We start from the raw sequence: 57,671 nt of genomic DNA on the forward strand, positions 1-57,671 counted from the left end.
GACTCATTCTTTTGAAGTAGTGAAAATATCTCTGTATAATATCTGGAAACACCTCCATATTTTTGATAATTAAAAGCCTGTGAATCAAGAATTAGTTTCATTACTGCAAATTAAGTTTTTATATAAAATTCATTTCTTCCTTTTAATATCTATCACTTATTTAATAAACAAACGGAATATTAAAACAATCAAATTTCAAATTATTATGCAAAATAAAGGCATAAAAAAGATAAAGCCTATTTTTTCATCAGTTTATTAAATGCAAAATTACAACATACCTCTTTTACGGCTTTCCGTAGCCTTTGAACCAAATATTTTTTTTAGATTTTATTAGTATCTTTGCCATCTGAGGTTAAAAAAAGAAAATACATTGTATGGAAAACATCAATACTGAGGTACACAACGCTTATGAAATTATTAAAGAGGGCGGTATTATTTTATATCCGACTGATACGGTTTGGGGAATTGGCTGTGATGCTACAAATCCTGAAGCTGTAGCTAAAATCTATAAACTAAAACAGCGCGCAGAAACTCAAAGTATGATTGTTTTAATGAATGGCGAAAAGATGATGTATAACGTCTTTAAAAACATTCCTGAAGTAGCGTGGCAGATTATCGATTTATCCGAAAAACCAACCACTTTGATTTTGGATGATGCCCGAAATGTGGCTCCAAATATCATAGCTGCAGATAAATCTCTTGGAATGCGATTGGTTAAAGAACCGTTTTGCTTTAAATTGATGGAAAGAATGAAAAAACCTCTAGTTTCTACTTCTGCAAACATCTCTGGCCAGCCTACGCCTTTAAGCTTTAAAGACATCAGCACTGAAATAAAAAACGGCGTAGATTATATCGTAAAATTAAATCAAGATAAAATCAACGGAAAATCTTCTACAATCATTAAATTGACTAATGATTCACAAGTAAAAGTGATTCGTAAATAGTTTATTGTTGTTTCAAGTTTCACTTTCTGTTGAGAAACTTGAAACTTGAAACTTTAAACAACTTTAAGACTCTCAATCAGCCAGTCGATATCTTCTTTGGTGTTGTAATGACTGAAAGAAATTCGGAGATTGGGCAGCTTTAAATCTGCTTCAGAAAGCATTTCTTTTAAAACGTGAGAAGGCTTTATACTTCCTGATTGACAGGCGCTTCCTCTCGAAACCGCAATTCCTTTCATATCCAGACTAAACAAAAGCATTGAAGTTTTATCTGAGGAAAATGGCAGAATAATATTAATGATATTATAAAAATCAGATGCTTTTCCATTAATTCTAAAGCCTGGAAAATGAAGTTCTAATTGAGAAATGAGATACTTTTTTAAATCTGTAATGTTATTTCTTTCTTCGTTTAAATTCTCGTACGAAATTGCTAAAGCTTTTGCCATTCCAGCAATTTGATGTACAGCTTCGGTTCCGGCGCGAAGTCCTTTTTCCTGTTCACCTCCAAAAATTAAAGGCTGTAATCCAGAATTTTTTCGAATAAAAGCAAATCCGATTCCTTTTGGACCGTGAAATTTATGTGCGCTAGCCGCTATAAAATCAACAGGAGTATTTTGCAGATCAATTTCTGTCTTTCCAACAGACTGAACGGTATCAGAATGAAATAATGCATTATATTGCTTGCAAATAGCTCCTACTCGATTTAAATCTAAAACAGCACCCGTTTCGTTATTCACATGCATCAAACTTACAAGCGTTTTTTTCTCTTGTGCCAATAAATTAGACAAATGAGTCAAATCTAAGCTTCCGTTATGATTTACATTAACATAATCAACTTGCACGCCATATTCTTCTTCCAAAGCCATTACAGTATAAAGAACTGCATGATGTTCTATTCTTGAAGTAATAATTCGCTCGATTTTAAGATCTTCAATTGCCGAACGCAAAACCCAATTATCTGCTTCTGTTCCTCCAGAAGTAAAAATAATCTCCTGTGCGGAACAATTTAAATGTTTCGCAATACTTTTTCTAGAAAGTTCTAATATTGTTTTTCCATTACGTCCAAAACTATGTGTAGAAGATGGATTACCAAAATCTTCGGTCATTACTTTGGTTATTTCCTGAATAACTTCAGGACGAATTGCGGTTGTAGAAGCGTTGTCTAAATATACTTTTTTCATTACTGCAAAGTTATAAAATATCAATTGTGAAAACTTAAATATCAATTGGCATTTTTTTCACTATTTTTGGCACAAATAAATTTACGATGAAAAAATATGCATGCCTTCTTATATTTTCGCTTTTATTAAACGGATGCGATGATGGCGATTTGACCATAGCTAGTGTTGATTTTGGAGAAACAATCAAACCACAACTCTGCGCTTCAACAGACAATACTTTACTATATAAAATCGATAATCAAAAAGCGTTTTTATTACAACTCCCGAAAGATGGTCTTAAAAGCACTCCAGGAACATATACTTATGATATTAACAACACTACCTATCGTGCCTTATACAGAAATTTTGACGGTACAGTTACTACAGACAATATCTGTGGTGCAATACCCCCAATAACTCCTAAGGTTGTTGAAGAATGGGTTGCTAAAAGTGGAAAAATTGAAATTATAACAGAGCAAATTCCAAGCACAACAGTAGCTGACGATGGAAGTACAAAAATAACTGGCTATAATCATAATATTACTTTTACCAATGTAATTTTTGATGTGCCAAATAGTGTACCGCAGACTTATCCAACATATCCATTTGGTACTTATAGCACATCGGTAACTATTCCGGCAACTTTAGCTTTTACTAATCCAGAAATTGCTTTTGATTGTACTACTGCTACAAATAAACAAATTTACAATTATGCAGCTTCTTTTTATATCATGATTGATAATATTGATACTGCTCTTTTAAAAGAAGAAGTTACTCCAGCAGGACAGCCAAGACAAGGCTTAATACAGACTACAGTTAATAAAGTTTATTACAAAAGTGTAGAACCTAATACTGGATCTATTACTGAAGACTATTTCTGTAAAACTACCCCAGTGAGTCCATCAATTAAAGAAGACTGGGTTGGTAGAAACGGAACGAAAAATGAAACAACGGGCGTTAATGAAAGCGGTATTATCGAGGTTACCACGACTCTTGTCGGATCGGTATATTTACATACTATTGTCTTGAAAAATGTAACTATGACAAAAGGAACGGGCACATTTAAACTGCCTACAAATTTCAGCCTTGGAAGAATTGGAGGCTAAAATTTCCCAAAAGAATTTCTAAAAAAAGACCTTTTTAAATTCTTACAAAAAAACATCCGTTTTTCGACTGTGATTTCAAATTAAATCAAGCTGAAAAACGGATGTTTTTTTATGCTTTATATCGCCCTTTTTTGGTCAAAAAAATTGCATTATTTATTGTTTTGTCTAAAATAAATTTCGGTTGCACCAAGACCATATTTCTGATAATTGGCATCTTGAAAATCAATTCCATCATAACGGCCTAATAAAAAATCAAGCTCCGCTTTTAAAATTCCTTCGCCCACGCCATGAATAAAAACAATTTTAGGAATACGGTTTTTAATCGCAAATTCGATATGTCTTTTTGCCGTTTCTGTCTGAAGCGTCAAAATATCATAATTGGACATACCACGTTTATTTGGAACCAATTTTTCGATATGTAAATCAAATTCAGGAACTCCAACATCACGTTTATCTTTCTTTTCTTTTACAAAACTTCTAGGTTTTGGCTCAATTTTATCGATCGAAGCGTTATCTAAATCTATTCTTTTAATAGAATTCATTAAATCACTGGTTTCTTGAATTTTAATTAATTCATTGACAAAAAATGTCATCATAAAACCATCCTCACTTTCTATCAAAACTTCGTTATTTTTAACAGAAACCACTGATCCGTTAATGGCTTCGTCTAAGACTGAAACCTTATCTCCTTTTACCAACATGTTATTCTTCTTTATCTTGGTTTTTACTTGGTGTTTTTGCACTTAACTGCATCATTCCGAACATGAAAACTACTATTGCAATAATCATGATGTATATGTTTTTTTCTTCCGAAACCTGTTCGTAAAGCGCAACAGAAATCGCCAGAATCATTATTAAAATTTTTAAAGCTTTCATCATTTCAAGGTTTAAGATTTCAAAAGTATGAAACTTTAAAATACTACTCTATCCTCTAAAAAAGGTTTATCTTATTTTTTTAGTAAATTGTACAAAAGAAACTGCATGCTTTTAGAGAAATATATGATCCCTTGTTTATTCAAAAAATACTTTGGTTTTGAGTGTTTAGGATGTGGATTTCAACGATCATTATTCTTACTTTTTGAAGGTCGCTTTTTAGAAGCTTTCAAAATGTATCCAGCTATTTATACAACACTTTTATTCTTTGTTTTTCTAATTTTTTATTTTCAAAACAAAACAAAAATTCCTCAAAAATTGGTTTGGAAAACAGCATTTTTAAATCTCATTTTTATGGTGATCGGCTACGGACTCAAACACTTCTATTTTTGATTTTCTGCTAAAAATTATTTTTTAATCTGATTTAAAATATCATTCATCATCTCGATCTGAACTTTTTGAATTTCGATTAATTCTTGCTGCTGATGCATAATCAAGTGATCAATTTTATCGTGAATCATTCTAATTTCTAATTCCGATTTTAGATTGATCATAAAGTCTTTTTTTGCTCGATTTCTATCTTTTTCTTCTTGGCGGTTTTGGCTCATCATAATTACCGGAGCCTGAAGTGCAGCTACGCAGGATAAGATTAGATTTAGCAGAATAAATGGGTACGGATCAAAACCTTTATTTAGAAAAACGAAAACATTGGAGCCAATCCAAATCGTTATAAAAACAACAAACGAAATAATAAAAGTCCAGCTTCCTCCAAAATCGGCTACTTTATCGGCTACTTTTTGCCCTAAGTTTCGAGATTCTTCTTCGTCTTCAACAATGCTTACAATCGATTTATCTTCTTTTAAAGACGAAATCACATTTTTTTCGAGTGCAGAAAGTGTTCCAATTTCCGTAGATAAATAATTCGAAATGTATTTTTGGCGATAGACATTCAACTCATTTACGGCAATACAGTCTTCATCACAAAAGTCTGGATATTCTTTTTTGATTAAACCTAAAATCGGATCGTGGATAGATTTACCGCAGACTTTCTCGTTTTCTGAAAAAGAAAGTCCAGAAATTGCACTTTTAAATGTTGAATTATTTTTCATTTTTTTCGAAATTTTAAAAGCTAATTTACACAATTAACTTCTTAAGAATAATATAAATTAGCACTGTTTAGAATTCGTTTTTTTATCACAAATACCATTTTCAACAGAAAATTTCTTTAGTTAAATCGTGGCTTTATTTCCAAAAAACACCTTACTTTTAACGTTCCAAAATTATTCACTCATTTTTACCATTGTGACAAAAGATTCAATCATACAAAATATAAAGGCTCTCAAAAGCCATTCGCATATAAATTACGGCATTAAAACCAAAACAGAAGACTTTACAGAAAAGCTTTTTTACACTCTTTTTGATTCTAATGCAGCATTGCATGAGAGTATCGATGAACTTGAAATTCGTTTCAAAGAAATTGCCATTCTAGCCTGCAAAAAACCACAGAATTTATGCGGTTCTATTTGGGATCGATTTTTAGAAAAACTTCCCGGCGTTTTAGAAAAACTTAATCAGGACGCTGAATATATCTTAGAAAATGATCCTGCATCAAATAGTATTGATGAAGTTTATCTTGGCTATCCTGGCTTTCATGCTATTGCAATTTACAGATTAAGCCATGAATTGTATAAACTTGATCTATTGCTGTTCTCTCGTTTGATGAGTGAATACGCGCATCGAATTACGGGAACCGATATTCATGCCGGAGCGGATATTGCTTCTCCATTTTTTATTGATCACGCTACGGGAATTGTTATCGGCGAAACTACCGTAATCAAAAAACATGTAAAAATTTATCAAGGTGTTACGCTGGGTGCATTAAGCGTGAGCAAAGAAATGAAGAATGCAAAAAGACACCCTACCGTAGAAGCAAATGTCTGTATTTATGCCAACGCGACTATATTGGGAGGTCAGACTATTATTGGAAAAAACAGTATTGTGGGCGGAAATGCCTGGATTACTAAATCTATTCCAGAGGATTCTATCGTAATGAATACCACTACAACAGAAGTTAAAATAAAAGAAAAAAAATAAAAATGGGTGCACAGAAATTGTTAAACCTAATTGGAAATACTCCTTTGATGGAAACGGTCAATTTGGTTCAAAATAAAAATGTGAAACTTTTGCTGAAACTCGAAGGAAATAATCCTGGAGGAAGTGTAAAAGACAGGGCAGCTTACAATATGATTGCCGCAGCTTTAGAAAGAGGCGATATTAAAAAAGGAGATAAATTAATTGAAGCAACCAGTGGCAATACCGGAATTGCTTTGGCGATGATTGCACAGTTGTTTGGAATTGAAATCGAATTGGTTCTTCCTGAAGATTCCACCAAAGAGCGTACACAAACTATGCGTGCTTACGGTGCTACAGTAATTTTAACCCCTGCAAGCGAAGGAATTATCGGTTCTAGAGATTATGCTGATAAAAAAGTAGCTCAAGGCGGTTATTTAATGCTGAATCAATTTGCTAATGATGACAACTGGAAAGCTCATTATAAAACAACTGGCCCTGAAATATGGAATGATACTGACGGTACTGTAACGCATTTTGTTTCTGCAATGGGAACGACAGGAACTATTATCGGAACTTCGACTTATTTGAAAGAGAAAAACCCGAATATCCAGATTGTTGGTGCACAACCAAGCGACGGATCTCAGATTCCGGGAATTCGTAAATGGCCTCAGGAATATCTTCCGAAAATATTTGATGCTTCTAAAGTGGATACGGTTGTTGACGTAAGCGAAGAAGAAGCGCGCGAAATGACAAAAAGATTAGCACTTGAAGAAGGTGTTTTTGCTGGAATGAGCAGTGGAGGTTCTGTTGCAGTTGCCTTAAAAATTGCCGAAAAATTAGAATCTGGTGTTGTGGTTGCCGTTATCTGCGATCGCGGCGATCGTTATTTGTCATCGGATTTATTTGATTAAAAAAGGTGCTGAGATGCTAAGATTCTAAGGTTCTAAGATTTAGGACGCTTAAAAACTTAGCAACTTAGCATCTCAGAACCTTAGAAGCTTTAAAAATGAACTACAGAAAACTAGGAAAAACAAACTTTAATATCTCCGAAATCTCCCTTGGCACTTGGCAGGTTGGAGGAAAATGGGGATCGGGTTTTGATGATAAAACGGCCGATGAACTTTTGAACACGGCTATAGACAACGGCGTTAATTTTATTGACACTGCCGATGTTTACGAAAACGGATTAAGTGAAACTGCTGTTGGAAGAGTAGTTCGCTCTCGTTCTGAACGTATTTATGTTGCTACAAAATGCGGACGTCAAATCAACCCACACGTTAATGAAGGTTATACTCCAAAAGTGCTTCAGAAATTTGTGGAAGACAGCTTGAAAAGAACTGGTTTAGAAACTTTAGATTTAATTCAATTGCATTGCCCGCCGACGGAAGTTTACTATCGCCCTGAAATTTTTGAACTTTTTGACCGATTAAAAGATCAAGGAAAAATTCAGAATCTGGGTATAAGTGTCGAAAAGGTTGAAGAAGCTTTGAAAGCGATTGAATATTCGAACGTTACAACCGTTCAAATCATTTTTAATTTATTTAGACAGCGTCCTTCTGAATTGTTTTTCGCGGAAGCGAAGAAAAAAGATATTGGAATTATTGCCAGAGTCCCGTTAGCAAGCGGTCTTTTGACTGGTAAATTTGACTCTAAAACTACTTTTGACACTCAGGATCATAGAAATTTTAATCGCAACGGAGAAGCTTTTGATAAAGGCGAAACCTTTTCAGGAATTGATTATAATTTAGGATTAAAAGCTGTTGAAAAATTAAAAGCGCTCTTTCCAGAAAATCAGAACCTAGCTCCTATTGCTTTACAATGGATTTTGAGTTTTAACGAAGTCAGCTGTATTATTCCGGGAGCTTCAAAAGTAGATCATGTTTTATCTAATTTATCCGTTTACGATACACCGAAATTAACGTCAGAGCAACTATCCGAAATAAATAAAATTTACAAGGAATTGATTAAACCATCAGTTCATCAGGTTTGGTAGTTTTTAGAAAACTTCTTAGTAATTGATATTTCAAATTTATATAAAGTTGGGTTTTAAAAGAACTCAACTTTTTTTTTGTTTCATACGCAACCAATTAAGAATTTTCTCATCTGAATAGTATAACCAACCAACTATTTACCATGAAAAAACTAGTATTCTTGACAATGCTCATCACGATTGTTTATTCCTGCAATAATGATAACTTAGAATCTAATCAGGAAGAAGATGGAGCGAAACTAGAAAAAATGCACAGCGAAATTATTACACTTTCGTTAGCCAACTCACAGTCTTGCACAAATTCAGAAGATTGGGATTTTACAGGAATTGGATCCAGAGCTTGCGGTGGTTTTCAAGCCTACATCATTTATTCAAAAAAAATAGATACAACTCAATTTCTCAAAAAAGTCAAAGATTACACAGATGCGCAAGCTGCTTACAACAAAAAATGGGGCATTGCGTCTGTTTGTAGTGTTGAAATACCGCCCAAAAAAATTGAATGTGTTGATGGAAAACCAAAAGCGGTTTATAATTAATCCTATTGTTCCTTTAAAACCAACTAACCAATCAACTACATATTATGAAAAAACTAGGTTTATTATTATTTACAATATGTTTTGTTTTATCTTCTTGCAGCAACGATAGCGAAAGCAGCCGTCAAGAAGAAGCCGAAAAACTCTCTAAAATGTTTGACGAACTGATTACTTTATCAGAACAAAAAACACGACCATGCAACAATCCCGAAGAATGGACCTATACCAAACTAAATATTCCTTGCCACCATCAGTTTATTGTTTATTCAAAAAAGATAAACACAGAGGTTTTCCTAAAAAAAGTCGAACGATACAAAACGGCAGCAAAAGCACATAGCAAAAAGTGGAAACTTGAATGTTTTGACGATGTTATTCCGGGTACCCTAAAAGGAATTGAATGTATTGATGGAAAACCAATTTTGGTATATGAGTAATTTAAATTTAATTATAAAACCCTTTTTTAAAACTAAACCTCGAACTCAATTTTAAACTCAGCACCTCTATTTTTACCTTCACTAGACGCGGTTAATCGGCCTTTATTTCTTTCGATTATTTTTTTGCAAAGGTAAAGTCCTATTCCTGTTGAAGTTTCGTTTGCAGTTCCGAGGCGGCTCATTTTAGTGAATTTTTTGAATAATTCTTCTATTTGATTTTTATCAAAACCAACGCCTTTATCCATTACTGTAATTACAAGATTTGAGTTTTCATTGTAAATTCGAACCTTAATTTCACTTTCAAAATATGAAAATTTGACAGCATTGCTGATTAAGTTTACCAAAACCTGAACTAGAAGACCTTCATCGATTCTAAGTTTTGCTTCTGGAGTTTCTACAGCTAAATCAAGTTTTATCTTTTTATCCAGCAATCGCTGCTCGACTTGTTCATTTATAAATGGAACAATTGTAGAAAATAAAACCGTTTTTGTTTCCTGTGTCGCTTTTACAACCTGATCCTGCTCATTAAGAAGTTTGATAAAATTCTCTATATATCGAAACTGTAAATCTGTTGATTCACAAATTAGTTCGGCCAAATTTTGAACCGATTCTCCAGGATTTTCACTAATAATAAGCTTTGCTAAACCCTGAGGATTTCCTGCAAAGTTTTTTAAATCATGCGAAAGCATATAAATTAAGTCCTGCTTTTCGTTGATAAAACTTTCAGCCTCGTATATAGATTCCTGAATATTACACAATAGCAGCCCTGCTTCATCAGTATATTCTGTCGGTAAAACAGATAACGTTCTTGAATTTCTATAATCATCTAGAGCCTTCGATGCGGTTGCAATAGGCTTAATTAAACGATTTAAAACCAACAATGTTATTGCTGTAGCCAACAAAGTCATTATCAAAGAAAAAATCAAAATCGAGGTTGGCGAAATGTCATGTTTGAAATACAATACAAAAAACAGAATTCCGATCAAAGGAATATGAATACCTATAAACGCAACAAATAAAAATTTAAAAGCATAACTTTTTTTGAGAAAGCTGATTTGTGAAAGTGTGTGGTACAACTTCATAAAAAACAAGGCAATAATGTAGGTTAGAATAGTAATATTGGGGTATATTACTATAACAAAGTTAACTTTTATAGTCAATTAAACTACTATTTTAAAGAAATTCTAAAATATTTTAAAAATAAAATTTGAAAAACTTCACAAAGGCTTATTTTTGCGCTATGGGAAGAAAAAATACAGACAAAGTTGTCTTTCATCAGATTCAAGTTCTTGATGCTGGAGCAAAAGGAGTATCGGTAGCCAAGGCACCTGACGGAAAAGTAATCTTTATTCCGAATGTGGTTCCTGGTGATGTAGTTGACGTACAGACGTTCAAAAAAAGAAAGGCTTATTATGAAGGTAAAGCCGTTAAATTTCACGAATTATCAGATTATCGTGTAGACCCGATCTGCGATCATTTTGGCGTTTGCGGCGGCTGTAAATGGCAGAACATGAAATACAGCCAACAACTTGTTTTTAAACAAAATGAGGTTAAAAATCATTTGCAGAGAATAGGAAAAATTGAACTACCGGAATTTGAGACTATTTTAGGTTCTGAAAAACAATTTTTTTATAGAAATAAAATGGAATTTTCTTTCTCAAACAGCCGTTGGCTGACTGAAAAAGAAATTGAAAGTACAGAAGATTTAGGAAACAGAAATGCTTTAGGTTTTCATATTCCTAAAATGTGGGATAAAATTCTAGACATCAATAAATGTCATTTACAGGAAGATCCTTCAAATGCAATTCGTAACGAAATCAGAACTTTTGCTAATGAACATAACTTAGCATTCTTTAATCCGAGAGAACATTCTGGATTATTACGAACTGTAATGATTAGAACCGTTTCTACAGGAGAAATAATGGTTTTAATTCAGTTTTTTGAAGAAAACAAAGAACAACGAGAATTAATTTTAGATCACTTATACGAGAAATTTCCACAAATTACTTCCTTACAATATGTTGTAAACGGAAAACCAAATGATACTATTTACGATCAAAATGTGATTCTTTACAAAGGAAGGGATTATATTTTGGAAGAAATGGAAGGTTTAAAATTTAGTATTAATGCTAAATCATTCTACCAAACCAATTCTGATCAGGCATACGAGCTTTATAAAATAACTAGAGATTTTGCTGACTTAACAGGAAATGAAACGGTATACGATTTGTATACTGGAACAGGAACTATTGCACAATTTGTATCTAAAAAAGCAAAAAAAGTCATTGGTGTAGAAAGCGTTCCTGAAGCAATCATTGATGCCAAAGCAAATGCAGAACGCAATAATATTACAAATTGTGAGTTTTTTGTTGGTGACATGAAAGTAGTTTTCAATGAAGCTTTTATTGCACAGCATGGTAAACCAGATGTAATTATTACAGACCCTCCGCGTGATGGAATGCATAAAGATGTTGTAGAACAAATTTTAAAAATTGCTCCAAAAAGAGTCGTTTATGTAAGTTGTAATTCTGCAACTCAGGCTCGTGACTTAGCCTTAATGGACGAAAAATATAAAGTAACACGCGTGAGACCAGTAGATATGTTTCCGCAGACGCATCATGTTGAAAATGTTGTACTTTTAGAACTTCGATAAGATAAAATAAATGAAAAAAATAATCTCGATTTTATTGCTCTTTGCTTTCGGCTTTTCAAGCTGTGAGAAAGATGATATTTGTGATGCCAATACACCAACTACACCAAGACTGGTTATTACATTTTATGACGATATAGATCCAACTACTCCGGCTCCTGTACTTAATTTGAAAGTACAAGGAGACGGAGAAGATACTCCTATTATCTTTAACTCGGGTGCAGTTGGCGAAGCACAGTATCTAGCTAATACCACCAGTATTTCGTTGCCGCTAAAAACGAATGGAGATACTGTAACTTATAAGTTCACTTATAACGCAAACAGCCCTACTCCAGGAGCAATAGTTGTTGATTATCTGACCTTTAAATATACACGAGAAAACATTTATGTATCCAGAGCCTGTGGTTTTAAAATGAATTTTGTTTTAGACCCTTTAGAACCATATGTTCACACATCAGACGGATCTCCTTGGATGCTTAATATAACTGTAAAAAACCGAAACATTGTATCTGAAAATGAAACACATCTCGACATCGTTTTTTAGTCTCTGCTTATTCTTGACAATGTTTCTAGCCCAGGCGCAGGAAACACCTGAAACAAAGAAAAGTATTCCTGAGAAAAAAGAAACTGCCAAGCCTGAAATTCAGGAAATTAAAAAAGACAGCGTTGTAAAAATGGATCGTTACGGACTTCGTGTTGGTGTCGATTTATACAAACTTACAAGAGGTCTTTATGATAAAGACTATAAAGGAATTGAAGTTGTTGGAGATTGGCGTTTAACCAAAAAATATTATATAGCAGCAGAACTTGGTTTTGAAGACAAAACGACTGATGATGATCGTTTAAATTCTACTGCAACAGGAACTTATATTAAAGCAGGTTTTGATTATAACTTTTACGAAAACTGGCTTGACATGGAAAACCTGATTTCAATTGGTCTTCGTGGTGGTTTTAGTAGTTTTAGCCAAGATTTAAACAGTTATAAAATCTATAATCCAAATCCATATTGGGGAGAAGAATCTTCTCTTGTTGTAAATCAAAAATATAACGGATTATCTGCCGCTTGGGCGGAGGTAGTCTTAGGATTAAAGGCAGAGGTTTTTCAAAACGTATTTGTAGGCTTTGGCGTGCAGCTTAAACTTTTGGCAATGAATAACAAACCAAGTGGTTTTGACAATCTTTACATTCCAGGTTTTAACAGAACTTACGACGGAAATTTTGGTGTAGGCTTCAACTATACTGTTTCTTATTTTATTCCAATTTATAAAAAGAAAACAATGGCTTCTGAAACTGCAGGAACTGCTAAAAAAGCAAAGCCTAAAAAGTAATTTCTAAATAATAATAAAAAGCCTCGAATCTGTTTTTAATAAACGATTCGAGGCTTTTTTATTTCTTTAATTTTAATTTTTATGAAAGCTGAAATGCTACCGCTGCCTTTGCATGTATTAATGTAGTATCAAAAATAGCAACCGATAAATCTTCTGCTTTTATTACTAATGGAATTTCGGTACAACCCAAAATGATTCCCTCTACTCCATTTTGAATTAAATGATTTGCGATTTCCAAATAACGCTTTTTGGTTTCATCTGTCACAATTCCTCTTCCTAACTCTTCAAAAATAGTGTAATGAATAAAATCTTTATCTTCTTGAGAAATTGGAATTATAGTTTCGATTCCTTTTGCAGTTAATTTATCTTTAAAGAAATCCAATTCCATCGTGAATTTTGTTCCTAACAAACCCACTTTTTTAATTTCTTTCTTCAGAATTTCTTTGGCAGTTTCTTCTGCAATATGAATTACAGGAATATCAAGAGCATTCTGAAGTTTATCAGCTATTAAATGCATCGTATTGGCGCACAAAACAATTGCTTCTGCCCCGCCCGCTTTTAATGATTCTGAAGCTTTGTACAACATATTAAAAGTCGAATCCCAGTCGTTGGCGTCGTTATTCTTTTTAATATCCGCATAATTAAAAGAATAAATCAAACATTCAGAGAAATTTAATCCGCCGAGTTTTTCATTTATTCCTTTGTTTATTAAAGTATAATAATCTGATGTAGAAACCCAGCTGATTCCTCCGATAAGTCCAATTTTCTTCATACATTTTTTGATTAGCCGATTTCTTTGATGCCTTTTACGAAAATCCATTTCATAAAAAGCTTTTCACCGTCTTTTGTTCTAACAGCCTGAAATTTAGGACCAATAATAGTCCCGACAACAAAAGCCGTTAATGGAACCCAAATTCCTGTTAATCCTGTATAAGCTGCGATTATAAATCTAAATGAGATAAAAAGGATCGCAAAACATCCTAATTGATATAAAAAAGCTCTTACTTGTAGTTTTGACATTTTTTTAAAAGTTGCTAAGGTTCTGAGCTGCTAAGATTCTAAGTTTTTTTTGTCTTTGAGCTTAGTTTTATCGAACCTTAAATTATAATTAATTATACTTTTTACCTCAAAGTATTAAAAACTTAGTGGCTTAGTTTCTCAGTAACTCAGAACCTTAGAGTTTTAGCTCGTCTGAAACTTCGTTCTCTTACTTCCTTCGTACATTTCGTATTTTACCAAACGTGCTTCAAGGCTTCCGTTAAAGAGTTTTATTTTTCTTGAAGGTTTTAATCCGACAAATTTTAAGGCTTCGAGATTTGCAGTTATAAACCAAGCGTTTGTGCCGGGATAATTTTTCTTTAAAGTATCTCCGATATTCGCATAAAAGCGTTCCATATGAATATCTAAACGCTCATCGTAGGGCGGGTTAAAAACCATATGAAGTTTACCTTCTACTTCTTTTTCTGTATCAAAAAAGTTGTCCTCACGAATCGTTACATAATCTTCTAAATTCGCATTTCTGATGTTATCTTTTGCTTTGCTGACAGCACTTGGCGCTTTATCAAAACCTTTAATAGTGTAATGAAACTCTTTTGTTTTTTTCATCAAACTATTAATAATTTGGTCGAATAAATCGTTATCCCAATCTTTCCATTTTTCAAAAGCAAATTCTTTTCTGTTGATGTTCGCCGGAATATTGCAGGCAATCATTGCAGCTTCTGCCAAGAAAGTTCCAGAACCACACATCGGATCTACAAAATGGCTCTGCCCTTCCCAACCCGACAATAATAAAATTCCTGCCGCTAAAACCTCATTAATAGGCGCAATATTTGTAGCTGTTCTGTAACCACGCTGATGCAAAGAATTCCCGGACGTATCTAAAGCCACAGAAACCTGATCTTTATCGATATGAATATTAATTCGTAAATCTGGATACTGCTTGTCTATACTTGGTCGCTGCCCCGTTCTTTCTCTAAACTGATCTACAATAGCATCTTTACATTTTTGAGAAACAAATTCAGAATGATTGAAATAAGTAGAATGCACCGTAGCATCAATCACAAAAGTCTGATTGGCATTTAAAAACTTAGACCAGTTTAAACCCGAAATTCCTTTGTATAATGCTTGTTCATTGTTAGCTCTAAAAGAGTAAATAGGCTTTAAAACCTTAAGAGCAGTGCGTAAAGACAAATTAGCTTTGTACATAAAACCTTTATCTCCTTTAAAACTTACCATTCTAACGCCTTTTTCGACATCTTGAGCGCCAAGCGTGCGTAACTCTTTTTCTAATATTTCTTCAAAGCCAAAAAAACATTTGGCAATCATTTTAAAATTTTCTTCCATCATTATTTTTGAATTAAAAAAAACTAAAATTTTGAAAAATGTATTCTCATTACATTTTTAAACAATACATCGATAAGATGTATCGATGGCTAATAGTAATTTTTCGGCAAAAATACACTAAATTTGCCGGACTTTAAATTAATTGAAATAGAATAAATGTCTGTAACGCATAACGAATCAATCTCGAATCAGGAAGACGGCAATCCAAACTGGTATTCATCATGGTTTGACACTCCTTATTATCATATTCTGTACAAGGATAGAAATTATCGTGAAGCACAAATTTTCATGGACAACCTAACGCATTATCTAAACTTGCCAGAAAAGGCAAAAGTATTGGATTTAGCATGCGGAAAGGGTCGCCATTCTATTTATCTAAATCAGTTAGGCTATAATGTTTTAGGCGCAGATTTGTCTGAAAACAGCATTAACGAAGCCAACAAAAACAGCAACGAAACACTTCATTTTAAAGTTCATGATATGCGTGAACCTTTTGAAGAAAAATTTGATGCTATTTTCAATCTTTTTACCAGTTTCGGTTATTTCGAAAACGATGATGACAACCTTAGAACTTTAAAAGCAATTAAAGAGAGTTTGTCTGAGTACGGTTTTGCTGTAATCGATTTTATGAACGTAACTCAGGTTATCGAGACTTTGGTTCCTGAAGAAGTTAAAACCGTTGATGAAATTGATTTTCACATCAAAAGATATGTTGAAGACGGACATATTTTTAAAGAAATTGATTTTGAAGACAAAGGCAGAAAATATCATTTTACCGAAAAAGTGAAAGCCTTAACTTTAAAAGATTTTCAGGATTTAATGGACGAAGCAGGAATTTTTCTTTTGGATATTTTCGGAGATTATAAACTTAAAAAATTCCACAAAACCGAAAGCGAAAGATTAATCATGATTTTTAAGTAAATTAGTACATTAATAAACTTTTAAAAAATCAATAAATTAAACGGTTAAAAGATTCAAATCAACCAATGAATTACTTATTACCCTTATTTTCTGTACTTTTAGGATATGCCGTGGCTTTGTTTTTAAAACCGCAAAACAAAACCAATTTAAAATTACTGCTGGCTTTCAGCGGTTCTTTTTTATTGTCACTAACCGTAATGCATTTGCTTCCTGAAGTTTACGAAACGCACAATCATAATATCGGAATCTTTATAATGGTCGGAATTTTATTCCAGATCGTACTGGAATTTTTCTCCAAAGGCGCAGAACACGGACACGTTCATGGACACGCAAAAATGTCTCAGATTCCGTGGCTTTTGTTTATCAGTTTATGCATTCATGCATTTTTAGAAGGTTTCCCGGTAAGTCATCATCAAGGTTTAGCTATCGGAATTGCGATTCATCATTTACCTATTGCTGTAATCTTAACCACGTTTTTCATCAACGCCGATTTAAACAAAAAAGCCATTTTTGCTTTTATGCTTACATTCGCCGTAATGACACCGCTTGGTACTGTTGCTTCAGAATTCCTGCCCGTTTTAAACGATTATTACACTGAAATAACCGCAATTGTAATCGGTATTTTATTTCACATTTCGTCAACTATTATTTTCGAAAGCAGTGAAGGACATAAATTCAACGTTGCCAAAGTTTCTATGATTGTTTTAGGAATTTTATTGGCTTTCTTTCTTTAATGAGATAATGTGTCAATTAGATAATTAGGCAATTAGAAAATTCTCTAATTCTCTAATTGCCTAATTTATTTTTAAATAATGTAATTAATTAAGTCATTATCTAATTGACACATTCCCGAATTATCTAATTTAATTAGCTCTCTTTCTTTCATCCTGATTTCCAAAAGAGCGTTCTTTTACATTAATCTTCTTATTTCCAAAATTGTAAATAACAGATAGACGTACAAATCGATTGCTGTCATTATTGCTGTACACTTGTTTTACGCCATTTACCACCGAAGTAAAATCTTTTAAATAAGAAGTATTAAAAATATCATTCGCTAAAAATGCAATTTGTAATGTTTTATTAAGCAAATCTTGTTTAAAACCAATATTAAAACTCGATGAATATCCTACATGATATAAACCGTCGTCTACAGGTGAACTATAATTAAAATCAACTTGAAGTTTAGACGTTTTACTTAACGAAAAGGTGTTATTTGTCGAAAATTCGACTTGTAAACTATTGGATGTCAAAGCATCAATATTTTTAACAAGATCTGTTTTTGCTGCTAAAAAGTACAATGTATTTTCGCTTGACCACCAATTTGCAAAACTGGCTGAATAAGTTTCGCCAATACCGAAATTTATACTTTTAAAATAATTATCACGTGTTATGATTTGTGTATTCGTTTCTGGATTTGAGGTAAATAAAATCCCATAACCATTTGTAACTGAATTGACATAAACGTTAGTTCTCAGGATTTCTTTATACGAATATGAAAACTCAAAATTATCACTAAAAGAAGGTTTTAAAAACGGATTTCCTTCTGCATAACTATTACTGCTAATATAAATTCGGAATGGATTCAATAAATCAAAACGAGGTCTGTTAATTCTTCTTCCATAATTTAAACTAAAAGTATTATTATCATCTTTCTTGTAAGAAGCAAAAAAGGTTGGAAACAATTTCAAATAATTATTTATCGTTTCTTGATTTAAAGTTTCAGAAAATCCGGTAGTGTTTGTATTTTCTAATCTTAATCCCAGCTGAAAATTCCATTTGTCATTGATTTTTTTATCACCGTTAATATAAACCGCCTGATTATTTTCGGTGTATTTAAATCTGTTCGATTGCTGTGGATCTAAAACTGGAGTTCCTGTAATTGTATTGTAAAAAAACACATCGCTGATGCTGTTTGTAAAACTCACTTTTGCACCGTAAGATAAGTTTAACGCTTGAAGCGGATGTTCCATATCGGCTTTAAAACTCCAATTATCAATATCCTGATTCGAGATATTTATTCCGGCCTGATTGACATCAATAAAAGAATTAGCTGCATCGTAATTATTCGCTTTAAAATTCCTGTCAAAATTAGAACTGTAATTAAAGTAATCTGCATCAAAAGAAAGTTTTCGGTTTAAAGAATCTAATTTTGTGATTAAATGTGCATGATAAGTTTGATTATTAGACCCTCTGTCGGTATAACTGTCATTCAGCGTATAATTTTTCAACTGATTTTGATTATCATATTTATCAACTCTGATAATAGACGTAAAGTCCGGATTATTTTTATCATTCATATACTGAAAACCAATTGTAGTACGTTCTGAAAAATCATAATCCAAAGCCAATTTGCCAGACAGATTTTCGCTTTTCATTTTTGTGGTCGCTTTCAAACTCGAAAGCCCTTCTACAAAATAGGCATTAGAAACTTCGTCAATATATCTATATCCCGTTTTTCCATTTAAACTTGCCGAAAATCTAAACTTATTTTTATTATAAAAGAAGTTATCTCTCAAAGTATAAATTCCATATTTATTTTGATCGTAAGAAGCCGTAATGGTGTTTTTCCACGAATCACGAGTTCCTTTTTTCATAATAATATTAATCAATCCGCCAGTTCCTTCGGCCTCATATTTTGCAGGCGGATTGCTGATAATTTCGATGTTTTTGATATCAGAAGCAGCAATAGATTTTAAAAAATTATTCAATTCCTCACCCGTTAATTCAACAATTCTGCCATCGATCATCACGCGGGAAGCTCCTTTTCCGAGTATATTGATTACATCATTTTTTACTACAACTCCTGGCGCCGTATTGATAGCGCTCAATGCATCGCCGCCAACTGTAGTCACATTATTTTCTAGATTATAAACCAGACGATCTGCTTTTTGTTCCATAGTTTTCTTTTTAGATTGAACAACAACTTCTACCAATTTCGTTGTGTTTTCTATTAAAATAATAGTTCCCAAATCAATATCATTTTCTACAACTAATTCTTTTTCTAGGTCTTTATATCCTAAAAGGCTCACTCCTATTTTATAAGTTCCTTTTTTAAGATTGATTTCAAAAGTACCGTCGGCTATTGTTGAAGTTCCGTCAACAATTTTGTCTTCTGAATTTACTATCGAAATATCTGCCCATTCTAAAGACGTGTTTTTGTCGGTTATTTTTCCCTTTACTTTAAATGATTGTGACAGACAAAATAATGGCAATACTAAAAAGATAAGGAGATGTAATTTTTTCATGGTTTCTAATTTTAAACTTGTTTCGATTAATTTGAAGCAAAGTTGCCCTAGAAATTTTCCAGATTCGACCGACAAAAAAAAGTCGAACCAATTTCTGTTTAAGAAATCAGTTCGACTTTATTTCGTACGGCGTTCGACTTTTTACAAACCCTTTATTATGAAGCGTTTCGGTAAGCCGTTGGTGTTAAATTTGTATATTTTTTGAAAGAGGTATTAAATGAAGATTTGGAGTTAAAACCAACTTCGTACAAGATTTCTAAAACCGTAAGCTGCCTTTTTGCTGGATCTTTTAAAATAATCATGGCTTTTTGAATGCGGTATTCATTCACAAAATCAAAAAAGTGCTGGTCTATATGGTGATTAATCAAAACAGATAAGTCCCGAACTGGAATATTGATTTGATTAGAAAGTTCTTGAATAGTAAGTGACGGATCAAGATAGGGTTCTTTTTCTGTCATATAGTCCTTCAATGCCTGAATTTGCTTTACAATAGCTTCATTTTGATTTTCTTTTACTTCACCAATACCTTTACTTTCTTTTGGAAGAATATCTTTTGTCAATAGTAATTTAGAATCGATTCCTCTAAAAAGTTCAGGATAATTCAACGCTTTTAAAACAAACCAGCAGGTTACTGTCAAAACTAGAAATTGGAGTATAGTATTTGACCAAATCCATAAATAATCAATTTGGGCATATCGCACTATATTTTTAATAATCGACAAATAATATAAAACAAAGAGCACCATTGCCATCTGAAACAGCCATTTATAAATAGAAGTTCTAGGATTGGTATAATTTTCCTGATATATTTCTCTATATTTTTTTAAAACCAAAAATACGCCAATACTGTACAATACTGTTTGCAGACCTAAAACCAAAAACAAATAAGACATCTCGGGCGATTGATCGCGATGCTCATAAAACAATACTTTTTCGGCATTTTCTAAAAAATAGAGCCTGAATAAAAAAACTGCATTTGTGATAATAAAGGGAATTATGTGGAGCAGCTGTTTTGACTTTAATCGAAAATCTGCAAAACAAACTGACAGTACATATAAATAGAAAGCAGGTAATATAAGTGCGCACACTGTCCATCTAAAAAATTCTAGATTAAAGTTATTTCTAATGAAGTTTTCATCAATAAAAATACCGCTGTTGTCAATAGCAAAAAAGAACAAATAACACGCAAATAGGCGATTTGCTACTTTATTTTTTGTTTGAACAGTCAGTAAAAAGAAAGCCAGTAACAGCGAAACAAAAACTGACAATCCGGCCATCCCCGTTAAAAAACTAATTATATTCATTATTTATCTTGATTGTCTAGCAAATATACTATTAGTATCTTAAACATTAATTTATGAGAAAAAGCAGTACTCTAATGTAACCATTTTAAGAGTATGTTTTAAAATCGATTCATTTAATTTTAGGTATTTCTGTAAGCCGTTGGCGTTAAATTTGTATATTTTTTGAAAGAAGTATTAAACGAAGATTTGGAGTTAAAACCAACTTCATATAAGATTTCTAAAACTGTCAGCTGATTTTTTGACTGATCTTTTAGAATATGCATTGCTTTTTGAATGCGGTATTCATTCACAAAATCAAAAAAATGCTGCTTCATTTCATGATTTATTAAAACCGATAAATCACGAACTGGAATATCAATTTGATTTGCCAATTCCTGAATTGTAAGTGATGGATCAAGATAAGGTTCCTTTTCTATCATATATTTTTTTAATTCCGAAATTTGAGTCATTACCGATTCATCCTTATGACTTTTAATTTCGATTACATCTACGTTTTCCTGAGGAAGAAAATCTTTTGTTAATGGCAGCTTCGAATTAATTCCTTTAAAAAGTTCAGGATTATTCAGTGCTTTCATTACGAACCAGCAAATTACACACAGAGCCATAACTATCATTAAAACATTCCCCCAAAGAAAAGTATCTCTTGATGCCGTATAACGCAGTAAATTTTTTGAAAAAGTAATCGAATGCATTATAATAAAAACACAATTCATCTGAAACAGCCATTTGTATGTCGAAGCACTTGGATTTGTATAATTTTCAAGATAAATTTTTCTGTATTTTTTTAAAATTAAAAAAATGCTAATGATATAAAACCAATATTGAATTTCAATCAAGATCTGAAAAAAATAAATCTCAGACATTTGACTATATTCAGCTAAAATGGATATTTTCTCGCTATTGGATTTCAAATAAAAACTTGACAAAAAAATCAAGTTCATCAATATAAAAGGAAGTGTATAAACTAAATGCTTCCATTTTAACTTAAAATCACTGTAACAAACCGCCAAAACATAAAGATAAATCAAAGGCATTTCAAGTAAACAAATTGTACTCCTGAAAATATCAATATTTACATACTCTATTGGAACATCGTAGGCAAGAAGTCCACTGAAATCAATTGCCGAAAAAATGATAAAGCAACCGAATAAGCGGTTTGCTAATTTATTCTCTGTCTTTACCGTCCATAAAAATAATGCAAGTAATAATGAAACAAAAACAGCAATTCTAGCAATGCCGTCCAAAAAATTTAGTTTATCCATTTGCTATTAAAAATTAAACAAATATAATATTTTAGTTCTTTTTTTAAAGATGTAAGAAAGGATTCGCAGCACGCTAAACAAAACATAAAAGATATATAAATATTTGTGACTTTGTGTACTAAATTTCGAGATTGAACTAAAAAAGATTAATTTTGACCAGTCTAAATAACATTTAAAATGACATTTACGAAAACTACTGAACAATCATCAAAGTACGAGCATTTAGAAAAAATGTCAGTTCATGAATTGTTGTCAAACATTAATCAAGAAGATAAAACTGTTCCTTATGCAGTAGAAAAAGCGTTACCGCAAATAGAAGCTTTAATACTACAAATTGTTACTAAATTAAAACTTGGCGGAAGATTATTTTATATTGGAGCGGGAACTTCTGGCCGTCTTGGTGTTGTTGATGCGTCTGAATGTCCACCTACTTTTGGTGTGCCGTTTGATTTGGTAAATGGAATAATCGCTGGTGGTGATACAGCCATAAGACGTGCAGTAGAAAATGCTGAAGATAATCCGACGCAAGCCTGGATTGATCTTCAAAATCATAATATCGGCGAAAATGATGTCGTAATCGGAATTGCAGCTTCTGGGACAACTCCATATGTTATTGGAGGTTTAGATACTTGTAATCAAAATAATATTATAACAGGTTGTATTACTTGTAACGCAGGAAGTCCGTTGGCTTTGACTGCACAATTTCCTATTGAAGTAGTCGTAGGTCCTGAATTTGTAACAGGAAGTTCGAGAATGAAAGCTGGAACGGCTCAGAAATTGGTTCTTAATATGATTTCTACCGCAGCCATGATTCAGCTTGGAAAAGTAAGAGGAAATAAAATGGTCGATATGCAATTGAGCAATATTAAACTTGTCGATCGCGGTGTAAAAATGATTATGCAGGAAATTCCGGTTTCTTATGAAGAAGCTTCTGAATTATTGAAAAAATTTGGCAGTGTACGTAAAGCTGTCGATAATTATAATTTGTAATATCTAAAAGCGTCAGAAACACAAGGTTTGCAAAGTTTTAAACCTGAAACCTGAAGCTTGAAACAAAAAAATGGCAACAAATAAAGATCTATTAAGAAAAGGAGTTAAATATTTAACCGGCGCTCTGCCATTGATGTTTCTTGGGCCTACTTTAATTTATAACGCATTCCAGAATCAGCATACAAATTGGCATTACTTAGTTTTAGGAATCGGAATTGCATTTTGCCTGAGTTCGATGTTTTTAATCTTTCTTGGATTGAAAATTATAATGCGAGGTCTTTTTAATGACTAATTTTCTTCAAAATAATAGTAAATCTAACAAGTTTTAAAACCTGTTAGCTTTCTTAATAAAAACATTCATGGAAAGTTTAATTCACATTCAGAAAACATTCGAGAAAGTTGTTTACATTGACAAAAAAATAAACAATCGGGAATTTGAAGATTGTGTTTTTAAAAACTGTGATTTTTCAAACAGTAATTTTAATTCTAATACTTTTTTAGACTGCGAATTTATTGACTGCAATCTTTCTATGACAAGTCTGGCAGGAACGAGTTTAAAAAATGTTTCTTTTAAAAACTGTAAACTTCTCGGAATTGCTTTTAACGAATGTGATGATTTCTTATTTCAGGTTTACTTTGACGAATGTGTTTTGGATTATGCTTTGTTTTCGAATAAAAAAATGCCTAAAACTAAGTTTATCAACTCTTCTGTTCGTGAAGTAACCTTTATCGGAACTAATTTAACCAGTTCTGTTTTTGATAATTGCAATTTGGATGGCGCTATTTTTAACGAAACACAATTGGCTTCTGTCAATTTTAAAACGGCTTATAATTATAAAATTGATCCCGAATTTAATCCGATGAAAAAAGCACAGTTTTCTACAGAGGGAATTGTTGGCTTATTGGATAAATATGATATTAAAATAGTTTGATAAAATAATATGCCACGACGCGAGCGACAGCGAATAGGCGAAGCAATTGCACTAATTTTCACGAATTAAAAATTAGCGCGAATTCGTGAAATTTGTGGCAAAACAAATTTATTATGAATGCTGACCTATCTTATCTTGAAAGTGTAAAAAAACAATTTTTGTATTATAAAATGCTGGGCGAAAAAGCAATTGAGCAATTAGAACCTCAACAGCTTTTTATTACTATAAATGATGATACAAACAGCATTGCAACAATCATAAAACATATTTCGGGAAATATGCTTTCGCGCTGGACCGATTTCTTAACAACTGACGGCGAAAAAGAATGTCGAAACCGCGACGCCGAATTTGAAAATGATTTAAAATCTAAACAAGAAGTTCTACAAGTTTGGAACAAAGGCTGGAATTGCCTCGAAAATGCTTTAGAATCTTTAAAATCAGAACAACTTTCTGATATTATTTATATTAGAAATGAAGGTCATACCGTTATTGAAGCAATAAATCGTCAATTGGCACATTATCCTTATCATGTCGGGCAGATTGTTTTTTATGCCAAACAATTGAAAAACAGCGAATGGACAAGTTTATCGATTCCGAAAAATAAATCGGGAAATTACAACGCCGAAAAGTTTGCTAAAGAAAAAGAAATCAAGAACTTTACAGACGACGAATTAAAAAGATTGAAATGATAAATTACTATGCCAACTTTGGCGGAACATGCTGGTGGGTATTGATTAAATTCTGTAAAACAAATTTAACCGAAGAACAAAGTCCAAAAAATAAAAAACGGAATTTGATTTTTTTGACTTTTCTAACTCTTGTAATTTTCTTTTTATTTTTTAATTAAAAAAGCACTTTTGAAAATGAATGCCCTAGCCCTGATGGGAGGGAAAATCCTTTTGCTTTTTTCTTTAAAAAGCAAAAGATTGGAAGGAACAGCAGGATTAGCTCCTAAAAAAACAACTTATTTAAAATGAAAAAAATTATATTCTTATTTCCTTTTTTGGCTTTGGTTTCTTGCTATAATGCCGAACACAATTGTAAAGATTTTAAAACCGGTAAATTCAAATTTGAGTACGAGGTAAACGGAGTTAAAAAAACGACTTTTTTTGAACGAAAAGAGGATATCGAAATCGAAACTTTTGAAGGAAAAACAGATACGGCAACTATTCGCTGGGTAAGTGACTGCGAATATGTTTTACAAAAGAAACATCCAAAAAACATGGCAGAGGAAAAAGCAATCAGCATGAAGATTTTAAATACTTCTAAAGATTCGTATACTTTCGAATTTGGATTGGTTGGTTCTGAGGAAAAACAACGCGGCACAGTTTATAAAGTAGATTAAGATTTGATTTTTATATTATTTAAAGCTCCATTAGGAGCTTTTTTATTATTTTACTGAGATTGAAATACTTTATGAAGCTACTTGCATAGATCCTGCGACTTCGCTCAGGATGACAAACTGAAGAAAACTTAGAAGCTAAGCAACTTAGCAACTAAATAAAAAATATGTGTTTCTTTTACGTTTCTATTTTAAATAGTACTTTAGAACCTAAATCCAGCCAGCCAAATGAAAAATACCATATCACAACGCGTTGCCGACTTTTTAAAGGGTTATCCGCCATTTAGTTTTCTTAACCAGAGAGATTTAGAAAAATTATCCGAGCAAATTTCTATTTTATACAAAGAAAAAGACAGTACGATTTTTGCTGAAAACGAAAAAACACACGATTCTTTTTATGTTGTTCATAAAGGTGCTGTGGCTTTAAAAAAGAGCACTAAAAATACGGTTTTAGATATGTGTGATGAAGGTGATATTTTTGGTCTTCGTCCGCTTTTGGCGCAGGAAAACTATATAATGGAAGCCGTTGCGCATGAAGAAAGTATACTTTATGCTGTTCCAATTGCAGTTTTTAAACCTTATGCGTTAGAGAATAGAACTGTTGGAAATTTCCTGATAGAAAGTTACGCATCCAATACAAGAAATCCGTATTCAGATATTCACAAAGATAAATTGTATGGTGATGATATTTTAGATGACAATCTGCATTCCAGCAATCATTCATTTGATTTAGCGCCAATAAAATACTCTAAGAAAATCGTAACCTGCAGTCCGTCAACAACAGTAAAAGATATTGCCAAAATCATGAGCAAGAAAAAAGTCGGAGCGATTTTGATTGTTGATGAAATGCTTCCAATTGGTATTTTGACTGATAAAGATCTTAGAAACAAGATCGTTACAGGAGATTTTCCGATAACGACAATTGCCGAGGAGATTATGACAAAACCTGTAATTACCTATTCTAAAAAAATGACAGTTACAGAGGCACAAATGGCGATGATGAAAAGCGATATCAGTCATTTGTGTTTAACTAAAGACGGAACGGTTAACACAAAAGCAGTCGGAATTTTATCCAAACACGATGTTATGGTCGCGCTCGGAAATAACCCTGCTGTTCTGATTAAAGCTTTAAAAAGAGCTAAAAAAATTAAAGAAATCAAACCTATTCGGAATCAAATAATGCAATTGCTTCAGGGATATCTCGACCAAAATATCCCCATGACTTTGATTACCAAAATCATAACCGAACTTAACGAAGCTTGTACTACTCGTGTTATCGAGATATGTATTGAAAAAATGAGCAGTCCGCCTCCGGTAAAATTTTCATGGCTCGCAATGGGAAGCCAAGGAAGAGGTGAACAAATGCTGCATACCGATCAAGATAATGCAATTGTGTACGAAAATGTAAATGAGGTTTTTAGAGATGAAACACGAGTTTATTTCTCCAAATTTGCTGCTTTGGTCAATAAAGGTCTTTTTGAAATTGGTTACGATTATTGTCCAGCCGATATGATGGCATCGAGCCCAAAGTGGTGTATGAGCTTGGAGGAATGGAAAAACCAAGTGCATCATTGGATTACAAATCCGGGGAAAAATGAGGTTTTATTATCATTTATCTTTTTTGATTACAGTAAAACTTACGGCGACTCCGAAATTGTAAATCAATTGTCTGATTACATTTTTGAAACCATAAAAGCAAACCCGATTTTTTATATGCACTTGGTGAGCGGTGCTTTGCAAAGCCCTTCTCCTACTGGATTTTTTAGACAATTTTTGGTAGAACAAGACGGTGCCAACAAAGATAATTTTGATATAAAACGCAGAGCTTTAATGCCTTTGACAGATGCTGCAAGGGTTTTAATTTTATCGCATTCAATAAAAGGAATCAGCAATACAGCCGAGCGTTTTGAGAAATTGGCCGAATTGGAACCTAATAATAGAGAATTGTATTTGTCTTGTTCGTATTCGTTTAAGGCTTTATTGAAATTTAGAACCAAACAAGGTCTTTTACACCATGATTCTGGTCAGTTTATCGAATTAGAATCTTTGACTAAAATGGAAAAAATTAAACTGAAAAGAACTTTTAAGACAATTAAAGAACTTCAGGAACTTATTTCAGTTCGTTTTAATATTTCAAATCTGGTATAATTATGGGTTTATTTGATTTTTGGAAAAAAGAAGAAAATCTTTTTGATGAAAGTATTACAATCGAGGAAACGCGTTTTGTGGTTTTAGATACCGAAACAACAGGTTTTGATTATGAAAATGATCGAATGCTATGTATTGGAGCTTTAGTTTTACAAAACGGAACAATTTCTATTCAGGAAAGTTTTGAGGTTTATATCGAACAAGATCATTACGATAAAGCAACGGCACAAATTCACGGAATTTTAAAAGCTTTTGTGATGCCGCGTCCAAGTGAATTGGAGGCATTACAGCAATTTTTAGACTTTCTGGGAGATTCTATCATTATTGCACATCACACTATTTTTGATATTACGATGATTAACAAAGCTTTGGAACGAAATGGTCTTCCCGAATTAACAAACAAAAGACTTGACACGGCATATTTGTATAAAAAGACTTTGATTCAATCGCATTTATTTGAACGAAAAGATCATTATACGCTTGATGATTTAGCCGATAAATTTGACATTTCAAAAAAAGACCGCCATACTGCTTTGGGCGATGCTTATATCACAGCAATAGCGTTTTTAAAAATTGTAAAGAAGTTGAAAGAAAAAAAGGCCGTTAACTTGAATTCTCTATTTAAATAGTCTGTAATGAATGGTTAAGAAAATTTTAACGAGAATAAAATTTACAAAAAATTATTAAAATTAACTTTAAAGTAATCTTTTCCACTGCATTTAGCAGCTTTTATAAAAAAGTTACTTAACATTTAATTTCGTACAACATTCTAGCTTTGTTCTAACAAAAAAACAAGCTATTATGAAAATTAACTTACTAAAATCAATCGCATTATTAGGCGTTACAAGCTTTGCTGTAATGAGTTGTAATGATGACGACAACAAGGATTCGAACACAGTCAATACTTCTATCGATTTTACGTCGCAATCTAAAATTCCTGCTTTTGTTTATGCAATGAGCGGTTTCGAAAGTCTTAAAATCAGCACTTTAATTAGTAGTGCAGATGTGTTGCCACAATCTCCAACTTTTATTTACGGTGCTCAGCCAGACGGAGCGGGATTAATGAAAGATCCAAACGGAGACGGATACATTATGATTACAAACCACGAAATTTTACAATCGGTTTCTCGTGTATATTTAGACAAAACATTTAAACCTGTAAAAGGAGATTATTTGGTTGATGCTGTAGGAGGTTTAACTCGTTTATGCTCTGCAACATTGGCAACTCCAGAAATTCACGGATTTGGTCCTGTTTTCTTAACTGCAGGAGAAAGCGGACAAGAAAGTATGGTTCACGGAATCAATCCGTTAGGCTTATCAACTGACAAAAACAGAACCGACAGAGTTTTACCAGCTTTAGGAAAAGCAAGTATGGAAAATGCAGTGCCACTTCCAAAAGATGCTTATCCAGGTAAAACTGTTATTCTAATCGGAGAAGATCAATCTTATGCAACATCTCACGTAAGTGCCGGACAATTAATTATGTATGTAAGTACAGTTGGTGATTTATCTAACGGAAAATTATATGCCTTAAAAAGAACTGACGGAAATCAGGTTGAAACGTCTATGACTTTAAACAACTCATACCCTGTTGAATTTGTTGAGATTCCGAATGCTAAAAACTTAACTGGTGCTGTGATTAATACAACTGTTAATGATTTAAAAGCAATTCGTTTTTCTAGAGTTGAAGATGTAGATTACAGAAAAGGAAGCGCTAGTAACAATAGAGAAGTATATTTTACAGCAACAGGTCAGGCAACAAATAATGCTCCTGTTGATGGTTACACAATGTGGGGAAGAGTTTATAAATTGAAAATGGATGCTACAAATCCGTTAAAAGGGACGCTGGAATTAGCCGTTGAAGGAGACAGTAATCCTGGAAACGGAATCATTAATCCAGATAACTTATGCGTAACTGAAAACTACGTTTACATTCAGGAAGATGGAGACAGTTATTATGCTGACGCTAAACACGATTCTTATATCTGGCAGTATAATATTTCAAGCAAACAAAATAAACCTTGGTTGAATATGAATCATAAAAGAACTGACGTAGCTTGGAATTCATTATATAACCAAAGCGGTGAAATGAGATTTGGAAGCTGGGAATTTGGCGCTATGGAAGATATTTCAGATATAATCGGTGTCCCAAATACTTTCACAGTAAATATACATCCACATACTTGGCAGCTAGATGCATTTAAAAATGCAGATGGTTCTGGAACAACAACAAACAAAGAGGGCGGGCAAACAGTTATCATTAGAGACGTTCAACGCTAATCACTTCGATTAAAATATAATAACACAACCCTTATTTTCGAATAAGGGTTGTTTCTATTAAAATTATATTATGAAATTTAAGCAACTTACTGCTCTGCTCTTGCTCTTTTCTTTTTTTATTTCTTGCAAAGAAACTACGGAGACAAAAATAACCATAAAGCAAGATCTGCTGATTGATCTAAATAAATTAAATAGTGAAATTGAAAATTTTCAGCATATTGTCACTAGTAATTCTTCACAAAAAGATATTCTTGAACAGTTTAAAAAGTCTCGTTTAGCTTATAAAAAAACAGAATGGGCAATTGAATATTTTGTTCCAGAAACGGCAAGATTTATGAATGGACCCGCTTTAGACGAAATGGAACTAGAAGAAAACCGTTCGTTTGAACCGCATGGTTTTCAAGTTATAGAAGAATTGATTTTTCCTGAATATTCAACAGAAAGCAAAGAAGAATTACTACGAGAAATTAAGATTTTTAAAGCCAATATTAAACAGCTAAAAACTACTTTTGAAGCCATAACTTTAAGCGATGATTATGTTTTAGACGCTGTAGAACAAAACGTTTACAGAATTATAGCACTTGGAATCACAGGTTTTGACAGCCCAATTCTTCAATCTTCTATTTCTGAAGCTGGTCAAAGTATTGTTTCGATTTCAAATTCTCTTGAAATAATTAATTCAGAAAGTAAAACTTTAGTTCATATCAAAGAGTTAGCTGAAAAAGCAAAAAAATATTGTGAAGAAAACAACCACTTTAATTCATTTAATAGAGCTTATTTTATCACGCAGTTTCTTAATCCAATTTCAGAAAACGTCAGAAAGTTTCAATTAGAAGAAAAAATTAAAGACGTCAAAAAAACAAGTCCGCTAAAACAAAGTGCTCAAACATTATTTGATAAAGACGCCTTTGATGTCAATGGTTTTATACTTTCTAATGACTATAAATTAACCAATGATAAAATAGTTTTGGGCGAAAGATTATTTTATGATAAAGCGCTTTCTAAAAACAATGACAGAAGCTGTGCCACATGTCATAATCCTGAAAAAGCATTTACAGATGGCTTAAAAACGAATGTTTCTCTAACAGGATCTAATTTATCAAGAAATACACCAACACTAACATATGCGTCTTTACAAAATGCTCAATTCTGGGATATGCGACAATTGGATCTAGAAAAACAAAGTGTCGACGTAATTCAAAACAAAGATGAAATGCACGGTTCGATGGATGATATTCATGCCAAAATCTTACTTGATAATGATTACATAGTCCTCTTCAAAAAAGCATTTTCAAAAACCACAAAACCCGAAGCATGGCAGATTCAGAATGCTATTGCAAGTTATGTTCGTTCCTTAAACGCCTTTGATTCTAGATTCGATTTGTATATGAGAGGAGATCTAAATGTTTTGACTCCTCAAGAAATAAACGGAATGAACCTTTTTATGGGAAAAGCAAAATGTGCAACCTGTCATTTTACACCGCTGTTTAACGGAACTGTTCCTCCGAGTTATTCTAAAACCGAGCATGAAGTTATTGGAACTCCACAAGATCCTGCAGGAAAAAAATTAAGTCCAGATTTAGGACGTTATTTATTCAATCAAATGGCCCAGCTTAAAGGCGCTTTTAAAACACCAACGGTTCGAAATGCGGCCGTAACTGCTCCGTACATGCATAATGGTGTCTTTAAAACTCTTGAAGAAGTCGTTTCATTTTACAATAAAGGCGGCGGAAAAGGTTTAGGTCTTGAAGTTGAAAACCAAACATTGCCTTTTGATGCCTTAAATTTAACTCCTAATGAAGAAAAGGATTTAGTAGCTTTTATGAAAACACTAACAGATAAGAAATACCAGTAAAACCAAAATAAATTCCAATTTCAAATAAAACGCCGAAAATATATTTTCGGCGTTTTTATTACTAATCTACAAACATGCGATACGGAAACACATTTGATGATTTATTTTTAAGGTTTTTTAAGAAGCTTTCACATAGATAATTCCACTCAGAATCCGAGAGCAGTTTCCTTTCGTTAGGATTAGTTTTGATGAAAATATCAACCGTACGGCTGAAACCAGCTTTAACAGAAATTTCTTTTCGAGTTCCTTTTTCAATTCTAATATTTGCTATTGAACCTTTAAAATGATTAAATCCAAAAGCTTTTATGTCAGCAAAGGTTACAATTCTACCACGAGTTAATAAGGCATTTCTATATGCCAGTATTCTGTCTTTATTGGTCTGTTTATTTAAACCTCCAACTGTGTTAGTCATTAAAGTTGCATTTTTACTAACAAAAGATAAGTCTTTGCAATCTAAGGTAGTCCCCGCTTTAATGTCATTTCCATCTTCGGCACAAGTTGACCAATAGTTTATGCTGAAACTTTTTCCGACCGTTTCATCGTTTTTTGGCTTAATCATTAAATAAGGGTCGTTGTTTTTAGTAAAGTTACTCTCTTTTGCCTGCTGCTCTACCGATGCTAGCAATTGGTTGATTTCTAGGAATTCCCGCGGGCAAGCTAAACGAAGGGGAGAAAAACAAATTTAATACAATTGAAGAAGTTTTAAACCAAAGAGTTATTGGACAAGATCATTGCATTACAACAGTCGCAGGTTCAATCTTAGAATCGAGATCAGGCTTAACTAAAGCAGGTCAGCCTATCGCATCTTTCTTCTTTCTAGGACCAACTGGAACTGGAAAAACAGAATTAGCCAAAAGTTTAGCCGAATTCCTTTTTCAGGATGAAAATGCCATCATCAGATTTGATATGTCTGAATTTAAAGAAGAACATTCCGCAGCTTTACTTTACGGCGCACCTCCAGGTTACGTGGGATATGAAGAAGGTGGCTTACTTGTGAATAAAATTAGGCAAAAGCCCTACTCTATTGTGTTATTTGATGAAATTGAAAAAGCACATCCTTCGGTTTTTGATGTTTTCCTTCAAATTATGGACGAAGGTAAACTTCACGATCGTCTAGGAAAAGAGGGCGATTTTTCTAATGCAATTATCCTTTTCACATCAAATATTGGTGCAGATCATATTGTGAAAACTTTTAATAATGGTCAAATTCCGAGCTCAACCTCTTTGATGGAAATTATGGGTAATTATTTCCGACCAGAGTTTTTAGGTCGTTTAACAGAAATTGTACCTTTTGCACCTATCAGCAAAGAAAATGCATTAAAAATCTTCGAAATCCATCTTAAAAAAGAATTCATGGATTTATTAAAAACCATAAATATCAAAGTTGAAATTCCGATTGAGGCTAAAACTTATCTGGCTGAAAATGGGTTTAACGCTAAATATGGTGCAAGACCTATAAAAAGTATTATCAGAAGTCATTTGAGAAGACCTTTAGCAAAAAAAATAATTTCTGGTGAAGTAAAAGATGGCGATGTGGTATCGGTAATAATTGAAAATAATGAAGTTAAATGGATTAAACAAGAAATTATTTCTGTTGAAAATTAAAACATTCTAAAAATAAAAAAACGCTAAGAAATCAATCTTAGCGTTTTTTTATTTATTCTAAAACTAGCCCTATTTGGCCGTCGTCATCTAATTCTGTTTCTACAGGATCTTCTTCTGAAATCTCTGGTTTTTCAGGAACTTCTTCAATAGGTTCTTCATAAGGAAGCGGATCTAGTAAATTAACTTGCTTTAATTTATCAGTCGTCAATTGATTTCCTAAAGCTTTAAAACCTTTTACAGCTATAAAGTCCTCTACATCAACATGAAGATCGTCTTTTTGAACACCTTTTACTTTAGCAAAAACCAATTGCGCAACCGGACGATAATCCGTAGAAACAATTTCTAATTGCGAATTAGGGTGATCTGTAATAAAGCTTTCTTCTTTACCTTCATTTTCTACAAGGAAGCGTTTTAAGAAATACCGTTCTTTTTCACCATCAAAATAAATGGCAGAAATTGGTTTCTTAGGCTTCCATTTTTCCAATACAATCATATCTTCCTCAAAATGAGTAGATAATTCTGGAATAATTACTTTCAATTTTCCTGACTGACTTATAACTAAAATTTTATCACTTGGTTTAAATTCGCCCAACAACTCCCCTCTAGCATCTACATTTAAACGCTTTACAGTATCATCAAACCAAACTTTTCTTGGCAATAAAGTCGAAATTCCTTTTTCTTTTAATTCAATTTTCTTGATCGGATATTTAGTTACCAAATTTCCTTTAGAGCCACGGCCTTTAATTGCTAAAGCAGCAAAATCTATATCAAATTTCAATTTTTTGATCGTTCCAATTTGGCGCAATAGTATTGTTACAACCTCAGCCTCTCCATTTGGATTATGTGAAAAATAAACAACTTGCGAGCCTTTAGTTCCATTTGTTAAATCATACGCTTTATCTCTGGTAACTCCAGTAACATTGAAACGTTTTATGTAAGATGGTCCAGATTTTCCATCGCGATAAATCATATTGTAAATCGTACGTTTATCGTTCTTATCAAATACAGCGACATGAATAATATCTTTACCTACAAAAGTTTTGGCATCTACTTTTGTAATCATCATGGTACCATCACGTAGAAATACAATTACATCATCAATATCAGAACAATCTCCCACATATTCGTCTTTCTTTAAACTCGTTCCAACAAAACCTTCATCACGGTTTACATATAATTTTGTATTTCTTAAAACTACTTTTGTAGCTTCAACGTTATCAAAAACACGAAGTTCAGTCTGACGCTGGCGTCCTTTCCCGTATTTCTCTTTTAATTTCGTAAAATAGGCAATCGCAAAATCGGTAAGATGCTCCAAATTGTATTCTACCTCTTTCATTTCTTCTTCCAGCCTGGAAATCAATTCATCAGCTTTATCAGAGTCAAAACGAGTGATACGAATCATCGGGATTTGAGTCAGTCTTTGCAAATCATCATCTGTGATTTCTCTAACGAATGATTTTTTAAAAGGCTCAAATCGGTCATACAAATATTTGTATAATGATTCTCTGTCTCCATATAATTTGAAATCAATGTACATTTCTTCACGAATGAAGATTTTTTCTAAAGTAGAAAAATGCCATTTATTCTTTAATTCTTCTAATTGAATTTCCAGTTCCTGACGAAGTAAATCAACCGTTCTTTCTGTTGAAATTTTCAACATTTGAGAAACTCCGATAAACAATGGTTTATTATCCTCAATAACACAGCCTAAAGGCGCTACAGACGTTTCACAAGCGGTAAAAGCAAATAAAGCATCGATTGTTTTATCTGGAGAAACTCCTGGGAAAAGGTGAATTAAAATCTCAACATCTGCCGCCGTATTGTCTTCAATTTTCTTGATTTTGATTTTCCCTTTTTCATTGGCTTTCAAAATACTATCAATCAAAGTTGTGGTATTGGTCGAAAACGGAATCTGCGTGATCACCAATGTATTTTTGTCTAACTGCGAAATTTTGGCACGCACACGCACACGTCCACCACGCATTCCGTCATTGTAATTTGAAACGTCGGCAATACCCTGTGTCATAAAATCAGGATAAAGCGTAAACGGTTTTCCTTTTAAGATTTTAATTGAAGCGTCAATTAATTCATTGAAATTATGAGGCAAGACTTTCGTCGAAAGACCAACTGCAATACCTTCTGCTCCTTGTGCCAAAAGCAATGGAAATTTAACTGGAAGATTGTTTGGTTCAGCACGACGTCCGTCATACGAAACTCCCCAATCGGTGATTTTTGGAGAATATAAAACCTCCAAAGCAAATTTAGATAAACGTGCCTCGATGTAACGCGAAGCTGCAGCACCGTCACCTGTTAATATATTTCCCCAGTTTCCTTGGCAGTCAATCAATAAATCTTTTTGACCAATTTGCACCATTGCATCGCCAATACTCGCATCTCCGTGTGGGTGATACTGCATGGTGTGACCAACAACATTGGCAACTTTATTATAACGACCGTCATCCAACTCTTTCAAAGAGTGCATAATACGACGCTGAACAGGTTTGAATCCGTCTTCGATAGCAGGAACTGCACGTTCCAGAATTACGTAAGACGCATAATCCAAGAACCAATCTTTGTACATTCCGGTTACTTTCGTGATAACGTCTTCGCCTTCTTCTTCCTGATTTTCGTAAAAATGCTGTCCTTCAAAATGTTTGGCATCTACATCAATAATCTCATCATCATCTCCATCCTGATTGTCATCAATCTGGTTTTCATCCTGATTATTCTCGTCGTCGTTTGGAATTATGTTATCGTCTTCTTCGTCTTTCATTTTTTTATGCTGACTTTTATTTCAGTAAACTTTTTTATTCGTAATCTTCGTCTAAATATTTGATTCCTGCTTTTTTAAAAAGCTCCTCCATTTGACTATAGCAAAAGCCATTATATTTTTCTAAGTTTTTAGATTCTCTAAAACCTTTACAGGACAAACAAAGCTCTTTGTAACCAATTATTCTGTTTTTTTGATCTCTAAAAAGTATCATGTGCCGTGGCATATAACAATCTCTAGGCAAATTTTCTACTTTACAACTATCCTGAGACATTAATTGAATTAATTCAGTTTTCAATGCTGAATTTAATAGTGCTCTTTCTTTAACTTTCGTGCTGTCGAAATTTAATTTGTAGTCAACTACAAGCTCTTTATTATATTTATTATCCTTTTCTGTAATTTTTCTATCCCAACGCATCCTATCTTCATAAGATAAAATTTCAACCTTGGATAATTCTTTTAAAGGAAACTCTTTTTCTTTCATTATTTCTCTTGTAGATTTAGCAAGGATGGGACTTTCGTCAGATTGAGTTTTTTCGTTCTCTTTCTTACAAGAAATCAATACAAAAAAGATAATCAAAAATACAATTTTCCCCATTTATTACTATTTATCTACTTTCAAGAAGTCAATTTAAAAAAAGAAGCCAATGTTTGATTATCAAATTTCGCAGTCAGTGACTGCGCTTTTAGAGATTTAAATTCCCCAGTCACTGACTGGGTTTTTTGAATTTGTAAAATCCTAGTCAGTGACTCGGAATTTGAAAAAGTTAAATAAAACTTCCTCATATTCTCTAAATTGATTACTGAAAAACCTTTACCAAATTCCTTTGTCAATTGTTGAGAAAGATTTTTTAATAACTGCTTTCCATATTCAGCCCGATCTTTCCCATTTTGCTCTTCTTCAACAATAATTCTTCCTATTTCAAAATAGGTGATTGTCATTGTCGAATTTACGGTACGCAAAACCTGTTGTCGGGCATTTTGCAATAACTCGACAACTTGCTGAAAAATGACTTTATTTTGAAGACCGTCTGACACTCTATTTATTTAAAAAATTAAGCCTCCTCAAGCTCATCAATCTCAACCTTCAGATTCTTGATAATAAACTCCTGTCTGTCTGGTGTATTTTTTCCCATATAGAAAGATAATAACTGCTCGATCGATGTGTTTTTATCCATCATAATTGGATCAAGGCGAATTGTATCTCCAATGAAGTTTTTGAACTCGTCTGGAGAAATCTCTCCCAAACCTTTAAATCGTGTGATTTCTGGCTTTGGTTTTAGTTTTTCGATTGCGTCTTTTCTTTCTTCTTCCGAATAACAATAAATCGTTTCTTTTTTGTTACGAACCCTGAAAAGTGGTGTTTGCAAAATATACAAATGTCCTTCTTTGATTAATTCTGGGAAAAATTGTAAAAAGAACGTAATCAAAAGCAAACGAATGTGCATTCCATCGACATCGGCATCGGTTGCAATTACGATGTTGTTGTAGCGCAATTTTTCCAATCCGTCTTCGATATCAAGTGCAGCTTGAAGCAAGTTGAATTCTTCGTTTTCATACACAATTTTTTTAGTCATTCCGTATGAATTCAAAGGCTTACCACGCAAGCTGAAAACTGCTTGTGTATTAACGTCACGCGACTTGGTGATCGATCCGGAAGCCGAATCTCCCTCAGTAATAAAAAGCGTACTTTCTAAGTTTCTTGGGTTTTTAGTATCTGGAAGATGCGCACGGCAATCTCTTAATTTTTTATTATGCAGATTGGCTTTTTTAGCACGATCTGTGGCCAGTTTTCTAATTCCAGATAATTCTTTTCTTTCGCGTTCTGCCTGAAGAATTTTACGAAGTAAAGCCTCGGCTGTCGGCGGATTTTTATGTAAATAATTATCTAATTTGGTTTTTATAAAATCGTTTACAAAAGTACGCACAGAAACTGGAGGTGTTCCATCATCTGAACCCATATCCGTAGAACCTAATTTGGTTTTAGTCTGAGATTCAAAAACCGGCTCCATTACTTTAATACTAATCGCACTTACGATTGATTTACGAACGTCTGATGCTTCGAAGTTTTTATTGTAAAACTCACGAATTGTTTTTACAACTGCTTCACGATATGCAGCTAAGTGCGTTCCTCCCTGCGTTGTATTCTGACCGTTTACGAATGAGTGATATTCTTCGCTATACTGCGTTTTACTGTGCGTTAAAGCGACTTCGATATCATGATCTTTCAAGTGAATAATCGGATATTCTAAATCTTCTTCATTGATTGTTTCTTCTAATAAATCACGAAGACCGTTTTCTGAATAGTATTTTTCGCCGTTAAAAATAATCGTTAAACCATTGTTCAGATAACAATAGTTTTTAACCATCTTAACCACATATTCTAAACGGAATTTATAGTTTTTGAAGATCGATTCGTCTGGCGTAAAAGTTACTTTTGTTCCTTTACGTTTTGTAGTATCGATAACATCTTCTTCCTGAACCAGATTTCCGGCAGAAAATTCAGCTGCTTTTTGTTTGTCGTCACGAACTGATTCTACGCGGAAAAAATTCGATAATGCATTTACTGCTTTTGTTCCGACACCATTTAAACCAACTGATTTCTGGAAAGCTTTAGAATCGTACTTTCCTCCAGTGTTCATTTTAGAAACTACATCGACTACTTTTCCTAACGGAATTCCACGTCCATAATCACGAACAGAAACCGTTTTATCTTTAATGGTTATTTCAATAGTCTTTCCGGCACCCATAACGAATTCATCGATACAGTTGTCCATAACCTCTTTTAAAAGAATATAAATACCATCATCCGGTGATGATCCGTCCCCTAATTTCCCGATGTACATACCCGGACGCATACGAATATGTTCCTTCCAATCGAGTGAACGAATATTATCTTCGTTGTATTGATTTTGCTCTAGCATAAATGAATTTAGGATTTTTGGCTAATGTACCATTTATCGGTAAAAAATAAAAGCGTATTTCTTTTTTGTTATGAATAATAACAGTTTAAAATCTATTTAAATTGATTTTAAAATAATACAGCAACTAAAAATATAAAAAAACAGTTATTTGACAAAAAATTACGATTTAATTCCGAGAACTTGTTTTGCGAGCGCAATCATTTCGGGCGTTCCCGTGTTTTTGTTTTTTTCGTCAGAAAGTTTTACAACTCCTTGCCAATCTGTATTTTCCGATTTAGTTTCAGTCAATTTAATAACCATATTCATCGAAGGCAGACCTGTATCGTTTGTGAAATTGGTTCCGATTCCGAAAGACATTTTAATTTTGCCTTTACAAAAATCGGAGATCATTTTTACTTTTTCAACATTTAGCGAATCCGAGAAAACTATAATTTTAGATTTCGGATCAATCCCCATTTTGGTGTAATGTGCAATCACTTTTTCAGCAAATTCAATTGGATCACCGCTATCGTGACGAACACCATCAAAAAGTTTAGAGAACTTTTTATCAAATTGATCAAAAAAAATGTCTGTTGTGTAAGTATCTGTTAAGGCAATTCCGAGATCACCACCGTAAACTTCTGTCCAATGTTCAAGACTAATTAAATTCGCGGTTTGAAATCCATAAGTTGCAGCATGAAACATAAACCATTCGTGTGCATGCGTTCCAAGAGGTCGTTTATCATTGACCATAGCAAAATGCACATTGCTGGTTCCGATAAAACTTTCACCACCAAAAGTTTTCAGCGTTTCGTTAACTAAATTGTGAACATCATAAGAATGACGCCTTCTGGTTCCAAATTCTAAAATAGAAACTTCTAAAGCATTATAACTGTCAATTTTGCTTTTAGTAATTTCTTTTATTTTTTCGTCGTCTACGCGAATGAGATGATTCGACTTATAAAACAACTCCGAAATCAAAGCCATCAAAGGTACTTCCCATAAAATGGTACGATACCAAAAACCTTCTACTTTTACCTGAATTTCTGAGCCTTCCTGTGTAATCTGAATTTCGGACGGATCATATCGATAACCTTGCAAAAAATCTAAATAAGTAGGATCAAGATAAGAACAGTATTTGGCTAAATAATTTTTTTCGGCTTTCGTCAAGCGAAGATCTGCCATTGCATCTACAGACTGACGAAGTAAATCTGCAAATCCAGGCGGAAAAATATGCTTACCGCGATTGATAAATGCATAACGAACTTTTGCCTTTGGAAAAAGCTTTATTACAGCATGCTGCATTGTAAATTTATAGAAATCATTATCTAAAATTGATTTCAAAAAAGTGGTTCCCATAAGTCAAAAACTGTTTGTAATACTTATGGCTAAGATACGGCAATTGGCTGAAAAAATTTGTTTTGTTACTTATTTCCTAACCACTTTAAAAGAAACAGCACTATTATTGCCAATAAAAACAGTAATATAATCTCCTATATTTGCGTCGATACCGATTTGAAACTCCAAACCGCCTCTCTTCTCTTTTGGGTTCTGGACTTTTACAGGCTGATTCTTTTTATTTAAATAAAAAATCTGATCTGATTTTGTGAGATTTTTGATTTCAACTGTAACTTTATCCCCATTTTTAACCTCTAATATACCTGTATCAGGAGATTTAATTTTATAACCTTCTGCAATAGTTGAGTTGTAAATAAGTGGTCCGTTTAGAAAATCATTTTTATTAATTTTTTCACCATCAAAAGTTCCTGAATCTGGGTAATGTTTTGCAAAGAAAAAGTCGGGATCTGTATCAAAATAAATTGGTGCAAAATCTACAACCATTCTTCCTTTACTGCCGTCGTAATAACCTTGTCCCCAAGTTGCATCTACCAAAATCCATTTTCTGCCAATCAAAACAGTATTCCAAGCGTGATTGGATGAAATTGTTTTTCTGCCTATATCTGCTAAACGTGTTTTAGAATCTCCTTTCACAACTTCTGATTTTAAGCCGACTAAGGAAGCCAAATGCTGATACAAAGCCGTAAATCCTTCGCAAACTCCTTTTTTAGAATTAAAAGTTTTTTGAATCAGATTATCATTCAGCTGTTTGATTTTTCGTTGTTTTTCTGCTTCAGAAGAATAGCTGAAACCCTGCACTCTCTGCGGATTTAGAAAAGCGCTATAATCATATTTGATATTAAAAGCAATCCAGCTGAAAATAGCACGTGCTTTGTCTTCTTCAGAATTAAAATCTTTCTCGATTTTTTCTGCTAATTTTTCGGTGGTATTTAGACTTTTCGGGTACTTTGCAACAATCTGATCAACTTCGTTTACCTTTTGTGCAAAAGTAACATTAAGAAAAAGAGTGTTTAGGAAAAGGAATAAAAATGAAATCTTTTTTAGTGGCATTTAAAAATTTGATTTAATAATATCTTTCAGTTCGTTATCTAACTCAGTGTTAGAGATTTTATTTTCTTGTAAATCAAAATTCGAGCCAAAAGCTGGTAATGAGAAACTTCCTTTGATTTCGGCTCCATAACGAGGAAAAAGATTTTGCGCAATTCCTAACACAGAAGAACCGCCTCTGCCACCTGGTGAAGTTGCTAATAATAACATTGGTTTGTGCTGAAAAACATCTTTCTCGATACGTGAACTCCAATCGAAAACATTTTTGAAAGCGACAGAATAATTTCCATTATTTTCTGCCATCGAAACTACTAAAATGTCAGCCTCTTTAAGTTTGCTAAGAAAAGCTTTTGCGATCTCATGCTGACCAATTTCTTTTTCTAGGTCAACACTAAAAATGGGCATTGCAAAATCATTTAGATCCAGAACTTCAACTTCTGCATTTTCAAATAAACTTGCTGCGTAAGACGCTAAACGTTTATTGATTGATTGTGTGCTGTTACTTCCTCCAAAGGCAATTATTTTCATGGTTTCTCGTGTGTTAGTTGTTCTTTTGTTGAATGTGGTGTTACATCTTCGATCTCATAAACTTCTTTTGCAATCTCTACGGAATATTCATTTGGATAAATTTTTCCTCCGTACGATTTTGCATAGACTTTAGTGAATTCAGCTCCAAAGTAAAGAATAATTGCTGAATAATACACCCAAACTAAAATAATGATTACAGATCCAGCAGCGCCGTAAACTGAAGCTACTGTAGAACTTCCTAAATAAAATCCTATGGCAAATTTACCAATCATAAAAAGTACAGCCGTAACGCTGGATCCTATAATGGCATCTTTCCATCTGATTTTCCCGTCAGGCAACGTTCTAAAGATTATAGTAAATAAAAGCGTTATACTAGCCAATACTATTACTATATTGACAATATAGAACAAATAAACAGTACTTTCAGGAAAATATATTTTTAAACGCGCACTCATCAAATCTAATATCGTATTGATAAATAAACTGACAATCATTAAAAAACCAACTGATGCAATCATAGAAAATGACATCAATCTGTTTTGAATGAATTTTCTAACGCCTTTATCTGGTTTGGCTCGCAATCCCCATATATAGTTAATCGAACTCTGAATTTCTGCAAAAACTCCAGAAGCACCAATTAAGAGCATTACTACTCCAAATACAGTTGCAAAAATATTATTCCCCGACAATTCCACATTTTTGATGGCTTCCTGAATTTGTGTTGCAGCTCCATTTCCTACCAAACCATTTATTTGTCCGTATAACTGACCCGTAACTGCTTCTTCTCCAAAGAAAAAACCACAGATTGTAATTATAATAATTAACAAAGGAGGCAGTGCAAATATGGTGTAATAAGATAATGCGGCGCTCAGTTTTATGGCATTGTCATCGTTGAATTCTAAAAAAGTATTCTTTAAAAGAAACCATGTTTTTGAAAAAATATTTTTGATTCTCATTTTGCTGATTTTTGAGTTTACACTCAAATTTAAGCAATATTAAAAATTGGTTAATTCTCTATTTTTATTAGAATTTTATATTTTTCCCATACTTTAATCTTGATAGGATATTCCTAGCAGATTATTGTGGCTTGATTGCATGTACTGATTCCTGACTAACTATTATTTGTAGTGACAAAAAATCCCTTTATCATAAACCGTCCATAAACTTGCTTTTTGATTCGCAGCTTTTAAAGCGCTGTTTGCCCAAGTATTACACGTATAAAAAAGACTGTAACTTCCTTTTGCTTCATAAAAAGCATCTTTTTTTCCGTAGCTGTGACCTTCAATCCACTGTGGATGAACTGGATCGCTGAAACTATCTGAAATATAAGCAACCAGTCTTTGGTAATTTTCTTTGGAAATTAATATACGTTTGCAGTCTTCTCCTTCACGTAAGTTTTTGAAAAATGTAGTGTGCATTGCAGACGAACTGATTCCGAATGCAGCTCTGCAAGCTGTACTCACTTTTAGATCGGACCATTCTGGAGTATCTAAATAAAATCCTTTATCGCCCCAGCCAAAACCAATATAATTCATCAACGAATCTTTTGATTGTGTCTGACTGAATTGAACTTCGCTTCGCCAGTCCTTTATTTCATTTTTAACTGGAACAACGATATCTGTATGAACTCCGTTGGTAAGAATGTAAATCGGAATTATTTTTTGTTCTTTTATAAAATCAGTATCTGAATTAACTGTGATTTTAGAAATAAGTAACACTGAGGTAACGTACAAGGCAATAAAAGTAAAGATTCCGAAAAGTGTCCAGCCCAGAAATTTGAAAGTTTTTTTTAGCATTTTAATGATTGGTTTTAAGATTATTATTTTGGTATTTTTTCTGTAACCAATTTTTGAGCCAAAAATTTTTGTTTTGCGAAATAGTACGCGGATTTTACTGATTCTATTTCGCGAAAGCGCGGATTTAAACGGAATTTTTATTCTATTTTTTATCCTTTATGTTTTAATTTTAAAAAGAAAAAAACCGCTGAATTTCTCCAGCGGTTTTTTCTAATTTCTATATTTTTTATTCTATTCTCTAGAAAAAATTACACGTTAAAACGGAAGTGCATTACATCACCATCTTTTACAACATATTCTTTTCCTTCAACTTTGAATTTTCCAGCTTCTTTTGCTTTTGCCTCAGAACCGTATTGAACGTAATCGTCGTATGAAATAACTTCAGCACGGATAAATCCTTTTTCGAAATCAGTGTGGATAACTCCTGCAGCTTGTGGCGCTGTTGCTCCAATATTGATTGTCCACGCACGAACTTCTTTTACACCAGCTGTAAAGTAAGTTTGTTGTTTTAAAAGTTTGTAAGCTGCACGAATTAAAACTGATGCTCCTGGCTCTGTTAATCCCATATCTTCTAGGAAAACCTGACGCTCTTCGTAGCTTTCTAATTCTGTAATATCAGCCTCTGCTCCAACTGAAAGAATGATAACTTCAGCATCTTCGTCTTTTACTAATTCACGAACTTGGTCTACATATTTGTTTCCGTTTACAGCAGAACCTTCATCAACGTTACAAACGTATAAAACTGGTTTTGCAGTAATTAATTGAAAACCTTCCATCAAAATTTCTTCATCATTACTTTGAGGAATAATTGTTCTTGCCGATTTTGCCTGCAATAATGCTTCTCTAATTCTGTTTAACAAAGCTTCTTCAGTTTGAGCTTCTTTGTTTCCTGTTTTCGCAGCACGTTTAACTTTCTCCAATCTTTTTTCGATTGTTTCAAGATCTTTTAACTGTAATTCGATATCAATCGTTTCTTTGTCACGAATTGGGTTTACGTTTCCGTCAACGTGTACGATGTTATCGTTATCAAAACAACGCAAAACGTGAATAATAGCATTACATTCTCTAATGTTTCCCAAAAACTGGTTTCCAAGACCTTCACCTTTACTTGCACCTTTTACCAAACCTGCAATATCTACGATATCTACAGTTGCCATTTGTACACGCTCTGGTTTTACCAATTCTTCTAATTTATTGATTCTAGGGTCTGGAACGTTTACAACACCAATATTTGGTTCGATTGTACAAAACGGAAAGTTTGCACTCTGCGCTTTTGCATTAGATAAACAATTAAATAATGTTGATTTTCCAACATTTGGTAATCCTACAATTCCTGCTTTCATCTGTTGATTTCTATTTATTTTATTTGAGCCTCAATACATAAGGCGCTTTCATATTGTAATTCTTGTTTCTGCCAAAATGATATTTTTTGGCTTTAAAATTTTGCAAATATAAGATTTAATACCTCTTCAGTGAAGTAAAAATGTGCATTAATATAATTTTAAGGTAATTCTTAAAAATTTTTAAACTTTTTATTAAGTTTTTGTTAAAAAATACTACTTTTAACAAAGTAACAAACCAAACAACAAACAAAAACCCTATTAATCATGAAAAAGATTGCTTTATTTTTATTGCTTATAAATTCCGCATTTCTATTTGCACAAAAGGAAATAACGGGAGTCGTCACCGATAAGTCCGGCGCACCACTGCCAGGCGTGAATGTTTTAGAAAAAGGAACCAGTAACGGTGTTTCTACTAGTTTTGAAGGAAGTTATTCTATTAAAGTAAAAGAAGGCGCTACTTTAATTTTCAGTTATGTCGGATTCGGAAGTGTAGAAAAAAGTGCTTCTAGCAGTAAAATCGATATTACTTTAGATGAAAATGGCGGCCAGATCTTAAGCGATGTTGTAGTTGTCGGATCTAGAAATGCTAAAAGAACTGTTGTAAATTCTGCTGTACCAATAGATGTTATCAATGTAAAAGAAGTTACAACCCAAAGCGGAAAAATAGAGATTAACCAGCTCTTACAATACGTTGCTCCTTCTTTTAATGCCAACAAACAATCCGGTTCTGATGGTGCCGATCACGTTGATCCGGCCTCGTTAAGAGGTATGGGACCCGATCAGACTTTGGTTTTGATTAACGGAAAAAGAAGACATCAATCCTCGTTAATCAATTTATTTGGAACCAGAGGACGCGGTAATACTGGAACGGATTTAAATGCGATTCCGGCAGCATCTATCAAAAGAATTGAAATTCTGCGTGACGGAGCTTCAGCGCAATACGGTTCTGACGCTATTGCAGGAGTTATTAATATTGTAACTAATGATAATGTTGACGAACTTACAGGATCTATTACGTACGGTGTTTTTAACACACATGCTAAAGGAGACTTTTTGGAAGGAACTCCCAATACAAAAGGTTATCGTTTGGACAAGGACGGCAACGGAAACTCATACGGAAAAGATCAGGATTTTGATGGAGGTTCGGTAAGAATAGCTGCAAATTATGGTACTGGAATCGGAACTAAAGGCGGTTATGTAAATATTACAGGAGAATTTTTAAATAAAAATAAAACTCTTCGTCCTGCGTACGATTTTAGAAAAGGTTTTGGTGATGCCGAAATGCAAGGCGTTAATTTATTTGCCAATCTAGCAATTCCATTAGCAGATAAAACTGAGTTTTATGCTTTTGGAGGAAGCAATTTTAGAGATACTGATGCCTATGCTTTTACAAGAAATGACGGCGAACGTGTTGTAGAATCTGTTTACCCGGGTGGTTATACGCCGAGAATTACCTCAAAAATTAATGACAATTCTATCGCAGCAGGAATTAGAACCGAATCTTCTGGCGGATGGAAATTTGATTTAAGCAACACTTTCGGAAAAAATAAATTTCAATACGAGATCAAAGGGACAATAAATGCTTCTCTTGAAGAAAGATCTCCGCTTCAATTTGATGCAGGAGGACACAGTCTGCTACAAAATACAACCAATTTTGACATTTCAAAAAATTATGATTCTGTACTAAGCGGTTTAAACGTAGCTTTTGGAACAGAATTCAGATTAGAAAAATTTGAAATTTTTGCTGGTGAAGAAGGTTCATACACCACATACGACACCAACGGACAGCCAATTACTGATCCAACAACGCAAAGTGCTCCAACAATTCCTAATCCGGATTATGATCCTACAGATCCAGATTCTTCACCAACTATTTCTAGACCGGGAAGTTCTCAAGGTTTTCCTGGCTACAGTCCTGCAAATGAGGTAAACAAAGACAGAACCAACTTCTCTTTATATGCTGATGTTGAATTAGATATTACGGATGCTTTTATGGTCAGCGGTGCTGTGCGTTTTGAAAATTATAGTGATTTTGGAAGCACTGTAAACGGAAAATTAGCTTCAAGACTTAAACTTTCAGACCATATTAATGTAAGAGGATCTGTAAGTACAGGTTTCCGTGCACCATCTTTAGCGCAGATTTATTACAATTTACGTTTTACCAATTTTAATGCAAGCGGTGCGACAGAAGTTTTATTAGCTCCAAACGACAGTCCAGTAACAAGAGCTTTTGGAATTGAAAAACTAAATGAAGAAAAAGCGTTAAATGCTTCTTTAGGGTTTACAGCCTCGTTTGGAGATTTTACAGCTACAATTGACGGTTATTATATTCAGGTAAAAGACCGTATTGTATTAACAGGATATTTTGATGCTTCTGCTTTAAATCTTGGCGTTTCTGAAGCGCAGTTTTTCGCTAATGGTGTTGATACAAGTACACATGGTTTAGATTTGGTTCTTTCATGGAAAAAGAAATTCGGAGAATCTCAATTTACCGCTACGTTGGTCGGAAATATTAATGACATGAAAATCGACAAAGTAAAAAACGGTTCTTTAGACGAAGCAACTTTCTTTGGAAAACGTGAAAAAGCCTTTTTATTAGCTTCTGCACCTGACAATAAATTTGGTTTAAACCTGAATTATAGTAGAAAGAAATTTGATGCTGGACTGGCTTTTACTCGTTTCAGCAAAGTAGTTTTAGTTGATTATGCAGATGAAGATGATGTTTACAATCCAAGATTGATAACTGATTTAACGGTTGGATATCAACTTACTAAGAGTCTAAAATTAAGCCTCGGAAGCAATAACTTATTTAATGTATATCCTACTAAACAAGATGAACAGGGAAATACGGAAGCCGGTGGTTATTGGGATGCTGTACAAATGGGTTTCAGCGGCGCTTACTACTACGCAAGACTTGGATTTAATTTCTAAGAGCTTAGGCGCATCTTAACTTCAATTGCATATTTTAATAACAATAAAAAATCCTGAACTTCACAGTTCAGGATTTTCCTTTTCTATTTATTAATTACAATTTAAACTCTAAAGAGGCGATGATAGCTTTTTCTTCATCGGTTGCTGTAAATCCCGAAATATCCCAATAATTGGTCAGGATTTTGTTCTTTTTATTAAAAAGTGATTTTTCTTTAAAAACATCACTTTCGCTATAAGTAAAGTTTTGTTTATTAAAACCAGTTGTCACAAAACTGTTTCGAACTTGAATATTTTTTGCTTTTTCTTTTTGAATAATGCTGTAACCGATTTCTTCATTAGAATTTAAAACATAATAATCTGTTCCGTCCCAGCGGTAATTTACTTTTACAAAAGATTTGGTCATATTTTTTTCGCCTTCTTTTGTTTTTTCTTCGATTTTATCAAGATTTGATGGAGTTACCGAAATAGTAAATTCTACAATAAGCTTCAGTAACGGATCGTAAATTATTTCAAAATTATCAATGGCATCTTTGGATTTATCCAGTGGCGCAACAGACATTACATAATAATCTTTATTGGTAGAATGTCCTTTTATGGTAAAATCGTATTCTTTTTTTGACTTTGAATCTAATAATGGATCGAAATATTTAAAATTGGAATAATTCTCCATTATATCATTCAAATTATAACCTCTTAAATCGGCGCTGATATCGGTTTCTAATAATCCGTACGATCTATTTTGTTCAACCAATAAAGTAGTGGCATTATTACTTTTATCAAACTGAAAATTAATTAATCCGTCGTTATAATACGAATATTGATTATCCAGCATAAAAAACTCTCTTACATATACTTTTTGCCTGTGCGAAACACTAATTTTTTTGGTAGAATTGTTTACTAATTTCTGTAGAATTTTATCTGGTGCTTCTTTAGACAAAACCACTTCATCCAGTTTATTATTTTTACTCTTTAGATAAATAACAAATTTTTGATCTCCATTTAAAGAAGTCCAGCGTACCGTCAAATCTTCATAATTAGTTTCAGAAACCTGAACATTAGAACCACCGGTCAGCATAAAAGTTACTTTACCTTCACCATTACTCAATAAAATCTGCTGGGTTTTCATGATTATGACCGTAGCATTTTCTATTGGCTCTAGCGTTTCTATATCCTTAACGATTATAGAATACTCTTGGTTTTGTGCGTAACTGTTAATATTATATAGTACGACAAATAAAAGTATTAGTTTCTTCATAAGCGTTGTTAAATTTTCAACTAAAGTATTATTTTTTTAACAATTAAGCAACCCTCAAAAAATAAAACATTCGCTATCAATAAACTAACTTTTAAAAATACCTGATTTCAGGGTAAAAAAAAACCTGAGTAAAAACTCAGGTTTCTTACAAAAATATATTTTACAGCTTATTCTCCGTGTAAGAATGACTGTCTGTTTAATAAAGTTTCTTCATCTTCAACATGATTATCATCTGGTACACAACAATCAACAGGACATACAGCAGCACATTGAGGTTCATCGTGAAAACCTTTACATTCTGTACATTTTCCTGGTACGATATAATATACTTCGTCAGAAATTGGAGTTTGCGCTTCTTCAGCATCAACTTCAGTTCCGTCAGGTAAAATTATGGTTCCAGAAAGACTTGTTCCATCTTTGTATCTCCAATCGTCAGCACCTTCGTAAATTGCTGTATTTGGGCATTCTGGCTCGCAAGCCCCGCAGTTAATACATTCGTCAGTTATAATAATTGCCATCGTTTTCTTCGTTACTTAGTTAAAAGTTATATAGGATTTGTAGATTAAAGTATTAAAGATGCAAATCTACTTTGCCTTATAACGTAATATAGCTTATTTTTGTGCAAAATTACAATCAAAACAATTCATAAACAAACATTATGACATTAGAAACAAAAAAAAGTGTTTTTGTTGAATTAGGAAAATTTTTAAGTCAGTTTTCTGAAGCAGGATCCGAACAAAAATCGGACGTTTTATTTAATGATATCTTTTTTGATGATTTTGAGAAATTAATTCATTTATCACAATCTCATAATGGCTGGTACACGCCGGAACAAGTTTATTTTGCTGTGCAGTCTTGGGCAGAAGCTTTAACTGAAGAAAATATTTCTAAATGGCTTTCTAATTATTCTTTTGACAATTCTGAATCTGATAAAACAGTTGCTTTAATTTTAGCCGGAAATATTCCGCTTGTAGGATTTCATGATTTTTTATCTGTTTTAATTACAGGAAACAAAGCTTTAATCAAAACTTCCTCAAACGATCAGCATTTATTGCCATTTTTAGCAAAATATATTATTGCTGTTGATCCAGAATTTGAAAGTAAGATCACTTTCGTGGAAGGAAAACTAGAAAATTTTGATGCCGTAATCGCAACTGGAAGCAACAATACGGCACGTTATTTTGAATATTATTTTAAAGATAAACCTTCGATTATTCGTAAAAACCGAAATTCGGCTGCAATAATAACTGGAAAAGAAACTAATGAAGAATTGGAAGCTTTGGGAGAAGATATTTTCCGTTACTTCGGATTAGGATGCCGAAATGTTTCTAAACTTTTTGTGCCGAAAGATTATTCTTTTGACAATTTCTTTCAAGCTATTTTTAAATATCAAGATGTTATTCATTACGAAAAATACGCTAATAATTATGACTATAATAAAGCGGTATTTTTAATGAGTAATTTCAAATTAATCGATAACGGATTTTTGACTTTAAAAGAGGATTCAAGTTACGCCTCTCCTATTTCGAGTGTTTTTTATGAATTCTACGAGAATCTCGATGAACTAAAAAAACGTCTTACAGACGATTCAGAACAAATTCAATGCATTGTCAGCAGCAATTTAACTACAGATAGTATTGCTTTTGGAGAAACCCAAAAACCGCAATTGTGGGATTACGCAGATAATGTCGATACTATAACGTTTTTGTTAACAACAAAGTAATAAAATGTTTAATTATTTCGAATATTTTAACGCTTTTTCGGCTCTTATTGACGAAATTTGCGTCTTTAAAATTTTCGACTATTAACAACAACCATGAAAAAACACAACTACAGCGCAGGACCAAGTATCTTACCACAAGAAGTTTTTGAAAAAGCATCAAAAGCAGTTTTAAATTTTAATGATTCAGGACTTTCTATTCTGGAAATTTCGCACCGAAGCAAAGATTTCGTTGCTGTTATGGATGAAGCTCGTTCCCTTGCTTTAGAATTGTTAGGTCTTACAGGAAAAGGATACCAGGCTTTGTTTTTACAAGGAGGTGCAAGTACAGCATTCTTAATGGCTCCTTATAACTTGATGAAAGAAAACGGAAAAGCGGCTTATTTAGATTCAGGAACTTGGGCGACTGCAGCTATAAAAGAAGCTAAATATTTTGGAGAAACTGTTATAGTAGCTTCTTCGAAAGAAGAAAATTACAACCATATCCCAAAAGGTTACACAATACCAAGTGATGCAGATTATTTTCACTGCACAAGTAACAATACTATTTTTGGAACTCAAATGAAAGAATTTCCAGCAACAAGTATTCCTGTTGTCTGCGATATGAGTTCTGATATTTTTTCACGTCAATTAGACTTTTCAAAATTTGATATCATCTACGCTGGAGCTCAAAAAAACATGGGTCCTGCTGGGACTACTTTGGTAGTAATCAAAGAAGAAATTTTAGAGAAAACAGGAAGAACAATTCCTAGTATGTTAGATTACGCTAAACACATCAAAGCAGAAAGTATGTACAATACTCCGCCTGTATTTGCTGTTTATGTTTCGCTTTTAACTTTACAATGGATTAAAGAAAAAGGCGGTATTGCTGCGGTTGAAAAATTAAACAACGAAAAAGCGGCTTTACTTTATGCTGAAATCGACAGAAACCCATTGTTTAAAGGTGCGGCAGCTGTTGAAGATCGTTCTAACATGAATGTAACTTTCTTATTGACAAACCCTGATCATACTGCAACATTTGATGCTTTATGGAAAGAAGCTAATATTTCTGGATTACCAGGACACCGTTCTGTTGGTGGTTACAGAGCTTCTATCTACAACGCAATGCCAATTGAAAGCGTTCAGGTTTTAGTTGATGTAATGAAAGCTTTAGAAACTAAAGTTTAGTTTCATTACAAAATCAAAAAAAGAAAAAATTAATCTAACTCTGTTTCTTTAACCGGAAACAAAAACAACATACACATACAATGAAAGTATTAGCAAATGACGGAATTTCTAAAAGCGGAATTGCAGCTTTAGAAAAAGGTGGATTTGAAGTAATAACTACAAAAGTGGCTCAAGAACAAGTAGCTAACTATATCAACGAAAATAACGTAGACGTAATTTTAGTGCGAAGCGCAACTAAAGTTCGTAAAGATATTATTGATGCTTGTCCAGGTATCAAAATCATCGGCCGCGGTGGTGTTGGTATGGATAACATCGATGTTGACTATGCAAAAAGCAAAGGAATTCATGTAATCAATACTCCAGCTTCATCTTCAGAATCTGTTGCTGAATTGGTGTTTGGACACTTGTTTAATGGTGTTCGTTTTTTACATGATTCTAACAGAAATATGCCTCTTGAAGGTGACTCAAACTTTGACGGTTTGAAAAAAGCTTACGCTAACGGAACAGAATTAAGAGGAAAAACGTTAGGAATTGTTGGTATTGGTCGTATTGGTCAAGCTACTGCAAAAATGGCTTTAGGTTTAGGAATGAAAGTTATCGCTGCAGATAGTTTTATCCCAGAAGTTGATGTAAAAGTTGAATTCTTCGACGGACAATCAATTACAACTAAAGTAGTTTCTCAATCTTTAGAGTCTTTATTCAAAGAAGCTGATTTCATCACACTTCACGTTCCTGCTCAAAATGGTTATATCATTGGAGAAAAAGAACTTGAAATCATGAAAGATGGTGTTGGAATCGTAAACTGTGCTCGCGGAGGTGTTATTGATGAAGTAGCTTTAGTAAAAGCCCTTGATTCAGGAAAAGTAGCATTTGCAGGTTTAGACGTTTTTGAAAACGAGCCAAAACCAGAAATGGCCATTTTAATGCATTCTAAAATCTCTTTGACTCCTCACATTGGAGCTGCAACAGGAGAAGCACAAGATAGAATTGGTACAGAATTAGCTTCACAAATCATTACTTTATTAAGCTAATCAGTTAAAAACAAAATACTTACAAAGGGATTTATTAACATCGTTTAATAAATCCCTTTCTTTTTTTGATTAAATTTGATTTCTAAATCTAAATCTTAAAAACCATGTTTGAACAATTAACCCAGCTAGTAAAACAATACGGAGGCGATGCAGTAGTAAACAACAGCGCGGTTCCCAACGAACACAATGAAGCCGTAATCAACGAAACCAGTAATTCTATTTTTGAAGGATTAAAAAAGATTGTTTCAGAAGGAAATACCGATCAGATTGCCGGATTATTTAACGGAAATTCACCAATTGACGGCAACAATCCTGTGGTACAGCAAATTCAACAGCAATTGAGCGGAAGTCTTGGAGAAAAATATGGACTAAGCAGTTCAGATTCTAATGGAGTTGCATCCAATTTAATTCCACAGATTTTAGGTTCTTTAGTAAACAAAGCAAAAGATCCAAATGACAATAGTTTTCAGATCTCAGATATTATCAATTCAATTTCAGGAAACAGCGGACAAGCTTCTGGAATTATGGAAACAATTTCTAAATACGGAATGCAGTTTGGCCTTGACCAAAATAACGACGGAAAAGTAGACGTAGCCGATGTTTTAGTAGTAACCAAAAGCAAAGGTGGTATCGCAGGTTTTATTGGTAAGTTATTTGGAAGATCGAGTTCTTAGTTTTAAAGGTGCAAAGTTTCAAAGCTACAAAGCTACAAAGTTGATATAAGCCTCATCTATTGAGGCTTTTTTATTCCCAGAATTTCTAAACAAGAATAAAAAATTCTTGATTCCGTTGCTATAAAAACTTTGCATCTTTGCATCTTTGAACCTTTGAACCTTTGAACCTTTGAGTCTTTGTGACTTCGCGGCTACAAAAACTTTGCACCTTTGTCACTTTGCACCTTTGAAACTTTTCACTAACTTTAGTACATGAAAAAATGCATTTCCATATTGATTGTTTTACTGACAATAATTGCCTGCTCATCGGCTTCGCAAAATATTGCAAGTAATGATAATGCATTAAACAAAACGGGAAATGATACTGTTAGAATAGCCAACGATTCTTTAGAATATGAAGTTATCATTATTGACAACGGCTTTAATACTTGGCTTCTTTCAAGAGCACTGCCTCGAAATTATTATTCGCTCGCTTATTTAGAGAATAAAAATTATCAATATGTAACCGAATGGAATATTCGTGTACAGCAGCCCAATCGTTACAGCCCAAATCTTTACGAAATGACCATCGATTATCAACCGCAAATCCGGTACGGATACGAGGTAAATTATTTGATTTATAATTATATGATTTATTTTCAAAATACTTACAAACAAAAGCTCGCAGGATATGTGCCGCAAAGATAATGTTAGTATATTTGTAATGATTATAAATAAATAATGGACAAGTTAAAAAAACGCTGGGGAATTACCTCCAATCTACAAGCCATATTGATACTTATTGTTTTTGCCATCACAGGATCGGCATCTGCATGGATTTCTAGACCTTTTTGTGACTGGGTAGGAATACACAAAGAAGATTTAGGAGCAGTTTGGTTCACTTTAATCCGTTTATTAATCATACTTCCTGTTTACCAAGTTTTATTAGTTGCCATTGGAACTCTTTTTGGGCAATTCCGTTTCTTCTGGAATTTCGAAAAAAAAATGCTGAAAAGAATGGGGCTTGGATTTTTATTTAAAGATTAATTTCGTCATTTTTTTGACGCAAAGACGCCAAGTCGCAAAGTTTTTTTATTCTGCTACAGAGTCGATGAATTTTCAAGATAGACAATTTGAAAATCTGCTTAATAAGTAAATCTGCGACAAATACCAAAATCTTAGGTGTTCTGGTTCGTGTTTTTTTCTTATCCTTAATTTTTCTTTTTTTTACTGTTTCAAATTACAAATAGTTTTCTTTCTTATAATTCTCTTTTTCAAATAGGAAACAGAGCAAATCTCGGCATTCATTCAATACAAATTATTTAAAATTTTACACTTAAAAAACACATACCATTTTTTTAATCTAAAATAAATAAGAAAAACGCAACCAGAACAGGATGGTGCAGGATAGTTTTATGTAGCGTAATAATAATCTTTACAATAGTAATAGCGATTTTAAAACTTGATTTTCAATCAATTAAAAACACTATTACCACTTACTTACTAACCAAACCACCATTGACATGCTGAAAAATTACTTAAAACTTTGCGTAATGACGACAATGCTGAGTCTCATTGCGCCATTTACATCTGTTCTTGCACAAAATCCAATTGTGAAAATAGATTTTGACCAATCTGGAAGACCAAAAGCCGAAGTTAACGAACCAGATTACACGGCTTGGGTCATTGCTTCTGGAAACACAAGTACTTATACTGAAAACGGAGTGACTTTTACCGTTACAAAAGTTGGCGACAAAGGAGACGCTTTAGGAACCAACTGGTACAAAGCCGGAATACAAGCTCCATATTATGCCAGATTAATCAGTGACGGATTAACCGTAAAAGGTACAACTGCCAATCAAGGCGCTCAAATCGAACTTAAAATAAGCGGTTTAACAACAGGGCAACATACTTTATTGGCTTTTTTTAATGCTGTTGACAGCCCTTCTGGAAACAACTTTAGTCCCATTGACATTTCTCTTAATGGAACTTTAGTTGTCAACAATTTGATTCCATCAGTTCGAGCAACAAAAACTGCAGACGCCAAATCAACTTATTTAAAATTTCAAGCCACCACAGGAACTGATGTTGTCATTTTAATTGCTGCAGAAATTTCGGGAACAGAAAACATAAAAAATATCATGTTTAATGGTTTTGAATTAAATACACCAAATATTTTTTATCAGTCAACTAATCCAAATCCGAAACATAATGACGAGCATGTTGAATTAACATCTGGAAGTAAATCATTACAATGGACTGCTGCTGCAAATGCTGTTTCGCACAATGTTTATTTCGGAACCGATCAAACAGCTGTCGACAATGCCACTACTTCATCACCAGAATACAAAGGCAATCAGGCTTTGGCCAATACTTCTTATCAAGTAAATGGATTATACACTGGCGGAACTTATTTTTGGCGTGTTGATGAAGTTTTAGCTGACGGAATCGAAAAAGGAAATATCTGGCGTTTTCGACCTGCACAGCTTGCTTTTCCAGATGCTGAAGGTTACGGGCGTTTTGCGCGCGGCGGACGCGGCGGAAAAGTAGTAACGGTAACCAATTTAAATGACAGCGGACCTGGAAGTTTTAGAGAAGCCGTTACCAATGACATTGGACCACGAACTATTGTTTTTAATACTTCAGGCGTTATTCAATTAAGTTCGCGACTTGTTTTAAGTCAGCCTTATGTGACTGTTGCTGGACAAACGGCACCAGGAAAAGGAATTACGATTCGCTCCGCTCCTTTTGGCGTTACTGGAAACGATGCCGTTGTTCAAAATCTTAGAGTGCGAATTGGTGCTGGACCAACTTTTGACGGAATGGGACTAACGGGTGCCGATAACAGTATCATCGATCATTGCTCCATAAGCTGGACAATCGATGAATCTTTTAGCTCAAGATCAGGAAAAAACATTACACTTCAACGAACTTTAATTGCTGAAGCTCTCAACGCAGCCAATCACCAAAATTACCCAGCTGGAACAGAACACGGATACGCCGCTACAATTGGCGGTGATATCGGAAGTTTCCACCATAATTTATTAGCACACTGCTACGGAAGAAACTGGTCACTTGGAGGCGGATTAGACGGCAGCGGCGCTTATGCCGGAAGAATGGATATTACCAATAATGTGGTGTACAATTGGGGAGGCAGAACCACTGACGGCGGTACCAAAGAAGTTAATTTTGTAAACAATTATTACAAACCCGGAGCAGGCTCTAAAATATTCACTGCATTTAATCAGCAGAATGAAGGTGCTGGAACAGGAACCCAGCAATGCTATTTTAGCGGGAATGTCATGCCGGGATATTTTGACGAAAGCAATCAAACTGCGGGACGAAAAGCCTCTGGAGTCGCAATCACATTCGAAAACTTTGTAAACACTCCTTTTTTTCCTTCATATGTAACGACTCAATCTGCCAAAAATGCTTATAAAATAGTTCTTTCAGATGTAGGCTGTACGCAGCCAGAATTTGATGATCATGATCAGCGAATTATCACCGAAACTTTAAACGGAACTTATTCTGTAGTAGGAAGCGTTACAGGAAAACCTGGCTTTCCTGACAACGAAGCTGATGCTGGAGGTTTTGAAAATTATCCAGTCGTAAATCGTGACGCCAACTGGGATTCTGATCAAGACGGACTGCCAAACTGGTGGGAAACTATTATTGGTACAAATACAAACTCTGCCATTGGCGATTTTTCAGATTCGAATGCAGACACAAATAATGACGGCTACACCAATTTAGATGCTTATTTACAATGGATGTCTCTGCCTCATTACGAATCTCCAAACGGAAGTAAAATCGATATTAACATCCAGAAATTGTCACGAGGGTTTACAAGCAG

The 57,671-nt window shown here is 33.5% G+C and carries 55 protein-coding genes and 1 pseudogene (2 of these 56 only partly in view); 31 read left to right on the forward strand and 25 right to left on the reverse strand.

Annotated elements, in window-relative coordinates; translation table 11 throughout:
- Positions 1-101 carry the 5' portion of a glycosyltransferase family 4 protein gene (locus ACFSC2_RS24690; RefSeq protein ID WP_379813775.1) on the reverse strand. Its footprint begins 1,027 nt before the window's first position, so the window shows 101 of its 1,128 coding nt (coding positions 1-101); it begins with the start codon at positions 99-101; its stop codon lies beyond the left edge, outside the window.
- A 273-nt stretch (positions 102-374) separates the two neighbouring features.
- On the opposite strand from ACFSC2_RS24690, the gene ACFSC2_RS24695 reads away from it, so the two are divergent.
- Positions 375-944: an L-threonylcarbamoyladenylate synthase gene (locus tag ACFSC2_RS24695; protein WP_379813776.1), complete on the forward strand. Its 570-nt coding sequence runs from the start codon at positions 375-377 to the stop codon at positions 942-944.
- A gap of 53 nt (positions 945-997) precedes the next feature.
- On the opposite strand, the gene ACFSC2_RS24700 is transcribed toward ACFSC2_RS24695, so the two are convergent.
- Positions 998-2,122, reverse strand: coding sequence for a cysteine desulfurase family protein (locus ACFSC2_RS24700; protein ID WP_379813777.1), 1,125 nt, complete (start codon positions 2,120-2,122; stop codon positions 998-1,000).
- 86 nt (positions 2,123-2,208) lie between these two features.
- Here ACFSC2_RS24700 and ACFSC2_RS24705 point away from each other — a divergent pair, with 86 nt between their 5' ends.
- Positions 2,209-3,207, forward strand: a complete 999-nt coding sequence (locus ACFSC2_RS24705) for a hypothetical protein (RefSeq protein WP_379813778.1) — start codon at positions 2,209-2,211, stop codon at positions 3,205-3,207.
- A gap of 149 nt (positions 3,208-3,356) precedes the next feature.
- Here ACFSC2_RS24705 and ACFSC2_RS24710 read toward each other — a convergent pair whose 3' ends face one another.
- Together ACFSC2_RS24710 and ACFSC2_RS24715 are read right to left on the reverse strand one after the other, a co-directional pair.
- Complete coding sequence (locus tag ACFSC2_RS24710; protein WP_379813779.1) at positions 3,357-3,908, reverse strand: Smr/MutS family protein; 552 nt, start codon at positions 3,906-3,908, stop codon at positions 3,357-3,359.
- Between the two features lies 1 nt (position 3,909).
- Positions 3,910-4,083 carry a hypothetical protein gene (locus ACFSC2_RS24715; protein WP_379813780.1) on the reverse strand — a complete coding sequence of 58 codons (174 nt, stop codon included), beginning with the start codon at positions 4,081-4,083 and terminating at the stop codon, positions 3,910-3,912.
- A 123-nt stretch (positions 4,084-4,206) separates the two neighbouring features.
- On the opposite strand from ACFSC2_RS24715, the gene ACFSC2_RS24720 reads away from it, so the two are divergent.
- Entirely contained in the window at positions 4,207-4,473 is a 267-nt protein-coding gene (locus ACFSC2_RS24720; RefSeq protein WP_379814304.1) for a DUF2752 domain-containing protein, read from the forward strand.
- A 14-nt stretch (positions 4,474-4,487) separates the two neighbouring features.
- Here the strand turns inward: ACFSC2_RS24720 and ACFSC2_RS24725 are convergent, their stop codons facing one another.
- Positions 4,488-5,189: a DUF1003 domain-containing protein gene (locus tag ACFSC2_RS24725; protein ID WP_379813782.1), complete on the reverse strand. Its 702-nt coding sequence runs from the start codon at positions 5,187-5,189 to the stop codon at positions 4,488-4,490.
- 193 nt (positions 5,190-5,382) lie between these two features.
- Between ACFSC2_RS24725 and epsC the strand changes: the two genes are divergently transcribed.
- The 5 genes from epsC to ACFSC2_RS24750 all read left to right on the forward strand — a co-directional run bounded on the left by epsC (position 5,383) and on the right by ACFSC2_RS24750 (position 9,110).
- On the forward strand, positions 5,383-6,174 hold the full coding sequence (gene epsC / locus ACFSC2_RS24730; protein WP_379813783.1) for a serine O-acetyltransferase EpsC: 792 nt from the start codon (positions 5,383-5,385) through the stop codon (positions 6,172-6,174).
- A gap of 2 nt (positions 6,175-6,176) precedes the next feature.
- On the forward strand, positions 6,177-7,064 hold the full coding sequence (gene cysM, locus ACFSC2_RS24735; RefSeq protein WP_379813785.1) for a cysteine synthase CysM: 888 nt from the start codon (positions 6,177-6,179) through the stop codon (positions 7,062-7,064).
- A gap of 95 nt (positions 7,065-7,159) precedes the next feature.
- The gene (locus ACFSC2_RS24740; protein ID WP_379813786.1) at positions 7,160-8,146 is read left to right on the forward strand and encodes an aldo/keto reductase; all 987 of its coding nucleotides are present in this window, start codon (positions 7,160-7,162) and stop codon (positions 8,144-8,146) included.
- 140 nt (positions 8,147-8,286) lie between these two features.
- Positions 8,287-8,679, forward strand: a complete 393-nt coding sequence (locus ACFSC2_RS24745; protein ID WP_379813787.1) for a hypothetical protein — start codon at positions 8,287-8,289, stop codon at positions 8,677-8,679.
- Positions 8,680-8,723: 44 nt separating this feature from the next.
- A complete protein-coding gene (locus ACFSC2_RS24750; protein ID WP_379813788.1) occupies positions 8,724-9,110 on the forward strand; it encodes a hypothetical protein in 387 nt (128 codons plus the stop codon).
- Between the two features lie 32 nt (positions 9,111-9,142).
- On the opposite strand, the gene ACFSC2_RS24755 is transcribed toward ACFSC2_RS24750, so the two are convergent.
- A complete protein-coding gene (locus tag ACFSC2_RS24755; protein ID WP_379818724.1) occupies positions 9,143-10,270 on the reverse strand; it encodes a sensor histidine kinase in 1,128 nt (375 codons plus the stop codon).
- 80 nt (positions 10,271-10,350) lie between these two features.
- Here ACFSC2_RS24755 and rlmD point away from each other — a divergent pair, with 80 nt between their 5' ends.
- From rlmD to ACFSC2_RS24770, 3 genes are read left to right on the forward strand one after another with little or no spacing between them, the layout of a single operon-like run.
- On the forward strand, positions 10,351-11,763 hold the full coding sequence (gene rlmD / locus ACFSC2_RS24760) for a 23S rRNA (uracil(1939)-C(5))-methyltransferase RlmD (RefSeq protein WP_379813790.1): 1,413 nt from the start codon (positions 10,351-10,353) through the stop codon (positions 11,761-11,763).
- Positions 11,764-11,773: 10 nt separating this feature from the next.
- Complete coding sequence (locus ACFSC2_RS24765; protein WP_379813791.1) at positions 11,774-12,304, forward strand: DUF6452 family protein; 531 nt, start codon at positions 11,774-11,776, stop codon at positions 12,302-12,304.
- Positions 12,276-13,088 carry a DUF6048 family protein gene (locus ACFSC2_RS24770; protein WP_379813792.1) on the forward strand — a complete coding sequence of 271 codons (813 nt, stop codon included), beginning with the start codon at positions 12,276-12,278 and terminating at the stop codon, positions 13,086-13,088. Before ACFSC2_RS24765 ends, ACFSC2_RS24770 begins: the two co-directional genes overlap by 29 nt.
- Positions 13,089-13,167: 79 nt before the next feature.
- On the opposite strand, the gene ACFSC2_RS24775 is transcribed toward ACFSC2_RS24770, so the two are convergent.
- The 3 genes from ACFSC2_RS24775 to ACFSC2_RS24785 form a co-directional block, all read right to left on the reverse strand.
- Positions 13,168-13,860: an aspartate/glutamate racemase family protein gene (locus ACFSC2_RS24775; protein ID WP_379813793.1), complete on the reverse strand. Its 693-nt coding sequence runs from the start codon at positions 13,858-13,860 to the stop codon at positions 13,168-13,170.
- A gap of 11 nt (positions 13,861-13,871) precedes the next feature.
- A complete protein-coding gene (locus ACFSC2_RS24780; protein ID WP_379813794.1) occupies positions 13,872-14,108 on the reverse strand; it encodes a hypothetical protein in 237 nt (78 codons plus the stop codon).
- Between the two features lie 162 nt (positions 14,109-14,270).
- Positions 14,271-15,431 carry a THUMP domain-containing class I SAM-dependent RNA methyltransferase gene (locus ACFSC2_RS24785; protein WP_379814305.1) on the reverse strand — a complete coding sequence of 387 codons (1,161 nt, stop codon included), beginning with the start codon at positions 15,429-15,431 and terminating at the stop codon, positions 14,271-14,273.
- A 156-nt stretch (positions 15,432-15,587) separates the two neighbouring features.
- On the opposite strand from ACFSC2_RS24785, the gene ACFSC2_RS24790 reads away from it, so the two are divergent.
- Both ACFSC2_RS24790 and ACFSC2_RS24795 read left to right on the forward strand, forming a co-directional pair.
- The gene (locus ACFSC2_RS24790) at positions 15,588-16,352 is read left to right on the forward strand and encodes a class I SAM-dependent methyltransferase (RefSeq protein ID WP_379813796.1); all 765 of its coding nucleotides are present in this window, start codon (positions 15,588-15,590) and stop codon (positions 16,350-16,352) included.
- A 65-nt stretch (positions 16,353-16,417) separates the two neighbouring features.
- Positions 16,418-17,086 carry a ZIP family metal transporter gene (locus ACFSC2_RS24795; RefSeq protein ID WP_379813797.1) on the forward strand — a complete coding sequence of 223 codons (669 nt, stop codon included), beginning with the start codon at positions 16,418-16,420 and terminating at the stop codon, positions 17,084-17,086.
- A gap of 129 nt (positions 17,087-17,215) precedes the next feature.
- Here ACFSC2_RS24795 and ACFSC2_RS24800 read toward each other — a convergent pair whose 3' ends face one another.
- The 3 genes from ACFSC2_RS24800 to ACFSC2_RS24810 all read right to left on the reverse strand — a co-directional run bounded on the left by ACFSC2_RS24800 (position 17,216) and on the right by ACFSC2_RS24810 (position 22,163).
- Positions 17,216-19,597, reverse strand: a complete 2,382-nt coding sequence (locus ACFSC2_RS24800; protein WP_379813798.1) for a TonB-dependent receptor — start codon at positions 19,595-19,597, stop codon at positions 17,216-17,218.
- A 155-nt stretch (positions 19,598-19,752) separates the two neighbouring features.
- Positions 19,753-20,901 (reverse strand): helix-turn-helix domain-containing protein, encoded by a 1,149-nt coding sequence (locus ACFSC2_RS24805; protein WP_379813799.1) that lies wholly within the window; start codon positions 20,899-20,901, stop codon positions 19,753-19,755.
- 119 nt (positions 20,902-21,020) lie between these two features.
- Positions 21,021-22,163 carry a helix-turn-helix domain-containing protein gene (locus ACFSC2_RS24810; protein ID WP_379813800.1) on the reverse strand — a complete coding sequence of 381 codons (1,143 nt, stop codon included), beginning with the start codon at positions 22,161-22,163 and terminating at the stop codon, positions 21,021-21,023.
- Between the two features lie 177 nt (positions 22,164-22,340).
- On the opposite strand from ACFSC2_RS24810, the gene murQ reads away from it, so the two are divergent.
- From murQ to ACFSC2_RS24855, 9 genes are all read left to right on the forward strand, one after another.
- Positions 22,341-23,153 carry an N-acetylmuramic acid 6-phosphate etherase gene (gene murQ, locus ACFSC2_RS24815; RefSeq protein WP_379813801.1) on the forward strand — a complete coding sequence of 271 codons (813 nt, stop codon included), beginning with the start codon at positions 22,341-22,343 and terminating at the stop codon, positions 23,151-23,153.
- 70 nt (positions 23,154-23,223) lie between these two features.
- Complete coding sequence (locus ACFSC2_RS24820) at positions 23,224-23,445, forward strand: DUF6095 family protein (RefSeq protein WP_379813802.1); 222 nt, start codon at positions 23,224-23,226, stop codon at positions 23,443-23,445.
- Positions 23,446-23,512: 67 nt separating this feature from the next.
- Positions 23,513-24,085 carry a pentapeptide repeat-containing protein gene (locus ACFSC2_RS24825; RefSeq protein WP_379813803.1) on the forward strand — a complete coding sequence of 191 codons (573 nt, stop codon included), beginning with the start codon at positions 23,513-23,515 and terminating at the stop codon, positions 24,083-24,085.
- A 113-nt stretch (positions 24,086-24,198) separates the two neighbouring features.
- Positions 24,199-24,774, forward strand: coding sequence for a DUF1572 family protein (locus ACFSC2_RS24830; RefSeq protein WP_379813804.1), 576 nt, complete (start codon positions 24,199-24,201; stop codon positions 24,772-24,774).
- A 284-nt stretch (positions 24,775-25,058) separates the two neighbouring features.
- Positions 25,059-25,430 (forward strand): DNA topoisomerase IV, encoded by a 372-nt coding sequence (locus ACFSC2_RS24835; RefSeq protein WP_379813805.1) that lies wholly within the window; start codon positions 25,059-25,061, stop codon positions 25,428-25,430.
- Between the two features lie 225 nt (positions 25,431-25,655).
- Positions 25,656-27,575 (forward strand): DUF294 nucleotidyltransferase-like domain-containing protein, encoded by a 1,920-nt coding sequence (locus ACFSC2_RS24840; protein WP_379813806.1) that lies wholly within the window; start codon positions 25,656-25,658, stop codon positions 27,573-27,575.
- Between the two features lie 2 nt (positions 27,576-27,577).
- Positions 27,578-28,204, forward strand: coding sequence for a 3'-5' exonuclease (locus ACFSC2_RS24845; protein ID WP_379813808.1), 627 nt, complete (start codon positions 27,578-27,580; stop codon positions 28,202-28,204).
- Positions 28,205-28,376: 172 nt separating this feature from the next.
- Positions 28,377-29,855, forward strand: coding sequence for a PhoX family protein (locus tag ACFSC2_RS24850; RefSeq protein ID WP_379813809.1), 1,479 nt, complete (start codon positions 28,377-28,379; stop codon positions 29,853-29,855).
- Positions 29,856-29,925: 70 nt separating this feature from the next.
- The gene (locus ACFSC2_RS24855; RefSeq protein ID WP_379813810.1) at positions 29,926-31,710 is read left to right on the forward strand and encodes a cytochrome-c peroxidase; all 1,785 of its coding nucleotides are present in this window, start codon (positions 29,926-29,928) and stop codon (positions 31,708-31,710) included.
- Positions 31,711-31,771: 61 nt separating this feature from the next.
- Here the strand turns inward: ACFSC2_RS24855 and ACFSC2_RS24860 are convergent, their stop codons facing one another.
- On the reverse strand, positions 31,772-32,335 hold the full coding sequence (locus tag ACFSC2_RS24860; protein WP_379813811.1) for a hypothetical protein: 564 nt from the start codon (positions 32,333-32,335) through the stop codon (positions 31,772-31,774).
- A gap of 17 nt (positions 32,336-32,352) precedes the next feature.
- Here ACFSC2_RS24860 and ACFSC2_RS24865 point away from each other — a divergent pair.
- Positions 32,353-33,315 (forward strand): annotated as a pseudogene (locus tag ACFSC2_RS24865) (AAA family ATPase); the annotation flags it as partial.
- Positions 33,316-33,367: 52 nt separating this feature from the next.
- Here the strand turns inward: ACFSC2_RS24865 and ACFSC2_RS24870 are convergent.
- The 10 genes from ACFSC2_RS24870 to ychF form a co-directional block, all read right to left on the reverse strand.
- A complete protein-coding gene (locus tag ACFSC2_RS24870) occupies positions 33,368-36,088 on the reverse strand; it encodes a DNA gyrase/topoisomerase IV subunit A (RefSeq protein WP_379813812.1) in 2,721 nt (906 codons plus the stop codon).
- Positions 36,089-36,122: 34 nt separating this feature from the next.
- The gene (locus ACFSC2_RS24875) at positions 36,123-36,683 is read right to left on the reverse strand and encodes a hypothetical protein (protein ID WP_379813813.1); all 561 of its coding nucleotides are present in this window, start codon (positions 36,681-36,683) and stop codon (positions 36,123-36,125) included.
- A 20-nt stretch (positions 36,684-36,703) separates the two neighbouring features.
- Positions 36,704-37,123 (reverse strand): DUF1016 N-terminal domain-containing protein, encoded by a 420-nt coding sequence (locus tag ACFSC2_RS24880; protein WP_379813814.1) that lies wholly within the window; start codon positions 37,121-37,123, stop codon positions 36,704-36,706.
- 17 nt (positions 37,124-37,140) lie between these two features.
- Positions 37,141-39,009: a DNA topoisomerase IV subunit B gene (locus ACFSC2_RS24885; protein ID WP_379813815.1), complete on the reverse strand. Its 1,869-nt coding sequence runs from the start codon at positions 39,007-39,009 to the stop codon at positions 37,141-37,143.
- A 159-nt stretch (positions 39,010-39,168) separates the two neighbouring features.
- Positions 39,169-40,347, reverse strand: coding sequence for a nicotinate phosphoribosyltransferase (gene pncB / locus ACFSC2_RS24890; RefSeq protein ID WP_379813816.1), 1,179 nt, complete (start codon positions 40,345-40,347; stop codon positions 39,169-39,171).
- A 69-nt stretch (positions 40,348-40,416) separates the two neighbouring features.
- Entirely contained in the window at positions 40,417-41,397 is a 981-nt protein-coding gene (locus ACFSC2_RS24895) for a transglutaminase domain-containing protein (protein ID WP_379813817.1), read from the reverse strand.
- Positions 41,398-41,922 carry an NADPH-dependent FMN reductase gene (locus ACFSC2_RS24900; RefSeq protein ID WP_379813818.1) on the reverse strand — a complete coding sequence of 175 codons (525 nt, stop codon included), beginning with the start codon at positions 41,920-41,922 and terminating at the stop codon, positions 41,398-41,400. It abuts the gene before it with no gap.
- Positions 41,919-42,878: a YihY/virulence factor BrkB family protein gene (locus ACFSC2_RS24905; protein WP_379813819.1), complete on the reverse strand. Its 960-nt coding sequence runs from the start codon at positions 42,876-42,878 to the stop codon at positions 41,919-41,921. The genes ACFSC2_RS24900 and ACFSC2_RS24905 overlap by 4 nt, the downstream gene beginning before the upstream one ends.
- Before the next feature lie 162 nt (positions 42,879-43,040).
- Positions 43,041-43,718 (reverse strand): TIGR02117 family protein, encoded by a 678-nt coding sequence (locus tag ACFSC2_RS24910; RefSeq protein WP_379813820.1) that lies wholly within the window; start codon positions 43,716-43,718, stop codon positions 43,041-43,043.
- Positions 43,719-43,966: 248 nt separating this feature from the next.
- Positions 43,967-45,061 (reverse strand): redox-regulated ATPase YchF, encoded by a 1,095-nt coding sequence (ychF, locus tag ACFSC2_RS24915; RefSeq protein ID WP_379813821.1) that lies wholly within the window; start codon positions 45,059-45,061, stop codon positions 43,967-43,969.
- Between the two features lie 264 nt (positions 45,062-45,325).
- Here ychF and ACFSC2_RS24920 point away from each other — a divergent pair, with 264 nt between their 5' ends.
- On the forward strand, positions 45,326-47,992 hold the full coding sequence (locus ACFSC2_RS24920; RefSeq protein ID WP_379813822.1) for a TonB-dependent receptor: 2,667 nt from the start codon (positions 45,326-45,328) through the stop codon (positions 47,990-47,992).
- A 94-nt stretch (positions 47,993-48,086) separates the two neighbouring features.
- Here ACFSC2_RS24920 and ACFSC2_RS24925 read toward each other — a convergent pair whose 3' ends face one another.
- Entirely contained in the window at positions 48,087-49,247 is a 1,161-nt protein-coding gene (locus ACFSC2_RS24925; RefSeq protein WP_379813823.1) for a peptidase associated/transthyretin-like domain-containing protein, read from the reverse strand.
- 167 nt (positions 49,248-49,414) lie between these two features.
- Positions 49,415-49,765, reverse strand: coding sequence for a 4Fe-4S dicluster domain-containing protein (locus ACFSC2_RS24930; RefSeq protein ID WP_379813824.1), 351 nt, complete (start codon positions 49,763-49,765; stop codon positions 49,415-49,417).
- Between the two features lie 140 nt (positions 49,766-49,905).
- On the opposite strand from ACFSC2_RS24930, the gene ACFSC2_RS24935 reads away from it, so the two are divergent.
- From ACFSC2_RS24935 to ACFSC2_RS24965, 7 genes are all read left to right on the forward strand, one after another.
- On the forward strand, positions 49,906-50,970 hold the full coding sequence (locus ACFSC2_RS24935; protein ID WP_379813825.1) for an acyl-CoA reductase: 1,065 nt from the start codon (positions 49,906-49,908) through the stop codon (positions 50,968-50,970).
- A 93-nt stretch (positions 50,971-51,063) separates the two neighbouring features.
- Positions 51,064-52,134 carry a 3-phosphoserine/phosphohydroxythreonine transaminase gene (gene serC, locus ACFSC2_RS24940; protein ID WP_379813826.1) on the forward strand — a complete coding sequence of 357 codons (1,071 nt, stop codon included), beginning with the start codon at positions 51,064-51,066 and terminating at the stop codon, positions 52,132-52,134.
- 80 nt (positions 52,135-52,214) lie between these two features.
- Positions 52,215-53,165, forward strand: a complete 951-nt coding sequence (locus ACFSC2_RS24945; protein WP_379813827.1) for a D-2-hydroxyacid dehydrogenase — start codon at positions 52,215-52,217, stop codon at positions 53,163-53,165.
- 104 nt (positions 53,166-53,269) lie between these two features.
- Positions 53,270-53,839 carry a hypothetical protein gene (locus ACFSC2_RS24950; RefSeq protein ID WP_379813828.1) on the forward strand — a complete coding sequence of 190 codons (570 nt, stop codon included), beginning with the start codon at positions 53,270-53,272 and terminating at the stop codon, positions 53,837-53,839.
- A 252-nt stretch (positions 53,840-54,091) separates the two neighbouring features.
- Positions 54,092-54,526: a DUF6146 family protein gene (locus ACFSC2_RS24955; RefSeq protein WP_379813829.1), complete on the forward strand. Its 435-nt coding sequence runs from the start codon at positions 54,092-54,094 to the stop codon at positions 54,524-54,526.
- A 33-nt stretch (positions 54,527-54,559) separates the two neighbouring features.
- A complete protein-coding gene (locus ACFSC2_RS24960; protein ID WP_379813830.1) occupies positions 54,560-54,865 on the forward strand; it encodes a DUF6787 family protein in 306 nt (101 codons plus the stop codon).
- Positions 54,866-55,341: 476 nt separating this feature from the next.
- On the forward strand, positions 55,342-57,671 hold the 5' portion of the coding sequence (locus ACFSC2_RS24965; protein ID WP_379813832.1) for a T9SS type A sorting domain-containing protein. The gene runs 448 nt beyond the window's last position; only the first 2,330 of its 2,778 coding nucleotides appear in the window; its start codon is at positions 55,342-55,344; its stop codon lies off the right edge, out of view.

This window comes from Flavobacterium artemisiae (genome assembly GCF_042678225.1).
GTDB lineage: Bacteria > Bacteroidota > Bacteroidia > Flavobacteriales > Flavobacteriaceae > Flavobacterium > Flavobacterium artemisiae.

Excerpts from the sequence above, each read along its gene's own strand:
- ACFSC2_RS24930 (WP_379813824.1), bottom strand. The coding sequence starts at position 49,765 with ATGGCAATTATTATAACTGACGAATGTATTAACTGCGGGGCTTGCGAG.
- ACFSC2_RS24710 (WP_379813779.1), bottom strand. The coding sequence starts at position 3,908 with ATGTTGGTAAAAGGAGATAAGGTTTCAGTCTTAGACGAAGCCATTAAC.
- ACFSC2_RS24925 (WP_379813823.1), bottom strand. The coding sequence starts at position 49,247 with ATGAAGAAACTAATACTTTTATTTGTCGTACTATATAATATTAACAGT.
- ACFSC2_RS24935 (WP_379813825.1), top strand. The coding sequence starts at position 49,906 with ATGACATTAGAAACAAAAAAAAGTGTTTTTGTTGAATTAGGAAAATTT.
- ACFSC2_RS24805 (WP_379813799.1), bottom strand. The coding sequence starts at position 20,901 with ATGAATATAATTAGTTTTTTAACGGGGATGGCCGGATTGTCAGTTTTT.
- ACFSC2_RS24895 (WP_379813817.1), bottom strand. The coding sequence starts at position 41,397 with ATGCCACTAAAAAAGATTTCATTTTTATTCCTTTTCCTAAACACTCTT.
- ACFSC2_RS24885 (WP_379813815.1), bottom strand. The coding sequence starts at position 39,009 with ATGCTAGAGCAAAATCAATACAACGAAGATAATATTCGTTCACTCGAT.
- ACFSC2_RS24945 (WP_379813827.1), top strand. The coding sequence starts at position 52,215 with ATGAAAGTATTAGCAAATGACGGAATTTCTAAAAGCGGAATTGCAGCT.
- ACFSC2_RS24900 (WP_379813818.1), bottom strand. The coding sequence starts at position 41,922 with ATGAAAATAATTGCCTTTGGAGGAAGTAACAGCACACAATCAATCAAT.
- ACFSC2_RS24785 (WP_379814305.1), bottom strand. The coding sequence starts at position 15,431 with ATGGAAGAAAATTTTAAAATGATTGCCAAATGTTTTTTTGGCTTTGAA.
- ACFSC2_RS24795 (WP_379813797.1), top strand. The coding sequence starts at position 16,418 with ATGAATTACTTATTACCCTTATTTTCTGTACTTTTAGGATATGCCGTG.
- ACFSC2_RS24695 (WP_379813776.1), top strand. The coding sequence starts at position 375 with ATGGAAAACATCAATACTGAGGTACACAACGCTTATGAAATTATTAAA.
- ACFSC2_RS24875 (WP_379813813.1), bottom strand. The coding sequence starts at position 36,683 with ATGGGGAAAATTGTATTTTTGATTATCTTTTTTGTATTGATTTCTTGT.
- ACFSC2_RS24830 (WP_379813804.1), top strand. The coding sequence starts at position 24,199 with ATGAATGCTGACCTATCTTATCTTGAAAGTGTAAAAAAACAATTTTTG.
- ACFSC2_RS24950 (WP_379813828.1), top strand. The coding sequence starts at position 53,270 with ATGTTTGAACAATTAACCCAGCTAGTAAAACAATACGGAGGCGATGCA.
- serC (WP_379813826.1), top strand. The coding sequence starts at position 51,064 with ATGAAAAAACACAACTACAGCGCAGGACCAAGTATCTTACCACAAGAA.
- ACFSC2_RS24770 (WP_379813792.1), top strand. The coding sequence starts at position 12,276 with ATGAAACACATCTCGACATCGTTTTTTAGTCTCTGCTTATTCTTGACA.
- ACFSC2_RS24745 (WP_379813787.1), top strand. The coding sequence starts at position 8,287 with ATGAAAAAACTAGTATTCTTGACAATGCTCATCACGATTGTTTATTCC.
- murQ (WP_379813801.1), top strand. The coding sequence starts at position 22,341 with ATGACATTTACGAAAACTACTGAACAATCATCAAAGTACGAGCATTTA.
- ACFSC2_RS24740 (WP_379813786.1), top strand. The coding sequence starts at position 7,160 with ATGAACTACAGAAAACTAGGAAAAACAAACTTTAATATCTCCGAAATC.
- ACFSC2_RS24850 (WP_379813809.1), top strand. The coding sequence starts at position 28,377 with ATGAAAATTAACTTACTAAAATCAATCGCATTATTAGGCGTTACAAGC.
- ACFSC2_RS24825 (WP_379813803.1), top strand. The coding sequence starts at position 23,513 with ATGGAAAGTTTAATTCACATTCAGAAAACATTCGAGAAAGTTGTTTAC.
- ACFSC2_RS24870 (WP_379813812.1), bottom strand. The coding sequence starts at position 36,088 with ATGAAAGACGAAGAAGACGATAACATAATTCCAAACGACGACGAGAAT.
- ACFSC2_RS24835 (WP_379813805.1), top strand. The coding sequence starts at position 25,059 with ATGAAAAAAATTATATTCTTATTTCCTTTTTTGGCTTTGGTTTCTTGC.
- ACFSC2_RS24855 (WP_379813810.1), top strand. The coding sequence starts at position 29,926 with ATGAAATTTAAGCAACTTACTGCTCTGCTCTTGCTCTTTTCTTTTTTT.
- ACFSC2_RS24750 (WP_379813788.1), top strand. The coding sequence starts at position 8,724 with ATGAAAAAACTAGGTTTATTATTATTTACAATATGTTTTGTTTTATCT.
- pncB (WP_379813816.1), bottom strand. The coding sequence starts at position 40,347 with ATGGGAACCACTTTTTTGAAATCAATTTTAGATAATGATTTCTATAAA.
- cysM (WP_379813785.1), top strand. The coding sequence starts at position 6,177 with ATGGGTGCACAGAAATTGTTAAACCTAATTGGAAATACTCCTTTGATG.
- ACFSC2_RS24810 (WP_379813800.1), bottom strand. The coding sequence starts at position 22,163 with ATGGATAAACTAAATTTTTTGGACGGCATTGCTAGAATTGCTGTTTTT.
- ACFSC2_RS24840 (WP_379813806.1), top strand. The coding sequence starts at position 25,656 with ATGAAAAATACCATATCACAACGCGTTGCCGACTTTTTAAAGGGTTAT.
- ACFSC2_RS24920 (WP_379813822.1), top strand. The coding sequence starts at position 45,326 with ATGAAAAAGATTGCTTTATTTTTATTGCTTATAAATTCCGCATTTCTA.
- rlmD (WP_379813790.1), top strand. The coding sequence starts at position 10,351 with ATGGGAAGAAAAAATACAGACAAAGTTGTCTTTCATCAGATTCAAGTT.
- ACFSC2_RS24820 (WP_379813802.1), top strand. The coding sequence starts at position 23,224 with ATGGCAACAAATAAAGATCTATTAAGAAAAGGAGTTAAATATTTAACC.
- ACFSC2_RS24780 (WP_379813794.1), bottom strand. The coding sequence starts at position 14,108 with ATGTCAAAACTACAAGTAAGAGCTTTTTTATATCAATTAGGATGTTTT.
- ACFSC2_RS24715 (WP_379813780.1), bottom strand. The coding sequence starts at position 4,083 with ATGAAAGCTTTAAAAATTTTAATAATGATTCTGGCGATTTCTGTTGCG.
- ACFSC2_RS24905 (WP_379813819.1), bottom strand. The coding sequence starts at position 42,878 with ATGAGAATCAAAAATATTTTTTCAAAAACATGGTTTCTTTTAAAGAAT.
- ACFSC2_RS24705 (WP_379813778.1), top strand. The coding sequence starts at position 2,209 with ATGAAAAAATATGCATGCCTTCTTATATTTTCGCTTTTATTAAACGGA.
- ACFSC2_RS24765 (WP_379813791.1), top strand. The coding sequence starts at position 11,774 with ATGAAAAAAATAATCTCGATTTTATTGCTCTTTGCTTTCGGCTTTTCA.
- ACFSC2_RS24700 (WP_379813777.1), bottom strand. The coding sequence starts at position 2,122 with ATGAAAAAAGTATATTTAGACAACGCTTCTACAACCGCAATTCGTCCT.
- ACFSC2_RS24775 (WP_379813793.1), bottom strand. The coding sequence starts at position 13,860 with ATGAAGAAAATTGGACTTATCGGAGGAATCAGCTGGGTTTCTACATCA.
- ACFSC2_RS24910 (WP_379813820.1), bottom strand. The coding sequence starts at position 43,718 with ATGCTAAAAAAAACTTTCAAATTTCTGGGCTGGACACTTTTCGGAATC.
- ACFSC2_RS24725 (WP_379813782.1), bottom strand. The coding sequence starts at position 5,189 with ATGAAAAATAATTCAACATTTAAAAGTGCAATTTCTGGACTTTCTTTT.
- ACFSC2_RS24845 (WP_379813808.1), top strand. The coding sequence starts at position 27,578 with ATGGGTTTATTTGATTTTTGGAAAAAAGAAGAAAATCTTTTTGATGAA.
- ychF (WP_379813821.1), bottom strand. The coding sequence starts at position 45,061 with ATGAAAGCAGGAATTGTAGGATTACCAAATGTTGGAAAATCAACATTA.
- ACFSC2_RS24960 (WP_379813830.1), top strand. The coding sequence starts at position 54,560 with ATGGACAAGTTAAAAAAACGCTGGGGAATTACCTCCAATCTACAAGCC.
- ACFSC2_RS24800 (WP_379813798.1), bottom strand. The coding sequence starts at position 19,597 with ATGAAAAAATTACATCTCCTTATCTTTTTAGTATTGCCATTATTTTGT.
- ACFSC2_RS24720 (WP_379814304.1), top strand. The coding sequence starts at position 4,207 with ATGATCCCTTGTTTATTCAAAAAATACTTTGGTTTTGAGTGTTTAGGA.
- ACFSC2_RS24790 (WP_379813796.1), top strand. The coding sequence starts at position 15,588 with ATGTCTGTAACGCATAACGAATCAATCTCGAATCAGGAAGACGGCAAT.
- ACFSC2_RS24955 (WP_379813829.1), top strand. The coding sequence starts at position 54,092 with ATGAAAAAATGCATTTCCATATTGATTGTTTTACTGACAATAATTGCC.